Annotated in this window: 47 protein-coding genes (2 of these 47 cut by a window edge); 36 read left to right on the top strand and 11 right to left on the bottom strand. The window is 64.7% G+C overall.

Annotation, left to right across the window (positions count from 1 at the left end):
- Positions 1 to 242 carry the start of an MFS transporter gene (locus ACTIFP_RS09500; protein WP_439568472.1) on the bottom strand. 952 nt of this gene lie to the left of the window's left edge, so 242 of the gene's 1194 nt are visible here — the first part of the coding sequence; the start codon lies at positions 240 to 242; its stop codon lies beyond the left edge, outside the window.
- A 169-nt stretch (positions 243 to 411) separates the two neighbouring features.
- Here ACTIFP_RS09500 and cobT point away from each other — a divergent pair, with 169 nt between their 5' ends.
- Complete coding sequence (gene cobT, locus ACTIFP_RS09495) at positions 412 to 2235, top strand: cobaltochelatase subunit CobT (RefSeq protein ID WP_439568471.1); 1824 nt, start codon at positions 412 to 414, stop codon at positions 2233 to 2235.
- A gap of 77 nt (positions 2236 to 2312) precedes the next feature.
- Here the strand turns inward: cobT and ACTIFP_RS09490 are convergent, their stop codons facing one another.
- Positions 2313 to 2756, bottom strand: a complete 444-nt coding sequence (locus ACTIFP_RS09490; protein ID WP_439568470.1) for a hypothetical protein — start codon at positions 2754 to 2756, stop codon at positions 2313 to 2315.
- Between the two features lie 123 nt (positions 2757 to 2879).
- Between ACTIFP_RS09490 and ACTIFP_RS09485 the strand changes: the two genes are divergently transcribed.
- The 6 genes from ACTIFP_RS09485 (at position 2880) to ACTIFP_RS09460 (ending at position 9454) form a co-directional block, all read left to right on the top strand.
- Positions 2880 to 3467: a hypothetical protein gene (locus ACTIFP_RS09485; protein ID WP_439568469.1), complete on the top strand. Its 588-nt coding sequence runs from the start codon at positions 2880 to 2882 to the stop codon at positions 3465 to 3467.
- Positions 3464 to 3997, top strand: coding sequence for a hypothetical protein (locus tag ACTIFP_RS09480; protein WP_439568468.1), 534 nt, complete (start codon positions 3464 to 3466; stop codon positions 3995 to 3997). The genes ACTIFP_RS09485 and ACTIFP_RS09480 overlap by 4 nt, the downstream gene beginning before the upstream one ends.
- Before the next feature lie 182 nt (positions 3998 to 4179).
- Entirely contained in the window at positions 4180 to 5826 is a 1647-nt protein-coding gene (locus ACTIFP_RS09475; protein ID WP_439568467.1) for an acetolactate synthase large subunit, read from the top strand.
- Between the two features lie 113 nt (positions 5827 to 5939).
- Positions 5940 to 7373 carry an aldehyde dehydrogenase family protein gene (locus tag ACTIFP_RS09470; protein ID WP_439568466.1) on the top strand — a complete coding sequence of 478 codons (1434 nt, stop codon included), beginning with the start codon at positions 5940 to 5942 and terminating at the stop codon, positions 7371 to 7373.
- A gap of 150 nt (positions 7374 to 7523) precedes the next feature.
- The gene (locus tag ACTIFP_RS09465; protein WP_439568465.1) at positions 7524 to 8405 is read left to right on the top strand and encodes a UDP-2,3-diacylglucosamine diphosphatase; all 882 of its coding nucleotides are present in this window, start codon (positions 7524 to 7526) and stop codon (positions 8403 to 8405) included.
- Positions 8402 to 9454, top strand: coding sequence for a glycosyltransferase family 4 protein (locus ACTIFP_RS09460; protein ID WP_439568464.1), 1053 nt, complete (start codon positions 8402 to 8404; stop codon positions 9452 to 9454). Before ACTIFP_RS09465 ends, ACTIFP_RS09460 begins: the two co-directional genes overlap by 4 nt.
- Here ACTIFP_RS09460 and ACTIFP_RS09455 read toward each other — a convergent pair.
- The gene (locus ACTIFP_RS09455; protein ID WP_439568463.1) at positions 9451 to 11892 is read right to left on the bottom strand and encodes a TonB-dependent receptor plug domain-containing protein; all 2442 of its coding nucleotides are present in this window, start codon (positions 11890 to 11892) and stop codon (positions 9451 to 9453) included. The genes ACTIFP_RS09460 and ACTIFP_RS09455 overlap by 4 nt on opposite strands.
- A gap of 192 nt (positions 11893 to 12084) precedes the next feature.
- On the opposite strand from ACTIFP_RS09455, the gene guaA reads away from it, so the two are divergent.
- Positions 12085 to 13671 (top strand): glutamine-hydrolyzing GMP synthase, encoded by a 1587-nt coding sequence (gene guaA / locus ACTIFP_RS09450; RefSeq protein ID WP_439568462.1) that lies wholly within the window; start codon positions 12085 to 12087, stop codon positions 13669 to 13671.
- 383 nt (positions 13672 to 14054) lie between these two features.
- Here guaA and ACTIFP_RS09445 read toward each other — a convergent pair whose 3' ends face one another.
- Positions 14055 to 15269 (bottom strand): CapA family protein, encoded by a 1215-nt coding sequence (locus tag ACTIFP_RS09445; protein ID WP_439568461.1) that lies wholly within the window; start codon positions 15267 to 15269, stop codon positions 14055 to 14057.
- A 98-nt stretch (positions 15270 to 15367) separates the two neighbouring features.
- On the opposite strand from ACTIFP_RS09445, the gene ACTIFP_RS09440 reads away from it, so the two are divergent.
- The 12 genes from ACTIFP_RS09440 to ACTIFP_RS09385 all read left to right on the top strand — a co-directional run bounded on the left by ACTIFP_RS09440 (position 15368) and on the right by ACTIFP_RS09385 (position 33935).
- Complete coding sequence (locus ACTIFP_RS09440; RefSeq protein ID WP_439568460.1) at positions 15368 to 18271, top strand: TonB-dependent receptor; 2904 nt, start codon at positions 15368 to 15370, stop codon at positions 18269 to 18271.
- Positions 18272 to 18357: 86 nt separating this feature from the next.
- Positions 18358 to 19896 (top strand): AbgT family transporter, encoded by a 1539-nt coding sequence (locus ACTIFP_RS09435; RefSeq protein WP_439568459.1) that lies wholly within the window; start codon positions 18358 to 18360, stop codon positions 19894 to 19896.
- Positions 19893 to 21728 (top strand): CocE/NonD family hydrolase, encoded by a 1836-nt coding sequence (locus ACTIFP_RS09430; RefSeq protein ID WP_439568458.1) that lies wholly within the window; start codon positions 19893 to 19895, stop codon positions 21726 to 21728. Before ACTIFP_RS09435 ends, ACTIFP_RS09430 begins: the two co-directional genes overlap by 4 nt.
- Entirely contained in the window at positions 21728 to 22654 is a 927-nt protein-coding gene (locus ACTIFP_RS09425; protein ID WP_439568457.1) for a LysR family transcriptional regulator, read from the top strand. Before ACTIFP_RS09430 ends, ACTIFP_RS09425 begins: the two co-directional genes overlap by 1 nt.
- Before the next feature lie 220 nt (positions 22655 to 22874).
- Positions 22875 to 24995, top strand: a complete 2121-nt coding sequence (locus tag ACTIFP_RS09420; RefSeq protein ID WP_439568456.1) for a hypothetical protein — start codon at positions 22875 to 22877, stop codon at positions 24993 to 24995.
- 206 nt (positions 24996 to 25201) lie between these two features.
- Positions 25202 to 26479 carry an MFS transporter gene (locus tag ACTIFP_RS09415; RefSeq protein ID WP_439568455.1) on the top strand — a complete coding sequence of 426 codons (1278 nt, stop codon included), beginning with the start codon at positions 25202 to 25204 and terminating at the stop codon, positions 26477 to 26479.
- A gap of 63 nt (positions 26480 to 26542) precedes the next feature.
- Positions 26543 to 26989: a hypothetical protein gene (locus tag ACTIFP_RS09410; protein ID WP_439568454.1), complete on the top strand. Its 447-nt coding sequence runs from the start codon at positions 26543 to 26545 to the stop codon at positions 26987 to 26989.
- 88 nt (positions 26990 to 27077) lie between these two features.
- Positions 27078 to 27446 (top strand): SnoaL-like domain-containing protein, encoded by a 369-nt coding sequence (locus ACTIFP_RS09405; RefSeq protein WP_439568453.1) that lies wholly within the window; start codon positions 27078 to 27080, stop codon positions 27444 to 27446.
- A gap of 259 nt (positions 27447 to 27705) precedes the next feature.
- Complete coding sequence (locus ACTIFP_RS09400) at positions 27706 to 28137, top strand: hypothetical protein (RefSeq protein WP_439568452.1); 432 nt, start codon at positions 27706 to 27708, stop codon at positions 28135 to 28137.
- Between the two features lie 110 nt (positions 28138 to 28247).
- Entirely contained in the window at positions 28248 to 29477 is a 1230-nt protein-coding gene (locus ACTIFP_RS09395) for a TolC family protein (RefSeq protein WP_439568451.1), read from the top strand.
- Positions 29474 to 30718: an efflux RND transporter periplasmic adaptor subunit gene (locus tag ACTIFP_RS09390; RefSeq protein WP_439568450.1), complete on the top strand. Its 1245-nt coding sequence runs from the start codon at positions 29474 to 29476 to the stop codon at positions 30716 to 30718. Before ACTIFP_RS09395 ends, ACTIFP_RS09390 begins: the two co-directional genes overlap by 4 nt.
- Positions 30708 to 33935, top strand: a complete 3228-nt coding sequence (locus ACTIFP_RS09385; RefSeq protein WP_439568449.1) for an efflux RND transporter permease subunit — start codon at positions 30708 to 30710, stop codon at positions 33933 to 33935. Before ACTIFP_RS09390 ends, ACTIFP_RS09385 begins: the two co-directional genes overlap by 11 nt.
- A 117-nt stretch (positions 33936 to 34052) precedes the next feature.
- Here ACTIFP_RS09385 and ACTIFP_RS09380 read toward each other — a convergent pair whose 3' ends face one another.
- Positions 34053 to 35105, bottom strand: a complete 1053-nt coding sequence (locus ACTIFP_RS09380) for a LacI family DNA-binding transcriptional regulator (RefSeq protein ID WP_439568448.1) — start codon at positions 35103 to 35105, stop codon at positions 34053 to 34055.
- A 68-nt stretch (positions 35106 to 35173) separates the two neighbouring features.
- Entirely contained in the window at positions 35174 to 36511 is a 1338-nt protein-coding gene (locus ACTIFP_RS09375) for an MFS transporter (RefSeq protein ID WP_439568447.1), read from the bottom strand.
- Between the two features lie 153 nt (positions 36512 to 36664).
- Between ACTIFP_RS09375 and ACTIFP_RS09370 the strand changes: the two genes are divergently transcribed.
- The 3 genes from ACTIFP_RS09370 to ACTIFP_RS09360 all read left to right on the top strand — a co-directional run bounded on the left by ACTIFP_RS09370 (position 36665) and on the right by ACTIFP_RS09360 (position 41279).
- Positions 36665 to 39160 carry a TonB-dependent receptor domain-containing protein gene (locus ACTIFP_RS09370; protein WP_439568446.1) on the top strand — a complete coding sequence of 832 codons (2496 nt, stop codon included), beginning with the start codon at positions 36665 to 36667 and terminating at the stop codon, positions 39158 to 39160.
- 77 nt (positions 39161 to 39237) lie between these two features.
- Positions 39238 to 40383 carry a glycoside hydrolase family 68 protein gene (locus ACTIFP_RS09365; protein ID WP_439568445.1) on the top strand — a complete coding sequence of 382 codons (1146 nt, stop codon included), beginning with the start codon at positions 39238 to 39240 and terminating at the stop codon, positions 40381 to 40383.
- Positions 40383 to 41279 carry an ROK family protein gene (locus ACTIFP_RS09360; RefSeq protein WP_439568444.1) on the top strand — a complete coding sequence of 299 codons (897 nt, stop codon included), beginning with the start codon at positions 40383 to 40385 and terminating at the stop codon, positions 41277 to 41279. The genes ACTIFP_RS09365 and ACTIFP_RS09360 overlap by 1 nt, the downstream gene beginning before the upstream one ends.
- 341 nt (positions 41280 to 41620) lie before the next feature.
- Here the strand turns inward: ACTIFP_RS09360 and ACTIFP_RS09355 are convergent, their stop codons facing one another.
- Entirely contained in the window at positions 41621 to 42031 is a 411-nt protein-coding gene (locus ACTIFP_RS09355; protein ID WP_439568443.1) for a hypothetical protein, read from the bottom strand.
- A gap of 76 nt (positions 42032 to 42107) precedes the next feature.
- On the bottom strand, positions 42108 to 42455 hold the full coding sequence (locus tag ACTIFP_RS09350) for a winged helix-turn-helix transcriptional regulator (protein WP_439568442.1): 348 nt from the start codon (positions 42453 to 42455) through the stop codon (positions 42108 to 42110).
- 147 nt (positions 42456 to 42602) lie between these two features.
- Here ACTIFP_RS09350 and ACTIFP_RS09345 point away from each other — a divergent pair, with 147 nt between their 5' ends.
- From ACTIFP_RS09345 to ACTIFP_RS09305, 9 genes are all read left to right on the top strand, one after another.
- On the top strand, positions 42603 to 43265 hold the full coding sequence (locus ACTIFP_RS09345; protein WP_439568441.1) for a glutathione S-transferase family protein: 663 nt from the start codon (positions 42603 to 42605) through the stop codon (positions 43263 to 43265).
- Positions 43266 to 43319: 54 nt separating this feature from the next.
- Positions 43320 to 43802 carry a GFA family protein gene (locus ACTIFP_RS09340; RefSeq protein ID WP_439568440.1) on the top strand — a complete coding sequence of 161 codons (483 nt, stop codon included), beginning with the start codon at positions 43320 to 43322 and terminating at the stop codon, positions 43800 to 43802.
- A 73-nt stretch (positions 43803 to 43875) separates the two neighbouring features.
- Positions 43876 to 45111, top strand: coding sequence for an MFS transporter (locus ACTIFP_RS09335; RefSeq protein ID WP_439568439.1), 1236 nt, complete (start codon positions 43876 to 43878; stop codon positions 45109 to 45111).
- 47 nt (positions 45112 to 45158) lie between these two features.
- Entirely contained in the window at positions 45159 to 46364 is a 1206-nt protein-coding gene (gene purT / locus ACTIFP_RS09330) for a formate-dependent phosphoribosylglycinamide formyltransferase (protein ID WP_439568570.1), read from the top strand.
- Between the two features lie 16 nt (positions 46365 to 46380).
- Positions 46381 to 47034, top strand: coding sequence for a TVP38/TMEM64 family protein (locus tag ACTIFP_RS09325; protein WP_439568438.1), 654 nt, complete (start codon positions 46381 to 46383; stop codon positions 47032 to 47034).
- Positions 47031 to 47486: an AAC(3)-I family aminoglycoside N-acetyltransferase gene (locus ACTIFP_RS09320; RefSeq protein ID WP_439568437.1), complete on the top strand. Its 456-nt coding sequence runs from the start codon at positions 47031 to 47033 to the stop codon at positions 47484 to 47486. Before ACTIFP_RS09325 ends, ACTIFP_RS09320 begins: the two co-directional genes overlap by 4 nt.
- A 32-nt stretch (positions 47487 to 47518) precedes the next feature.
- On the top strand, positions 47519 to 50332 hold the full coding sequence (polA, locus tag ACTIFP_RS09315; RefSeq protein WP_439568436.1) for a DNA polymerase I: 2814 nt from the start codon (positions 47519 to 47521) through the stop codon (positions 50330 to 50332).
- On the top strand, positions 50329 to 50820 hold the full coding sequence (locus ACTIFP_RS09310) for a hypothetical protein (protein ID WP_439568435.1): 492 nt from the start codon (positions 50329 to 50331) through the stop codon (positions 50818 to 50820). The genes polA and ACTIFP_RS09310 overlap by 4 nt, the downstream gene beginning before the upstream one ends.
- A 119-nt stretch (positions 50821 to 50939) precedes the next feature.
- Positions 50940 to 51614 (top strand): CDP-alcohol phosphatidyltransferase family protein, encoded by a 675-nt coding sequence (locus tag ACTIFP_RS09305; protein ID WP_439568434.1) that lies wholly within the window; start codon positions 50940 to 50942, stop codon positions 51612 to 51614.
- Here the strand turns inward: ACTIFP_RS09305 and ACTIFP_RS09300 are convergent.
- The gene (locus tag ACTIFP_RS09300; RefSeq protein ID WP_439568433.1) at positions 51611 to 52504 is read right to left on the bottom strand and encodes a prephenate dehydratase; all 894 of its coding nucleotides are present in this window, start codon (positions 52502 to 52504) and stop codon (positions 51611 to 51613) included. The genes ACTIFP_RS09305 and ACTIFP_RS09300 overlap by 4 nt on opposite strands.
- 179 nt (positions 52505 to 52683) lie before the next feature.
- On the opposite strand from ACTIFP_RS09300, the gene ACTIFP_RS09295 reads away from it, so the two are divergent.
- The gene (locus ACTIFP_RS09295) at positions 52684 to 53331 is read left to right on the top strand and encodes a c-type cytochrome (RefSeq protein ID WP_439568432.1); all 648 of its coding nucleotides are present in this window, start codon (positions 52684 to 52686) and stop codon (positions 53329 to 53331) included.
- Complete coding sequence (locus tag ACTIFP_RS09290; protein ID WP_439568431.1) at positions 53331 to 53756, top strand: c-type cytochrome; 426 nt, start codon at positions 53331 to 53333, stop codon at positions 53754 to 53756. The genes ACTIFP_RS09295 and ACTIFP_RS09290 overlap by 1 nt, the downstream gene beginning before the upstream one ends.
- Before the next feature lie 87 nt (positions 53757 to 53843).
- Here ACTIFP_RS09290 and ACTIFP_RS09285 read toward each other — a convergent pair whose 3' ends face one another.
- Entirely contained in the window at positions 53844 to 54719 is an 876-nt protein-coding gene (locus ACTIFP_RS09285; protein WP_439568430.1) for an LOG family protein, read from the bottom strand.
- Positions 54720 to 54902: 183 nt separating this feature from the next.
- Positions 54903 to 55604: an extensin family protein gene (locus ACTIFP_RS09280; protein WP_439568429.1), complete on the bottom strand. Its 702-nt coding sequence runs from the start codon at positions 55602 to 55604 to the stop codon at positions 54903 to 54905.
- A gap of 170 nt (positions 55605 to 55774) precedes the next feature.
- On the opposite strand from ACTIFP_RS09280, the gene ACTIFP_RS09275 reads away from it, so the two are divergent.
- Together ACTIFP_RS09275 and serA are read left to right on the top strand one after the other, a co-directional pair.
- Positions 55775 to 56902, top strand: coding sequence for a phosphoserine transaminase (locus ACTIFP_RS09275; RefSeq protein WP_439568428.1), 1128 nt, complete (start codon positions 55775 to 55777; stop codon positions 56900 to 56902).
- A gap of 122 nt (positions 56903 to 57024) precedes the next feature.
- Positions 57025 to 57671, top strand: the start of a protein-coding gene (gene serA, locus ACTIFP_RS09270) for a phosphoglycerate dehydrogenase (RefSeq protein WP_439568427.1). Its footprint extends 940 nt past the window's final position; 647 of the gene's 1587 nt are visible here — the first part of the coding sequence; it begins with the start codon at positions 57025 to 57027; the stop codon falls past the right edge of the window.

Genomic DNA, 57671 nt, shown 5'->3' with positions numbered 1-57671 from the left:
TAGAGCAGCGCCCCCGCCAGCACGACGCGTCCCGCGCCATGCTTGTCGGCGAGCGCGCCAACGAAGGGCTGGACCAGCCCGAAGAGCAGATTCTGCAGCGCCATCGCCAGCCCGAAGTCGGAGCGGCTGATCCCGATATCGACGCTCATCTGCGGCAGGAACAGCCCGAACGACTGGCGCACCCCCATCGCCAGCGTGACGATGACGGCAGCGCAAAGGATTACGATCCAGGGGCGTTTCATGGGGGACAGGGCGGGAGAGCTCATCCACGCCGGATGCTCCCGCGGCGGTGCCGCGTCAAGCGAGCTTAGCTATCGCTTTGGCTATCCTCTCTTCGTCACCCCGGGCTTGACCCGGGGTGACGATAAAGGGGATTTCCTTCGATGGTCAAAGCTGGTTAGAGCCGACTCGATGACCGCCTCCTCGCCCCTCGACGATTTCAAGGCCGCGCTATCCAGCGTCGCGCGTGCGGTGACGCGCGATGCCGAGGTCGAGGTGGGGTTCACCGCCGATGCCCCGGCGCAGATCGGCAAGGCGATCAAGGTGCCGACGCCCTCGCGCACGCTGCCGGCGGATCAGGTCGCCGAAGCGCGCGGTTTTGCCGATTCCTATGCACTGCGCATGAAGCATCACAGCGAGAAATTGCACGCCGCGGCGCGCCCCGCCGAACCGCTCGCCGCCGCCGCGTTCGACGCGATGGAGCGAGCGCGGATCGAGGCGCTCGGCGCGCGCCACATGGACGGCATGCGCGCGAACCTGTCGGCGAGCCTCGCGATGCGGATGCGGAGCGATCCGATCAGCCGCGCGCAGGGGCGCGACGATGTGCCGATCTCGAGCGCGCTCGAACTGATGCTGCGCGAGGCGCTGACCGGCGATCAGGCGCCGCAGGGCACCGAAACCGGCCTGTCACTGGTCCGCGAATGGATCGCCAAGGAGGCCGGCGGCGACCTGACCGCGCTGTCGATGCTGCTCGACGATCAGGCCGCCTTTGCCGAGACCGCCAAGCTCGCGCTGCGCCACCTCGACCTGATCCAGAGCGACGAGCCGGTGAACGAGGGTGCCGAGGACGGCGGCGAGGAAGATGAGAGCGAGGCCGACGAGAGTCAGGAAGAGCAGGACAGCGAAGACGGCGGCGCCGGGGAATCGCAGGTCGACGCGCGCGCCGAAATGGCGGGCGATCAGGCCGACGACGGCGACAGCGACCCCGATGCGCAGGAAATGGAAGCCGACGGCGAGCCCGAAATGGGCGGCGAAGGCGATGAGGGCATGTTGCCCGTGCGCCCCAATCGCCTGCCGAGCGACATTCCCGATTTCAACTATTTGCGCTTCACCGAAAAGCATGACGAGATCATCCTCGCGACCGAGCTGTGCGATGCCGACGAACTGACCCGGCTGCGCGCCTATCTCGACCAGCAGATGCAGCATCTGCAGGGCGCGGTGACAAAGCTCGCCAACAGGCTGCAACGCCGCCTCATGGCGCAGCAGAACCGCGCGTGGGATTTCGACCAGGAGGAAGGCCAGCTCGACGCGGCGCGGCTCGCACGCGTCATCGTCTCGCCCGGCCAGTCGCTGAGTTACAAGATCGAGCGCGATACCGATTTTCGCGACACCGTCGTCACCCTGCTGATCGACAATTCGGGGTCGATGCGCGGGCGGCCGATCAGCATCGCGGCGATCAGCGCCGACATCCTCGCGCGCACGCTCGAACGCTGCGGGGTGAAGACCGAAATCCTTGGCTTCACGACGCGAACGTGGAAGGGCGGGCAGAGCCGCGAGGACTGGCTTGCCGCCGGTCGCCCCGCGCACCCCGGCCGCCTCAACGATTTGCGCCACATCATCTACAAGCCCGCCGACGAGCCCTATCGCCGCGCGCGCAAATCGCTCGGGCTGATGATGCGCGAAGGGCTGCTCAAGGAAAATATCGACGGAGAGGCGCTGATGTGGGCGCACCAGCGGATCATCAATCGCCCCGAAGAACGCCGCATCCTGATGGTGATTTCAGACGGCGCGCCGGTCGACGACAGCACCCTGTCGGTCAACCATGGCGCCTATCTCGACCAGCATCTGCGCCAGGTGATCGACTGGATCGAAAACCGCTCGCCGGTCGAACTGTGCGCGATCGGGATCGGCCATGATGTGACGCGATACTACAGCCGCGCGGTGACGATCATGGACGCCGAACAGCTGGGCGGGACGATGGTCGAGCAGCTGGCGGGATTGTTCGACATCGACTGAGTCGATTTCAAAAAGGGGAGCGGCAACGCTGCTCCCCTTTCCGTTTCGTCCAACCGCCCGGCCCGCGGCGGACGCGCTTATTTGGTCTTGCCGGTCCACGCCGCGGGGTCGAAACCCTCGAGCGTGTCGCCCTTGGTCCCAGCGGCGATTTCTGCCTCGGTCAGGAACTTGATCGCGACGCCGCCGGCCTTGGTGTTGCCCCAGCTGAGCGCGGTGATGTGGCTGTCGCCATATTTGGCGCCGATCACGGCATCGGCACCAAGCTTTTCGCCACGTTCCCAGATCTCGTTATAGATTTTCTGCTGCGACGGTTCCTTGCTGAAAATCGTCGCTTTGCGCACCCCTGCGGTCACCACGCCGACGATCCGGTACGGTTTGTCGGTAATGTCGTGCGGAAAGACCGGGACGCCCATTTCTTCGTTGACCACGATATAGGCCACGTCCTTTTTCTTCGCGATTGCCGGCGTTGCGACGGCCATTGCGGTCACGGCGACCGCCGCGAGGAAATTGATTCGCTTCATGATATTGCTCCCCCAATTGATGCGCTTTCATCCATCGCCATGCGGGCCCAGGTCAACCAGATTTTATCTTGGCAAATCGCGCCGTTCATGGCCTAAAAGCCGCTGGGGTTTCTGGGGGATATCATGACTGCACTTTCAGCGGCGCTGGCCGCGGCTTGGTCGATGCTGGCGTTGCAGGCCGCGCCGGTCGATACACCGGCTCCGGTGGTCGCCGCGACCGAACCGGTGACGGTCGAACCCGCCGCGCTACCGGCGGCGCCGGTCGTCTTGCCGCTGCTGTTGCGGCGCGACACGCCGATCCATTTCATGGTGGTCAACGAAGTGACGACCAAGACGCATCGGGCGGGCCATCGCTTCAAATTGCGCGTCGACAAGCCGGTGATCGTCGACGGAGACGTCGTCATCGCGGTGGGTGCCACGGCGTGGGGCGAGGTCACCGCCGCGACGGGCAGCGGCAATGTGGGCAAATCGGGCAAGTTGGAGGCAAAGCTTCTCTACGTCGAAAGCCGCGGCCTGCAGATTCCGATCAACGGCAGCAACGCCGCCAAGGGGGCCGGCGGCGGCGGCGAGACGGCGCTGGGCGTCCTCGCGCTCGGTCCGCTCGGCCTGTTTGCCAAGGGCAACAACGCCAAGATCAAGGCGGGCGAACTGATGACCGGCTTCGTCGAGCAGGATGTGGAAATCCCGCGCGCGGTGCCGGCCGGGCTATGACCGCGCTTGGCGCCGCCGCGATCGGCATCGGCCTGGCGCTTGCCAGCCCCGCGGCCGGTCAGGACGATCGCGCCCCGGCGCCGATTGCCAGCGCGTCCGAAACGCCGATTCTGGTTCCCGCGGGGACCGTCATCGATCTGGTCACCACCAATGCCGTTTCCAGCAAGAAAAGCGTCAAGGGCGACCTCCTCCATCTGAAGGTCTCGTCGCCGCTGGTCATCGACGGCATCGTTGCGATCCCCGCCGATGCCGTCGTCGTCGGCCAGCTGAGCCAGGCCGACCAGCGCGGTGCGTTCGGCAAAAAAGGCAAACTTGAAGTCCAGCTGCTCTATGCCGAGCTGCCCGGCGGCACGGTGCGGATCAGCGGCGCGCTGGAAGCGAAAGGCAAGGGCGGCGCCGACGATGCGGCGGCCACCGCGGCCGCCTTTCTGTTCCTGCCCTTCGTCGCCACCGGGCGCAGCGCCGAAATTCCCGCCGGATCGCAGGTCGCCGGCCGCCTTGACCGCGATCTTCGCATCGATCGGCGCTGATCGGACGGCCGCGACGCCGCACAGGGTGACAACCCCCTCCCCCCTCGTTACAAACTTCCCCGGAGCAGCAGGGACTCGCGGCCTGGACGACGGGAGCCGCTGCACCGATATTCATGCTGTGGGTCGCCAGCATGGCTTGGGGCCGCACCGGGGTGGTGCGTGGCTGAGGGGGCGACTGTCACATGAAAAAAGCATCCGACCTGTTCATCGACTGCCTGGAAGAAGAAGGCGTCGAGTATATTTTCGGCGTTCCGGGTGAGGAGAATCTCGACTTCCTCGACAGCCTGTCGCGGTCGACCAAGATCAAGCTGATCCTGACCCGCCACGAACAGGGCGCGGGCTTCATGGCCGCCACCTATGGCCGCCATACCGGCAAGACCGGCGTCTGCCTCGCGACGCTCGGTCCCGGCGCGACCAACTTCGTCACCGCGGCGGCCTATGCCCAGCTCGGCGGCATGCCGATGATGATGATTACCGGGCAAAAGCCGATCAAGAAGTCCAAACAGGGCCGGTTCCAAATTCTCGACGTCGTCGCGATGATGGGGCCGATCACCAAATTCACCCACCAGATGGCGTCGTCGGACAATATCCCGAGCCGGGTGCGCGAGGCGTTTCGCCTGGCCGAGGAGGAAAAGCCCGGCGCGGTGCACATCGAACTGCCCGAGGACATTGCCGATGAACATACCGATTCGACCCCGCTGAAGCGCAGCCATAGCCGCCGCCCGACCGCCGACGTCAAATCGATCCGCGAAGCGGTGAAGGCGCTGGAGGAAGCGACCTCGCCCGTCCTCGTCATCGGCGCCGGCGCCAACCGCACGATGACCAGCCGCATGCTGCTGCAATTCATCGAAAAGACCGGTATTCCATTCCTCACCACCCAGCTCGGCAAGGGGGTGATCGACGAGCGGCATCCGAAATTCCTCGGCTGCGCGGCGCTGTCGGCGGGCGATTTTGTCCACCGCGCGGTCGAGGCGTCGGACTGTATCGTCAACCTGGGGCATGACGTGATCGAAAAACCCCCCTTCTTCATGAAGCAGGGCGGCCCGACGGTGATCCATGTGTCGACCAAGACCGCCGAGGTCGATCCGGTCTATTTCCCTGACATCGAGGTCATCGGCGACATCGCCAATGCGATCTGGCAGATGAAGGAGGACATCGTCCCCAATGGCGGGTGGAAATTCGACCATCTGCTCGCCTATCGTCAGGCCGAGGTCGAACATACTGCTCCGCTGGCCAAGGATGCGCGTTTCCCGATCTTTCCGCCGCATCTGGTGCAATCGATCCGCGATGCGATGCCCGACGACGGGATCATCTGCCTCGACAACGGCGTGTATAAAATCTGGTTCGCGCGCGGTTACACCGCCTATCGCCCCAACACCGTGCTGCTCGACAATGCGCTGGCGACGATGGGCGCCGGGCTGCCCAGCGCGATGATGTCGGCGATGGTCTATCCCGACCGCAAGGTCATGGCGATCTGCGGCGACGGCGGCTTCATGATGAACAGCCAGGAGATGGAGACCGCGGTGCGCCTGGGGCTCAACATCACGGTGCTGATCCTCAACGACAACAGTTATGGCATGATCCGCTGGAAGCAGGCGAACATGGGCTTCAAGGATTGGGGGCTGACCTATGGCAACCCCGATTTCGTCAAATATGCGGAGGCTTATGGCGCGCACGGGCATCGCGTCGAAAGCGCGGCGCATCTGAAAGCGCTGCTGGCGCACACGCGCGATACGCCCGGCGTCCACCTGATCGACTGTCCGGTCGATTATTCGGAGAATGACCAGATTTTGAACATCGACATCAAGAAGCTGTCGAAGGAGCTCTGATTTTCCTGCTTGCTGGACCCCGGCGAACGCCGCGGTCCAGAGCACCCTTGCGCCGACGCTGCGCGTTTTAGCCCGGGACCCCGGCATTCGCCGGGGAACGGAGATGTGAGACTATGAAACTCAAAACCGTCTATCCACTCTACCTCAACAACAAGGCGGCGCAGCCGAACACCGACCTCGAGGTGATCGACAAGTTCACCGGCAAGGTCGCCTTCCGTACTGCGCTCGCGACCCCCGACGTCATCGACGAGGCGATCGCAGGCGCCGTCCGCGCTGCCGAGCCGATGGCGCGGTTGGCGAGTTTCGAGAAGCGTGACGTTCTTAATCATTGCGTTATGCGCTTTCAGGAGCGCTTCGACGAGCTCGCTTTTGCGCTCTGTATCGAGGCGGGAAAGCCGATCGCCGACAGCGAGGGCGAGGTCAGCCGCCTGATCGACACCTTTCGCATCGCCGCCGAGGAAGCCACCCGCAACTATGGCGAGGTCCAGCCGCTCGACATTTCGGCGCGCGCCAAGGGCTATATGGGGATGTGGAAGCGGGTGCCGATCGGCCCGTGCAGCTTCATCTCGCCGTTCAACTTTCCGCTGAACCTTGCCGCGCACAAGATCGCCCCGGCAATCGCGATCGGCTGCCCCTTCGTGATGAAGCCCGCGTCGATGACGCCATTGGGCGCGATCATCATGGGCGAGGTGCTGGCCGAATGCGATATTCTGCCCGAGGGGGCGTTCAGCATCCTTCCCGCGAGCCGCGCCGGGGCCGACCTGTTCACCACCGACGAGCGGCTGAAACTGCTATCCTTCACGGGCTCGCCCGGCGTCGGCTGGGATTTGAAGGCCAAGGCGGGGAAGAAAAAGGTCGTGCTTGAGCTCGGCGGCAACGCCGCGGTGGTCGTCGACAAGGATGCCGACCTCGACCACGCGCTCGCGCGGATCATCTTTGGCGGCTATTACCAGTCGGGACAAAGCTGCATCCATGTCCAGCGCGTCATTATCCACGCCGACATCTACGACACCTTCCGCGATATGCTCACCGCGAAGGTCAAGACACTGAAATCAGGCGATCCCAAGCTGCGCGATACTTTCATCGGGCCGATGATTTCGGTCAAGGAAGCGCAGCGGCTGAAGGGCTGGATCGACGATGCGGTCGCCGCGGGCGCGACCCTGCTCGCGGGCGGGGGGTGCGAAGGCAATATGCTCGAGGCCGCGCTGCTGGAGAATGTGCCCGCGGACGCCGATGTCGTCGTCGAGGAAGCTTTCGGCCCCGTCGTCGTGCTTTCGAAATTCACTGAGTGGGAGGCCGCGCTCGCCGAGGTCAACGACAGCAAGTTCGGCTTGCAGGCCGGGCTGTTCACCAGCGACATCCAGAAAGTACTGGCGGCGTGGGATCATCTTGACGTCGGCGGCATCGTCGTCAACGACGTGTCGAGCTACCGCGTCGACAATATGCCCTATGGCGGGGTGAAGGACAGCGGCCTCGGCCGCGAAGGTGTGCGCTTCGCGATCGAAGATATGAGCGAAATCAGGAACCTGGTGATCAGGCGAACCTGATTGGATCATGGTTAACGGCATATGTGTCAAATAGGCAACGTCACACAAGTGACGCCGAACCGTCCCCATAATGTCGCGACTTTGAGTCGAAGGGTGTAACAAAACTCCTGTCTAGCCCGTGGGCAGCCAAGGCTGCTGACGGAGTGTGACATGGCCTCGATTTCGACCCTGCCCATCCCCGCGCGTTTCCCCGATCCGTTCACGACCGACCCGCACGTCCCCGAGCGGCTGATCGGCGAACGGCGGAGCTATCGCACCGTATGGGTGAGCGACATCCACCTCGGCACGCGCGGCTGCAACGCCGCGATGCTGATCGACTTCTTCGACCATGTCGACTGCGAGACGCTCTACCTGGTCGGCGACATCATCGACGGCTGGCGGCTCAAGAAGCGCCACTTCTGGCCGCCCGAGCATAATGACGTCGTGTGGCGGGTGCTCAAGCGCGCGAAGCGCGGCACGCGCGTCGTCTATGTCCCTGGCAATCATGACGAAATGTGCAAGCCGTTTGACGGCTTCGATTTCGGCGGGGTCGAGATCCGGCGCGAGGCGATCCACGAAACCGCCGACGGCCGCAAGCTGCTCGTCGTCCACGGTGACGAATTCGACGCCGTGATGCTCGCGCATCGCTGGCTCGCCTTTGTCGGCGACGCCGCCTACACCGCGCTGATGAAGTGCAATGTGGTCGTGAACCGCATCCGCAGCGCGTTCGGCCTGCCCTATTGGTCGCTGTCGATGGTCGCCAAGCACAAGGTCAAGAACGCCGTCCAGTTCATCGGCCGCTACGAAGAGGTGGTCGCGCATGCGGCGCGCTCGCGCGGGGTCGACGGCGTCGTGTGCGGCCATATCCACAGCGCCGAGATGCGCGAGATCGAGGGCACCGAATATTATAACGACGGCGACTGGGTCGAAGGCTGCACCGCGCTGGTCGAACATCATGACGGAACGATGGAAATCCTCCACTGGGCCGACGAGGTCGCGGCGCGGGCAGTCCCGGCAACGCTCGAACTCCCCGCTCCGGCGCGTGCTGCATGAGGATACTTATCGTCAGCGACGCATGGGAGCCGCAGATCAACGGGGTGGTTCGCACGCTGCAAGCAACGATCGCCGAATTGCGCGCCGCGGGGCATGAGGTCGAGATCATCTCTCCCGACCTGTTCCGCTCGATCCCCTGCCCCTCCTACCCCGAAATTCGCCTCGCGTTCGCGGGGTGGCGCAAGGTCGGGCGGCATATCCGCACCTTTGCCCCGCAGGCCATCCATATCTCGACCGAAGGACCGCTGGGGCTGGCGGCGCGGCGCTGGTGCATGAAGCACGGCTTTCCCTTCACCACCGCCTACCACACGCGCTTTCCCGAATATGTCGCGGCGCGGCTACCGCTATCGCCCGCGTTCGTGTGGCGCTTCATTCGCTGGTTCCATCGCCCCGCCCGGCACATCATGGTCGCGACGCGCAGCCTGGCGCGCGAGCTCGCCGATCAGGGCCTCGGCCAGACGATGATGTGGGAACGTGGGGTGGATCACGACCTGTTCCACGCCGACCGCGCCCCTCATCCCGCCTATGCCGACCTGCCGCGGCCGATCCAGCTCTATGTCGGCCGCGTCGCGGTCGAGAAGAATATCGGCGCTTTCCTGGACATCGACCGGCCGGGTACCAAGGTCATCGTCGGTGACGGCCCCGCGCTCGCAGCGCTGAAGGCGCAGCATCGCGGCGTCCTGTTTCTTGGCAAGCTCGGTGGCGAAACGCTCGCCGCGGCCTATGCCGGCGCCGACGTCTTTGTCTTCCCCAGCCGCACCGACACCTTTGGCCTGGTTGTCATCGAGGCGCTCAGTTGCGGCACCCCCGTGGCGGCCTATCCGGTGCCCGGGCCCGGCGACATCATTCAGGGTGACGCCGGCGCGCTCGACGAGGATCTGGGCCACGCGATCGACATGGCGCTCGCGTGCGACCGTACCGACGCCGAAGCGCTCGGCGCGCGGTACAGCTGGGCTAGCTGCACCGCGCAGTTCGCCAAAGCGCTGACCTTCGTACCCGGTCCTTCGGCGCCCGAAGGCGCCGTCGGTACCGCCGGGCTTGCCGCCTAGAACGTCTTGCGCCACTCCAGCTCGATGTAGCGCCCCAGCGGGTCGATATAGCCCGGCTGGTAATTGAGCGGCACCAGTCCGTTCGCATCGGTGATCTTGCGCTGCGCGTCGAACAGATTGTCGATCGACAGCCGCACCCGCGATCCTTTGAGGAACGGCAGCTTCTCTGTCAGCTTTGGCTTCTGGTTCAGGTCGACGAAGAAACGCAGGTTGAACGTCGCAAGGTCGCCGAATTTCAGGTCGCCCGCGGTGCCGCCGGTGACCGTGCTGCCGCTGTCATATTTGGCGCTGAGCCGCACGCCCATCCCCTTGTTGAACAGACCGCCGTCGAGCTCGAACAGGTGGCGGTTGCTGCCGCCGCCGCTGCCGGTCGCCGACCCGTCGAGCAGGTCGAGTTCGGGTACGCCGGGTCGGATCAGTACCTTATCGGTCAGCTTGATGGTGTGATACAGCGACACCTGCCAGCGCCCGCCCTGCGGGCCGCCGAACATGCCACCCGGACCGCCGGGGCCGCGACCGCCGCCGCCCATACGCCGCCCGCCGCCACCACCGCCGCGCGGGCGACCCGCGCCAGCGCCGTCGGGGCGCCCGCCACCGGGTCGCCCTGCCCCCGCGCCGGGCTGCGACTGCTGGCCAAAGCTTTTGCCGAAGTTCAGCCCCCAGCGGATTTGCGAATTTTCCACCTGGTCGAAATTGACCGGCCGCTGGTCCAGCGCGATCAGCACCCCATTGGCATCGCGGGTCACCCGGTCGGGAAAGGCCGCTTCGATCTCGGGCGTCAGCAACGGAAAGCTGTTCGCGGTGTCGCTGCTGTTGTTGCGGTTGTAATTGACCGAGAAATTCAGCCCCTCGACCATCGGCGGCGACCAATTGAGGCCCAGCTTCAGGTCGCGGCGCTGCTCGGCAAGCAGCAAGGGATTGCCGCCCGTCGTCGTCGTGATCTGCACTGTCTGGCCGGTCGCGAAATCATAATAGGTCACCGCGGGGGTCACCAGCGGCGCCGCGCCGAGTTGCTGGATACCCGGCGCCGCCTCATCCTGATTGAAGCTCGCGATCAGCGACAGATTGTCGGTCACCCCCCAGTTGAGGTTCGCGCCCCAGCTTTTCAGCGCCGCAAAATCGCTCGGATCCTGATATTGGCCGCTCAGCGTCAGCGACACGCGGCCGATATTGCCAACCTCATATTCTGGATCGAGCAACGGTACGGTCAGCGATCCGAACACCCCCGGCAGGTCGCGTGTCAGATTGGTGGTCGTGATCGCGCCCGAACGTTCGGACTGGCTGTCGAACCGCAGGCCCGAATAGCTCCCCGTCGCCGAAAGACGGATCGGTCCCGCCCATCCTTCGGTCACCGTGCCCGACAGGTTGGCGTTGCCGCCAAAGGTCTGCTGACTGCTGTCGAACCGGTCGCGGGCGCCGCTGATGCGGTCGGTAAAGGTGCGTTGATCGGCGTCGGCATAATTGCCCGACACCGACCAGCGCCAGTCGCCGAGCATCCCGTTGACGCTTGCGGTCGTCGTCAGGTTGCGGCTGCGGCTGTCGCGCTCCAGCGGGTCGGTCACGCCGCCGACGCCGGGGCCGAGCAGCGACAGGCTGTCGGTCTGGTCGAACCGCAAGTTGATCGACGCGTCGGTAAGCTTGTTCAGGCTGCGCTGGATCGTCGCGTCGATCCTATACTCGTCGGACGCACCAAGCAGGCTGCGCGCCGGGGCTTCGGCGGCCTGTGCGGGGTCGTCATAATCGAGATTGCGCTCGCTCTCGAGCAGCATCGATCTATGTTCCCAACCGGCGTTGACGTTCAGACGGCCGTTTTCACCGATCATCAGGAAACTGGGCTCAATTTCGCCCTGGAGTCGGCCGCCCTGTGTCGGGATGCCGCCTTCGGCCTCGACCGCGATCTGGCGGAAATTGGGCTTGAGCACCATGTTGACGACGCGCTCGTCGGCCGAATAGCCATATTGCAGCGCGACCTCTTCGGGGAACACCTCGACCTTGGCGATCGCCTCGGGTGGCAGGTTGCGGACCTCGCCAAAACCGCCGATGCGGCGCCCGTTGACCAGGATGATCGGCCGCCCGCCGCCGCGCCCGCGCCCCGAGCGCGTCTGGGGCGCCAGCGCGTCGAGCAGTTCGGACACGTTCGACACGCCATAGCTGGCGATCGCCGCCTCATCGAGCTCGGCCTCGGCCTTGATGTCGGTGTCCAGCTGCCCGGCGAGCCGCGGTGCGGTGACGACGATTTCGTCGCCGTCGATCGCGTCAAAATCGTCCTCGCCATCGTCGGATGCCGAGACGACCGGATCGGCGGGCTGCTCGGCGGTCGCGGTGGCCGCGACGCTCGTCGGCATCGTTTCGGTCTCGGCCAGGGCAGGCCAGGCGAGCGCGGCGCTGGCGGTCAGCAATGCGGCGCGCGCGGACAGGGACAGGCGAGATTTATTCATCGGGGGAGAGGCTTTCTGTTTTTATCTTGGTCGTTATTGGCGCGGTAGGCGTGAACCGACCATGACGATCTTTTGTGTCGGCGGTTCATTTATGTCGCAATTGTCGCAACAATGTGTCGAGACCATCGCCGTTCCACCAACCGGCCATATCGACCGCTGGACAGCATGGCCGCGCGCCCTTATCGGCCAGCCATGCCGACTCCAGACACATCCGCCGCAGCTGAATCGATCCTGATCATCGATTTCGGCAGCCAGGTGACCCAGCTCATCGCCCGCCGCGTCCGCGAAGCCGGCGTCTATAGCGAGATCGTCCCGTTCACGCAGGCCGAAGCCGCGCTCGAACGCATGCAGCCCCAGGGGATCATCCTGTCGGGCTCGCCCGCGTCGGTCCCCGCCGACGGCAGCCCACGCGCGCCGCAATCGGTATTCGACAGCGGCCTGCCGATCCTCGGCATCTGTTACGGGCAGCAGGTGATGAGCCAGCAGCTCGGCGGGCAGGTCGAACCCGGCGGTGCCGATGGCGAACGCGACGGCGAATTCGGCCGCGCCTTCCTGACCGTCACCGAACCTTGTGTCCTCTTCGACGGCCTGTGGGCAGTCGGCGAGCGCCATCAGGTGTGGATGAGCCATGGCGACAAGGTCACCAAGTTCGCTCCCGGCTTCCGTATCGTCGCGGTCAGCGATGGCGCGCCCTTTGCGCTGATCGCTGACGACGAGCGCCGCTATTACGGTACGCAATTCCACCCCGAGGTTGTCCACACCCCCGACGGCGCCAAGCTGATTGCCAATTTCGTCCGTCATGTCTGCGGTTGCAGCGGCGACTGGACGATGGCCGAGTTCCGCGCAACGAAAATTGCCGAGATCCGCGCCCAGGTGGGCGACAAGCGCGTGCTGTGCGGGCTGTCGGGCGGGGTCGACAGCGCGGTCGCCGCGGTGCTGATCCATGAAGCGATCGGCGAGCAGCTGACCTGCGTCTTCGTCGACCACGGCCTCTTGCGCATGAACGAGCGCGAGCAGGTCGAGCGGCTGTTCCGCGACCATTATAATATCCCGCTGGTCGTGGTCGACGCCGAGCAACGCTTCATGGCGGGCCTCGCCGGGGTCACCGATCCCGAGGCGAAGCGCAAGTTCATCGGCGGCGAATTCATCAATGTGTTCGACGAGGAAGCGCAGAAGCTCGGCGGCGCCGATTTCCTCGCGCAGGGCACGCTCTACCCCGACGTCATCGAAAGCGTCTCGTTCACCGGCGGGCCGAGCGTGACGATCAAGAGCCACCATAATGTCGGCGGCCTGCCCGCGCGCATGAAGATGGCGCTGGTCGAACCGCTGCGCGAATTGTTCAAGGACGAAGTGCGCCTGCTCGGCAAGGAGCTGGGCCTTCCCGACATCTTCGTCGGCCGTCACCCCTTCCCCGGTCCTGGTCTGGCGATCCGCATCCCCGGCGAAGTCAGCAAGGAGCGCTGCGACATCCTGCGCAAGGCCGACGCGGTGTATCTGGAAGAAATCCGCAACGCCGGGCTCTACGACGCGATCTGGCAGGCGTTCGCGGTGCTGCTGCCGGTCAAGACCGTCGGCGTGATGGGCGATTACCGCACCTACGACCATGTCTGCGCGCTGCGCGCGGTCACCTCGACCGATGGGATGACCGCCGACATCTACCCCTTCGACGCCGCCTTCCTCAGCCGCTGCGCGACGCGCATCATCAACGAGGTGCAGGGCATCAACCGCGTGGTGTACGACTATACGTCGAAGCCGCCGGGGACGATCGAGTGGGAATGAGGAAACAGAGAGTTCTCAATGAATTGCCGTTGTTTCAAAGGCCGTTGTGCGCCGAACCGGATGCCATATGCCTTGCGTCATCAACGAGCCGTGACTCGCTGAATTAAATCCCCCTCGCATCAAATGCTGGATTTATAGCGAACCATTTTGACGCTATTTCTGACGATATTTCAGGCCCAATTTTCTATCAAAATGCGGGATCGGGTGAAGCGGCCTCCCCTGACGGTCTTTTACCCCAGTCATCTGACAAAATCATAATTTTCAGCTATTGCTGCCGGAACAATCCCGCTTGACGGCATGCTTGATATTGGCGGCTATTGGCCGGTTGCGAACGGTTCGCTTTGACGCATTCATCGGTGATACGGACCTTCCAGAATCCGACACTACTGCGGGCGCAGTTCGAGTGTCGAATGAAGATCGCGCTTGCCCGACGTTGACAATCGCCGAAAGCTCACTGAATTTCCAAGAGCCGCGCTAAGGGCGGCGATACGATCTATGATCGTCGGTGCTTGCCCGACATCGGCGAGCGAGGGAGTGCCGCGCATCTGCGAACCATCATGGATTGCACCCTTGCCGTCGAGTTGCACGGGGATGATCTGCGTTCTGATGACTGCCCCCGCGTCGATTTCGAGCTGCGCGATGATCGACTGCCATGCTTCGGGTCCATAAGCGCCGTCGGGTTTTTTCGACTGAAAGATGAAAGAGCTGAGCCCGTGGAACAACGGCGCGCCGCGATAATATTCGATGCCTTGTAGTTCGGGCACGCCGTGCGCTGCGAATGTTACAGCGCCGGCGTCGATCGCGCGGCGCGCAAGATCGCGCTGCCATTGCGGCGTGTCCGACTTCTTCGGTTCCCAGTAATGGCTGTGCAGATACGCGATCACGACCGCCCCCGACGATGCTGCCAAGCGAATGGCCGCCAGATAGCGTTCGACATCGACCGCATTGAGTGCGCCATCGGCACCGCGCCGCAATTCATTGACCCCCGGCCGGCTCGCCGTGGCAGCGGCGCCGTCGCGGATCGCACCGGCCGCCGCGGCGACCAGCGCCACTGTCCTTCGCGCTTTCAAATATCCGGGCGCGCTGGCGGAGGCTAGGTCTGGTCCCGATCCGGCGAAGGAAAGCCCGCGCTTTTTCACCGCGTCAATGGTCGACAAAATTCCGCCGGCATCAAGATCCCACGCATGGTTGTTCGATGTTGCTACCAGGTTCACGCCAATCGCCTGCAGGCAATCGATGACTTCTGGCGCACCAACGTGCAGCACCTCGCTGTCCGCGGGCCGCGTCGATTGTCCTGCCAGCGGTCCCGCAATCACCGTTTCCAGGTCGGTAAAGACGACATCGCTGCTTTTGAGCAGGCGCCGGAAGTCGCCCAGCGCGGGCCAGCCGAGCGCGCGAAGGTCGGTTTTGATCAGCGCCTGGCCGAGCAGGCTGATCCGCAGCGGAGCCGACTGCGCCGTCGCAGGCAGCGGAAAGAAGGCGATCGATACGCCTGCCGCAATCAGGTGCCGACGCGTCGGCATAAGCAATGTATCGGAACCCATATTTCGCCTCCCTACTCGCTCATACAAAGATTGCGCATTCACCAGCAACGCCATGCGCTTTCGTTATGCCGGCATCACGGTCTGTCATAATATTTTTCGGCGCCACACTTCGCTCTAAGCCGGTCGAGACAACACAAATTGGGGGTTTATCGATGACCAGTGCAATCGTTCGGGGTAACCGGCAACGTCGCCTCGCAAAGCTCGCGGCCGCAGCCAGCATCAGCCTGGCCGCGATGGCTTGGCCGACAATCGCGCAGGCACAGGACGTCGAAGACGTCGCGGCCACGGGCGCCGACGCCGATAGCGCGGGCGACATCATCGTCACCGGTTCGCGGATCAGCCGCAAGGACGCCGACTCGGTTGGGGTGCTGCTGACGATAACCTCGGACGATATTGCCCGGTCGGGGACGTCGTCGATCGGCGACCTGCTCCAGAAAATTCCGTCCGCGGGCGTCAGCCTCAATTCCAACGGGACGCAGGGGACGTCCTATGGCGCAAGCTCGATCAACCTGCGCTATCTGGGCGGCGCCGAGGGCAGCGGCAACCGCGTACTTGTCCTCGTCGACGGGCATCGCTGGGTCGATGGCGTCGGACAGCGCGGTTTCCGCGATTTTGTCGATTTGAACACGCTTCCGCAGGGAATGATCGACGGCATCGAGGTGCTGAAGGACGGCGCATCGGCGATCTATGGCGCCGATGCAATTGCCGGCGTCGTCAACATCAAGACGGTCCAGCCCTTCGACGGGTTGCGCGGGTCGGTACGCGCCGGGGTCACCAGCCGCGGCGACGGCGCCGAAGTTGGCGGCATGCTGACCTTCGGCAAGACATGGGACCGCGCGTCGGTCATCCTGTCGGGCAGCTATTTCAAGTCGCGTCCGATCCGCACCGATGCGCGCGACCTGACCACGCTGACGCTGGTCCCGCAAACCGCGGTCGGGACCAATCCCAACGGCCTGTTCATCCTGCCGGGGCTCGCCAGCAACGCCTATTTCGGAACCGCCGCGGGCTTTGCGAGCAGCGCCAACCCGATCATTATGAACAACGGCGCCACGATCGGCGCGGGCAATCTGGCCGACAATGCGTTCCATGTCGGCGCCCTGCCAGGCGATGCCTATAACACGCAGGCGCAAGGCATCTATTCGACCGGCCCGTCGGAGCGTTACGGGGTGTATGGCCGGTTCGATTATGAACTGACCGAGGATGCGACGATCAAGATCGAGGGCGTCTATAACCGGCGCAAGTCGAACCAGCTGTTCTCGCCGGTGCTGCTCGATGTCGGCGGCAGCGCCGGCACGGTGCGCGGCTTTGCCATCCCCAATAACCAGGCATTCAACCCGTTCGGTACCGCCAATGGCGTCCCCGCCGCCAACGCCATCGGCTTTGCCGCCAACAGTGCCTGGCGTATCCGCAAGGTGATGAGCGACGTCGGCAACCGCAACAACGGGCAGGACGTCGAAACCTTCCGCGTCTCGGTCGGCGTCGATGGCATCCTGCCGATCATGGGCGGCGAATGGCGCTGGGACGTCTTTGGTTCCTATTCAAAGAACAGCATCCATACGATCGCCGAAAATGGCATCAACTATGACAATCTGTTCCTTGGTCTGGGGTCGCCCGCAACATGCGCCGCCAATGCCGGCTGCGTACCGATCAACCTGTTCGCGCCGATGACCGCGCAGCAGGCGGCCTATATTCGGTTCACCACGCGCGAATATAACCGCACCGAACTGTACAATGCCGCATTCAACGTCACCGGCAATCTGTTCGATCTCCCCGCCGGGCCGGTGGCGCTCGCGGTCGGGTATGAATATCGCCAGAATCGCGGCTTTGACGCCCCCGATCCGATCGTCAACGCGCCGCCGATTTACCTGAACGCATCGCTGTACACCAAAACGACCGGGCAGACGCGCACGGCGACCGCGGGCAGCTATGATCTGCACGAAGCTTATGGCGAACTCAACGTCCCGATCTTCAAGGACCAGCCGTTCGCCCAAAGCCTCGATGTCAGCCTCGCGGCGCGCTACTCCGACTATTCGACGGTCGGCAGCAAAACGACGCTGAAGGCGGGTATCGGCTACCGTCCGGTTGAGGATATTCTGTTCCGCGGTACCTATTCACAGGGCTTCCGCGCCCCGTCGATCCTCGAGCTGTATCAGGGGGCGCGGCAGACGAGCTTTCAGGGGACCGACCCCTGCAACGGCGGCGCTGCGGCCAACCCGGGCCGCCCCGGATGCGCCGGGGTGCCGGCCGGCTATAATCAGGCCAATTTCAATCTGAATGGACTGATCCCGGGGGTCATCAGCGGCAACACCGGGCTGAAGCCCGAAACCGCCGATACGTTCAGCGCCGGGGTCGCGATCTCGCCGCGCGCTATCCGCGGGCTGTCGCTGACCGTCGATTATTACAAGATCAAGATCAAGAATGCGATCGCTTCGCAGTCGGCGACCCAGATCATGCAGCTGTGCTCGCTGCGCGGCGACGTGTTCTGCGATCTGGTCAGCCGCGACGCCGGAACCGGTGCGATCCTCGAACTGCTCCAGGGCGCGCAGAATCTGAACGCGATCGAGACCGACGGCGTCGACGCGACGCTGCGCTACGATTTCAACACCGGCATTGGTCGGTTCACAACGATGGTCGATGCGTCGTACCTCAATTCGTTCAGGACGACCTCGCCCAACCCCGCAGGCGGCGATCCCATCGTCGACGAACGCGCCGGCAAGGGCGACCAGCCGCGATCGACCTATCCGCGCTGGAAGGGGCAGGCATCGCTCGGCTGGATCGGCGACACGGTCGATATGACGCTGCGCGCGCGTTACATTGGCCCGACCACCGACGTCGTCAATGCGGTCAAGGACGCCCGCACCCGATCGATCATCTACACCGACGCCGAGATCGGTTTCAGCATCAACGACGACGCGGCGCGGTTCAATCTGGGGATCAACAATCTGTTCGACAAGCAGCCGCCCGCTTCTTACGCCAACGCACCGATCAACTATGACATCTATACCTATGATGCGCGCGGCCGGTTCTTCTACGCCCGCTTCTCGGTCAAGATGTAGGCAAGGCGTCTGCGCGGCGCCGGTCTGTTTTGAGGCGGCGTTGCGCGGGACTGGCATCGGTGGATATTTTGCAGGGCGGCGGGGCTATGCCAGCGGATAGAAAAACGGGCAAATGGCTAGACCGGGTCGAACGCTGGGGCAACGCCCTGCCGGATCCGGTCTTCATTTTTCTGGGCCTGATCGCGCTGCTCGTCGCGGTGTCGGTTGTCGCCGCCGGGCTGGGCTGGAGGGCAGTCAATCCGGTTACGGGCGACGTGCTGGTCGCCAAAAGCCTGTTGTCAGCGGACAATGTCGCACAGCTGCTGACCGGCATGCCCGAAACCATGGCGCATTTCCCGCCACTCGGGCTGATCCTGGTCGTGATGCTGGGCGCGGCGGTCGCCGAACGATCGGGACTGTTCACCGCGTTGATGACGCGCGCGATGCGCGGCGTATCGAACCGTTTCCTTAGCCCCGCGATCTTTCTGATCGGGCTGTTGTCGCATCAGGCCGCCGACGCCGCCTATGTCGTGCTGATCCCGCTGGCGGCGATCGTCTTCGCCGCCGCGGGACGCCATCCGCTGGCCGGAATGGCGATCGCCTACGCCGGCATATCGGGCGCGTTCGCGGCCAATCTGGTGCCCGGACAGTTCGACGTGCTGATGCTGGGCATCACCAAGTCTGCCGCCGCGCTGCTGGTGCCCGATCACATGCTCAACCCGCTCGGCAATTGGTGGTTCACCGCCGCGCTCGGTATCCTGCTGATCCCCGTCACCTGGTATGTGAACGACCGGATCGTCGAACCCCGCCTCGGTGCATGGAACGGCACGCCGCCCGAAGGCGATGGCGCGGTCGAAGCGACGGCCGAGGGGGAAGCAAAAGGCCTGCGCCGCGCCGGCGTCGCCGCACTGGCGATCACCGCGTTGTTCGCCACGCTGACCCTGTGGCCGGGTTACACCCCGCTGATCGACGAAACGGCAGCGGGTCCGGCTCGCTACAGCCCCTTCTATGCCTCGCTCGTCGCGGCCTTCATGCTGCTTTTCCTCGTCTGCGGCTGGACCTATGGCGCCGCGACCAGATCGATCACATCGCACCGCGATGTCGTGCGGATGATGACGGCAGGGCTGGCGACCATGACACCCTTTCTGGTCATCGCCTTTTTCGCGGCGCATTTCATCGCGATGTTCGCCTGGTCGAACCTGGGTCCGGTGATGGCGATCAACGGCGCCGACTGGCTGCGCGCGCAGCAACTGGCGACGCCGGTGTTGTTAATTTTGCTGCTGCTGATGTCGTCGATCTTTGATCTCGTCATCGGTTCGGCGTCGGCAAAGTGGAGCGCGATGGCGCCGATCGTCGTGCCGATGCTGATGCTGCTCGGCGTGTCGCCCGAAATGACAACCGCCGCTTATCGCATGGGCGATTCGATCTTCAATATCGTGACCCCCGTCGCAGCAAACTTTGTCCTGGTCCTCGTGCTCGCCCAGCGGTGGCGCCAGGATTTCGGCGTCGGGTCGCTCATCGCGATGATGCTGCCCTTTTCGATCGCGATCGGCATCACCGGGCTGTCGCTGATCGCCGCCTGGACCAGTTTTGACTGGCCTGTCGGACCCGGCGCCCCGGCGACCTATGCAGTGGTCGCACGATGAGCACCGCGGCACCCGGCCGTCTGATCCGCAATGCGATGGTGCCGATGCGCGACGGCGTGCGTCTGGCGACCGACATCTACCTGCCCGCAGACGCATTGGATGCGCCGTTACCGGTGCTGCTCGAACGCACCCCTTATGACAAGGAGGGCACCAATCACGCCGACTTTTCGGTTGCCGCCACCGACCCGCTTTCGAAGCCCGAGATTGCGCGGATATTCGCATCGTACGGCTATGCCTTTGTGATCCAGGATTGCCGGGGGCGCTACGCATCCGAAGGCGGCTTTCGCAAATATCTGTCGGAGGCCGAGGATGGCGCCGACACGCTCGCATGGATTCGCGCCCAACCTTGGTGCAACGGCAGGATCGGCACGCTCGGGCTCTCCTATGGCGCGCACGTCCAGGCCGCGATGGCGTCGCTCGACCCGCTGGGTCTGGCCGCGATGTTCCTCGATTCCGGTGGTTTTTCGAGCGCCTATCACAGCGGCATCCGTCAAGGCGGCGCCTATGAGCTGAAACAGCTGACCTGGGCACAGAAGCATGCGTTGCTGGCGCGCGAGACGGCGAGCGATCCGGCCCGCCGAGCAGCGCTGGAGGGGCAGGATATCCGCGACTGGATCGGGGTCGACCGCTGGACGCCGGGGCATTCGCCGATCAGCGCAGCGCCCGAGTATGAAGCGTTTATTCTAGAACAATGGGCGGAAGATCGTTTCACCGATTTCTGGAAACAGCGCGGCATCTATGCGCGCGGGTGGTACGACGAATTCGCCGATGTGCCGATGGTGCATATGTCGAGCTGGTATGATCCCTATGCCCTGACCGCGATCGAGAATTTCACCGGCTTGGTCGGGCGCAAGCGCGGCCCGGTCAAACTGATCATGGGACCGTGGACGCATGGCAAACGGTCGCTGACCTTTTCGGGCGATGCTGATTTTGGCCCCGCATCGACACTCGATTCGCGGTTCGGCGATTATACCGCGTTGCGCCGCGCCTGGTTCGACCATCATCTGCGGCACGCCGACGTCGTGGACCCGCTGCCCGACGCCGTCTATCTCTTCACGATGGGCGGCGGGTCGGGGCGTCGTCTGGCCAGCGGCCGGATCGACCATGGCGGGCGCTGGCGCACCGCCCCGGCATGGCCGTTGCCCGACGTGACGATGCAACCGCTCTATTTGCGAGACAAAAGTCGACTGGGCGAACAGCCCCTGACCGCGACCCATGCCAAATTCACCCACGATCCGTACAGCCCGGTCCCGACGATCGGCGGCGCAATTGCATCGGGCGCCCCGGTAATGGAGGCAGGCGGCTTCGATCAGCGCGAAAGCCCCGATTTCTTTGGATCGAAGCCCCCCTATGTCCCGCTGGCCCAGCGTCCCGACATGCTCGTGTTCGACACCGACCCGCTCGATACCGATCTGGAATTGACCGGGCAGGTGGTAGCCGAACTGTTTGTGAGCTCGACCGCGGTCGATACCGACTTCACGATCAAGGTCGTCGATGTCTATCCACCGAGCGCCGATTTTCCCGAGGGCTATGCGCTCAACATCGCGCACGGTATATTACGGATGCGGTTCCGCAATTCGTTCGAGGTACCAGAGGTAATGGAGGCGGGAAAAATCTATGCGGTGCAGATTGCGTCCTTCCCGATGAGCAATTTGTTCGCCAAGGGCCACCGGATTCGCATCGAGATCGCGAGCAGCAATTTCCCGCATTTCGACATCAACCCCAACAGCGACTGGCGCCTGCCCGACCAACCGCCGCAGTTGGCCGAAAATCATGTGCACTTCGGCCCCGGACAAGCGTCGCGGGTGTTGCTGCCCGTCGCGACGAGTTGATGGACAAGCTGCCAACGCCCCCCGGCTTGCCACCCGACAAGGATGTCAGTTTTCGCGCGCTGCGCGTGTTTTCAGAGACTATGCGAACCGGATCGGCGACCGCCGCAGGCAAGCAGCTGTCGATGTCCCAGCCCGCCGTCAGCCGCTTGATCGCGCAGCTGGAGACCAGCGTGGGCTTCGACCTTTTCTATCGCGATCGTGGCAAACTGGTGCCGACCGCCGACGGCATCAAACTGATTCAGGAAGTCGAGCTGACGCTGTCCAGCCTCGACCGGTTCAACAGCCTGGTCCGCGATATCGCCGGCTATTCGGCGGGGACGATCCGCATCGTCGCGCCGCCCAGTTTTGCCGAGGGCATATTGCCCGACATCGTCTCCCGCTTTCGCGAACGGTTTCCAGGCGTCGAATTCAGCATCGATTCGCGCAGCGTCGAAACGGCGCGAACGATGATCGCCATGCGCTATGTCGATTGCGGCTTTCTGAAATTGCCGACTGACGAGAGCGATCTCGCGGTCGAACGGATCGTGTCGAGCGGTTCGGTATGCGTCATGCGCGAAGATCATCCGCTGGCGTCGCTCGATACCATCACGCCCCCCGACATCGGCCAGCATCCGTTGATCCTGCTCGGCGCCGGACGCCATTGGCGGACGCAGGTCGATACCAGCTTCGCGGCTTTTGGCCTGCGCCCCGTGGTGGCGGTCGAAACGCATACCCACGGCTCCGCATGTGCGTTGGCGGCGCACGGGAATGGCATGGCGATCCTCAATGCGCTGCTGGTGAAACCTTATCTGCACAATCCGTTGGTGACGCGCGCGTTCGCCCCCCCGATCCTGCATGAATATGCCTTCGCGGTATCGAATGTCTCAAGACCCTCGCGCTTGACGCTCGAGTTCAAGAACGAGGTACTGCGGTATTTCGGGATGTAGGGATGTCGGCGAGCGGCCGATTGCGGGCCGCCATCTTTTGATTTGGCCATCCCGATCGTTGCCGTTCGAACGAGACGAACACGCCGGATGCGCTCTGTGGCGGCCAGCCCTCTTTCCTGGCCGTCTCGCATCGTAGATTCCGGCCGTGACAGATTGCAATTGCCGGGCCGGTTGGGCCTGCGCTACTATTGCCGTGCGGTGGGGAGGCGCAGGCGGGCCAATGGAACAGGTGGGGGCCTTATGTCCGAGCCAGCCCGCGGCCTACGCCTCGTTGTTCGGCACGTTTCAGTTCCGCACGGCCGACCATAATGAAATCGCCGTTACCAACCGCCGCGCGCGGGCGCTGCTGGGGATAGTGTGCCTGACCGGAAACGAGGCGATCGAGCGCGACGTCCTGAGTAAGCTCCTATGGCCTGGCCGTTTCGAGGCTCACGCAAGGGCCAGCCTGCGCCAGTGCTTGCTCGATCTCGGCAAGCTGCTCGCGCCGCACGGGTCGGATATTCTGAACGTCTCGCGCAATAGTGTAGCACTGCACCCCGGTGCGGTGCTGACCGATCTCGCCGCACTGGAAGGCGCGTTGGCGAACGGCGATTTTGTCGCGGCGATCGAACGGATCGATGCCATCGGCTCGAAGCCGATCCTCGACCAGATGGATTTCGGCCCGGCGTTCAAACAATGGCTGGCGCAGCGCAGCGGCGATGCCGAGCGGCGGCTTCGCGCGGCGATCGAGGCGGGACTCGCGACGCTGAACCGGGTCGGCGATCACGAGACGTCCGTACGGCTGCGCGAGGCATGGACCGCCCGAACGCCCGAAGCGGCGCCCGCCGCGGCGGACGGCGGGCGGACAAGAATCGCGGTACTGCCCTTTCGGTCGGTCGGCGGCGGCGGCGCCCCCGATTACTTCGCCGACGGCATCGCCGAGGAGCTTATCACCGCGCTGGGCCAGGTGCCGCAATTGCTGGTCGCGGGGCGAACCTCTTCGTTCCACTTCCGGGATTCGCCGCTGACCCCGGCCGAAATCGCGAAAGCCCTGCACGTATCCCACCTCGTCGAGGGTTCGGTCCAGCGTCAGGGGGAAAGGCTGCGCATCCATATTCACCTGATCGACGGCGCCACGGGTTTCGAAAGCTGGGCGCAGGGCTATGATGGCTCGCTCGACGGCATCTTCGCGTTGCAGGCGACCGTCGCGCAGGCGGTGACCAGCGCGATCAGCGATGCCTTGGGCATCGCGATGGCGCCGCCTCCGGCGCGCGGCATGACCCACAGCAAACAGGCCTATGACCTGTTCCTGCAAGGCCGCGCCCTGAGTGCGCGAGTGTTCGGCGACGGCGTATTGGGCACGGCGGTCGGCCTGCTCGAGCAGGCCGTCACGCTCGATCCCGAATTTGCCGAAGCATGGATCGCGCTGGCCGAGGCGCACCAGCTGATCGCGGTCTATACGCCCTGCCTCGATCGAAACGCGGAATCGGAACGCATGGCAGATTGCGCGCGCACCGCCATCGGTCTGGCCCCCGGCCTTGGCTATGCCTATTCGCTGCTGGGTGTGCACCAGTGGACGCGAAACGACGTCGTCGGAGCACTCGATCTGGCGTTCCAAGGCTATCGGCTCGAACCGAACAATCCGGCCGTCTGCATGCGGCTGGGTTCGTTCCTGCTCTATTGCGGACGCACCACCGAAGCGATGCAATATGTCGAAGCGGCCATCGATCAGGATCCGGTCGATGGCAGGAAGTTCAACCTGCGATCGGTCGGCCGGTTCAACCAGGGCGACATTGGCGGAGCGATCGAGGCTGGCCAGCGCATGGTCGACCTTGGCTTTCCTTCGATGTGGCTCGCGGTTGCCACCGCGGCGTCCGGCAAACATGATCTTGCCATCGAGCAATATCAGCAAACTCGCATGCTGCTGAACAAGGTCATCTTCCCGCCGGCGGGAACCGAGCCGATGCCCCCTGCGATGATGGACGCCTATTGGCACGTCGCGGCGCACGGCGTGTGCAGCGGCCGCGAAGAGGATCGCGCGACCTATTGTGCGATGCTCGACATGATGCAGACGCAATTGCACGACCCTGCCGACGCCTCGATCGTCTTGCCCGCAATCTTCATGGGCTACCCCGAACGGTTGTTCGAGGCGGTGAGCCATGCAATCTCGCCCGCGAACACCCTCTGCCTGCTATCGATCTGGGCCGACGTCGATCCGATCCGGCGGATCTGGCAGCATCCCGAATTCATTCCCTTCGCGCAGCGCATCGGCTTGGCGGCCGCTTGGGACAAATATGGCTGGCCCGATCTGCTCCCTGCACCCAGCAATCGTGTGGAGGCACCACCGCTCTTGCCGAATTGACGTCCGATTGACGTTTTATTGACGATCGCACGATTGACGGCTGACGCTACGGAAACGCAAAGTTCCACCGGGTATCGCAGACAGTTTGAAACGCGTTGCGCCGGCCGGGAACGACCCGGTTCCGGCGACGGGAAAACCGTGTCTGCACCAGGGAGAACGTCATGGCGACGGACCGCAGGCACATATCGGCAATCGGACGTTCGGCGATGGGAAAAGCGTTCTGGCGCATCCTGCCGCTGATCCTGATCGCCTATCTCTTTGCCTATATGGACCGCGTCAACGTCAGCTTTGCTGCGGCGCAGATGAACGAGAACCTGCGGTTTAGCGCGACGATTTACGGACTCGGCGGCGGCCTGTTCTTCCTCGGCTATGCGCTGTTCGAAATCCCGTCGAACCTGATGCTCGTGCGCTTTGGCGCGCGCAAATGGATCGCGCGGATCATGATCACCTGGGGGCTGCTCTCGGCCGCGATGATGTTCGTCGCAACACCGATGCAATTTTATGTGCTCCGCTTCCTGCTCGGCGTGGCAGAGGCCGGCTTCTACCCCGGCGTCATCTTCTATTTCTCCAACTGGTTTCCGCCCTGCCACCGCAGCCGTGCGGTCAGCCGCTTCTTCATCGCCTCGCCGCTGGCGTCGGTCGCGATGGGGGCGATGTCGGGATGGCTGCTGGCGCTCGATGGCACCGGCGGACTCCACGGCTGGCAATGGCTGTTCCTTGTCCAGGGTCTGCCGACGGTTCTGTTCGGGCTGGTAGTGCTGCGCTATCTGCCCGATACTCCGGCGACCGCCGCGTGGCTTGCGCCGGACGAAAAGGCGTGGATCGAGACAGAACTCGCGCGCGAGCAGGCGCGGATCGGCGCCCCCCTCCGCCACGATGTGCTGGCCGCCTTCCGCAATCCGCGCGTCCTGCTGCTCGGCGCGATCGGCTTTCTGTTGATCGCCGTCATTACGACGGTCATCCTTAATGCCCCGCTGATCCTGCAAGAGGCGACGACGCTCGATGCCAAGGCGATCGGCTATCTGGTCGCGCTCGGCGGTCTTTTGGGGGCCGCGGCCGTCCTTGTCCTCGGCAACCAGGCCGACCGGAATGGCGACCGTTGGGGTATGGCATCCCGGTGCGGTCTTGTCCTCGCCGGCGCGGTGCTGGTCATGGGATTGTCGCCCTCACCGCTGCTGGTTTGCATTGCCTATCTCGCCTTCGCGACCGTGTGTTTCGCCATCCCGATGCTGACATCGTCGGGCTGGGCCGAGGCGCTGCACGTGCGCGAACTCGCGGTCGGGGCGGCGGCGATCAACACCATTTCGCAGATCGGCGCCTTCGTCGCCCCCTATGGTTGGGGCGCGGCGAAGGACGCGACGGGCAGCTTCCAGCTCGCGCTCATCGCCTTTTCGATCGTCGCGCTGCTGATGTCGGCGCTGATCCTGCTGCTGCGCCGCCGGCTGCGCGGACGGTTCGCGCTCGCCGATGCCGTGCCGGCCTAGCCTTTTTGAAGACCCCCGCCCGATCCCCGGGCGGGAAGATGGAGAGGAAGAAAGGAAGAGACGATGATAACGATGAAAACGCTCGTTGCCGGGGCCGCGATGCTGATCGCCGCCGCGCAGGTCACACCCGCCATGGCACAGGAATCGAGCTACAAGCCCGGCACGGTCTGGGAGGCTGGCCGCATCGACGTGCTGCCCGGCCAGTTCGAAAACTATATGGATTGGCTGGCGACCAGCTGGAAGAAGATCCAGGAATTGGGCAAGGCCGAGGGTGTCGTGGTCGAATATCATGTGCTGGCGACCAACAACCCGCGCGCCGGCGAACCCGACCTGATCCTGATCGTCGAATATAAGGATTACCTGACCACCGCCCAGCAGGAAGCGATGCGGAAAAAGGTCAATGCCCTGCTGGCACAGGACAATCGCCAGGCCTCCACGGCATCCGGCGAGCGCGGCAAGATGCGCGAACAGCTCGGCAGTACCGAATATCAGGAACTCATTCTGAAATAGGCGCGCCGGTGCGGGGGCACGGCAGGCGGCGCACCAATATCGCGCTGTCCGCCGCGCTCCGTTCCGCCGGCATCCGAAAGGGGTGGTGATGGCATCCATCGAAGACATCGCCCGCGATTTTACCGCGCTGCTGCGCGCCGGCGAGTTCGAAACCGCCGGCGATCGCTACTGGGCGCCGGACGTGACCAGCATCGAACCGGCAGCCCTGCCCGGCGGTCTATGCGCGGCGGTGTCTGGTATCGAAGCCACGCGGATCAAGCGCAGGGCCCGCTTCGGCGGCGCCCGGATCGACGAGATCGGCATCGATGGCCCCTTCGTCACTGGCGACCAGTTCGCGCTGTTTCTCGACATGGTGCTGATCGACGCCGCGAGCGGCGCACGCCAGCCCTTTACCGAAATCGCACTTTACACGGTGCGCGCCGGCCAGATCGCCGAAGAGCGATATTTTTACGGCTGACACGCGGGTTTTCTCGCGCCAGACCCTCGGGGGATATGCCCTCGCGCTCACGACAAATCTCCGGCGCTCGCGAGCCTGGCCATCTAAAGCGCAAAGCGTCGCTATTCGTGCTCCGCCTTCGGCCTCCTAAAAGACCGTGCTTTTTTGCCAATCCCTCCAAAGGTCCAGTCTGGGGGCAATATCGGGCGGTAGCAAGTAATGAGGCCGCCAACTAGAGCCCCGCTTGTCAAGCCGGAGAGGCGCAACTACACGCGGAGACATGCATCCGCGCGCCGCCTCCGCTTTTGATCGCCTCGTCGGCGCGCTCTGCGTCGCGCTGATGATGATCTACGCGGCGGCGCTGCCCGCAAAGGCGGCCGCTCAGATGCAGCACGCGCCCGCTCTGATGGTATCTCACGAACACGGCGGCCTCGACAATTTTGCCATCGATGTGGTGCACGACAGCTATGATGATCATGTCGGTCATCATGAAGATGCGCCGGATGACAAAGGCCAGTCGGACGATCATCGCGCCGCCGGTCATCATCACCATGGGGACACTGGTCCAAACCTGCTTGCGCCCGCCGTCTCAGATACTTCCGGCTTCGTTCCGCCTGCCAGTCTGCATGATATTGGCAAGGATCGACCCATTTCCGGCCTTCGATCAATCGGACCCGATCGCCCTCCCAGAACCGCCTCGCTGAGCACCTGAGTTTCCGCGCTTCCTGAGGCGCGGGGTATTTCCACGCCTTTCAGCGAGGCTATTATCGCATGTTATCTCCATATCGAGCGCGCCCCTGCGCGCGCGCCGTCCGCCGAGCCTTGCTCTGCGGTGTCCTGCTGGCTGCCGCGGTGCAGCCCGCATGGGCGCAAAATCTAAGTCTGGCAGAGGTGCTGTCGCGGGTCGCAACCCGCGATCCAGCCATTGCCGCCAACGCTGCGCGCCTCGACGCTGCGGACGCTGCCATTCTGCAAGCCGATGTGCGGCCGCGCGATGTGGTCGGCGCCGACTTCGAAGATTTCGCAGGCACCGGTCCCTATTCACCACTGAAACGGGCGCAGGCGACAGGCTGGTATGAGCGGACTTGGGAGCGTGGCGGCAAGCGCGAAGCCCGCATCGGTGCCGCGCGTGCCGACGTCGTGGTTGCCAGCGCTCAGAACCGCTTGCGTTTGCTCGACCGGCTCGCCCGGGTGCAGGCGGCGTGGGTCGAGGCCCTGGCGGCCGAGGCCGTAATTCCGGTAGCCGAAACGCGGCTGGCCGACCTCCAGCGCGTCGAACTCGACGTCGTAAAGCGCGTTACCGGCGCGCTCGATCCATGGTTCGCCGCAGAGCGCGCGCGGACCAGTGTCGCGCAAGCCGAGATTGCGCTCGAGCAGGCGCATGAAGCCGCCCGCATCGCGCACAAAGGCCTCGCGGCCTGGTGGGGCGGAAGCGGCGACCTCAAGCTCGATCCGGCACCATTCCAGTCGTTCGAAATGTCCGTCCCGCCGGGCAGCGATCCGGCGGATGTCGCCGTTCTCGCCGCTGAGCGCGCAGCGGCGGAAGCCAGGGTGAAGCTCGCCGAGACCGGCAATGCCGCCGATCCCAGTGGGCGCGTCGGGCTACGCCATTTTGGTGAAGGCAACGACTTCGCCGTGATGGTCGGCGGCTCGATATCGCTCGGCACGAAAGCCGCCAACCGCGGAAATATCGTCCGCGCACAAGCCGAGCAGCGTGCGATCGAAGCCGACATTGCGGTGACGCGGGTCGAAATCGATCGCGAGATCGACCGGCTGATCGCCGACCGCCAGCTCATCGCAGCCGAGATCGGACGGATCGATGCCGAGGTGCTGCCAAGCGCCAACCGCGCCGTACGGTTGATCCGCGACGGCCTGGCGCGCGGCGGCACCGCCTTCACCTTCCTCGAATTTTCGCAGGCGCAAACGGCACTCAGCGAGGTCCGCTCCCGCCGCATCGAATTGCTGCGGCGCTTTCACTTGCTCGGCGTGCGGCTCGACCGGCTGACCGGCCGCCATATGCCCCTTCTTGCCCGAATGGAGACGATCCGATGACCAAATATCTTTACGGGGCGGCATCGGTCATCGCCCTCACCATGCTCACCGCGTGCGGCAACAGCGCCGCCGAAAAGGAGGATAGCGGCGAAGCCGCGGCGGCGGGCGAATATGAACGCGGCCCGCATCGCGGCCGGATGCTGCGCGACGGCGACTTCGCGCTCGAGATGACGATCTTCGAGGACGGCGTCGACCCCGAGTTCCGGGTCTACGCCTATCGCCGCGACAAGCCGGTCAAGCCGTCGGACGTCAAGCTGACGATCGAGCTCGGCCGCCTCGGCGGCAAGATCGACCGCTTCAGTTTCGTGCCGCAAGAGGATTTCCTGCGCGGCAACGGCGTCGTCACCGAACCGCACAGCTTTGACGTTCGCGTGGCGGCCGTGGCGGGCGGACGAAACCACAAATGGGCCTACCCATCCTATGAAGGCCGCACCGTCATCGACGCTGCGGCCGCCAAAGCCGGGGGCGTCAAAGTCGAGGCGGCGGGGCCAGCAACGGTCAGCGACCTGATCGACATGGGCGGGCGGATCGAGATCACGCCCGAAGGCAAGGCCGACGTTCGCGCGCGCCTTCCCGGTCTGATCGTTTCGCTCAGCGGCAAGCTCGGCCAGCAGATCCGGCGCGGCCAGGTGCTGGCGCGCGTGGAATCGAGCCATTCGCTCCAAGTCTATACCGTGACCGCGCCGATCAGCGGCACGATCATCGAGAAGAATGTCAATATCGGCGACACGACCGGCGACCGCGCGCTGTTTGTCATCGCCGACCCGACCAAGCTCCACGCCGAATTCTTCGTCTATCCGCGCGACGCCGAGCGGGTGCGCGTCGGCCAGCCGGTGAGCCTCAAGAGCCTGTCGGGCGAAGCGCGCTTTCAGGCCGAGGTCGAGGCGGTGCTGCCGACCGCCGATGTCGCGAGTCAGACAATGCTCGCGCATGTCCATTTGCCGCCCGTCGCCTCGCGCGAGTTCCGGCCCGGCATGGGGGTCGAGGGCAGCTTTGCGGTCGCCCAGGCGAATGTGCCGATCGCGGTGCGGACCAAGGCAATCCAGCGCTTCCGCGACTTCGAGGTCGTCTTCGCGAAGGTCGGCAACACCTATGAGGTGCGGATGCTCGAAATCGGGCGCCGCACCCCCGAATGGACCGAAGTGCTTGGCGGGCTCGCGCCCGGCGAAGCCTATGTCACCGACGGCGCCTTCCTGATCCGCGCCGATATCGAAAAGACGGGGGCCAGCCATGACCATTGATATGCCCCCGCCGCCCGATAGGGCGCCGCTGCTCGAACGGTTGGTCACGGCCGCGATCGCCTTTCGCTGGGCCGTCCTGACCGCCGTGTTACTGCTCTGCGCAATCGGTGTCTGGAGCTTTCAGCGGCTGCCGATCGATGCCACCCCCGACATCACCAACGTCCAGGTCCAGATCAATTCATCGGCGCCGGGCTTCTCGCCGCTGGAAGCCGAGCAGCGCGTGACCTTCCCGATCGAGACCGCAATCGCCGGCCTGCCGGGCCTGAAATATACGCGCTCGATCTCGCGCTATGGCCTGTCTCAGGTCACCGTCGTGTTCGAGGATGGCACGAGCATTTATTTCGCGCGCCAGCTGATCAACGAACGATTGCAAACCGCGCGCGAACAGCTGCCGCCGGGCATTGCGCCCGAAATGGGTCCGATCGCGACCGGACTCGGCGAGATTTTCATGTACACGCTGGAGGCGGAGCCGGGCGCGAAAAAGCCCGATGGCAGCGCCTACACCCCCGAAGACTTGCGCACGCTGCAGGATTGGGTCATTCGCCCGCAATTGCGGGGCACCCCGGGAGTGACCGAGGTCAACAGCATCGGTGGCTACGAACGCCAATATCATGTGACCCCGATCCCGGCGCGGCTGTCGGCTTATGGGCTGACGCTGGCCGATGTGGTCACGGCGCTGACCCGCAACAACGACAATCGCGGCGCGGGTTATGTCGAACGCTATGGCGAACAATTTCTGATCCGAACCCCGGGACAGGCGGAGGGCATCGACGATCTGAAGTCGATCATCGTCAGCAACCGGAACGGGATTCCGATCCGGGTCGCCGATGTGGCCGACATCGGCCTGGGCGAAGAGCTGCGCACCGGCGCCGCGACCGAAAATGGCAAGGAAGTCGTACTCGCCACCGTCCTGATGCTCGCGGGCGAGAACAGCCGCGTCGTCGCGCGCGCCGCGGCCGAACGGCTGGCGGTCGCCGCCAAGGCGCTGCCGCCGGGCGTCAAGGCGACCGCGATCTATGACCGCACCGACCTGGTCGAGCGCGCGATCTGGACGGTCGAGAAGAATCTGCTCGAAGGCGCATTGCTCGTCATCGTCGTGCTGTTCCTGCTGCTCGGCAACGTCCGCGCGGCGCTGATCACCGCGGCGGTCATTCCGATCACGATGCTGATGACGATCACCGGCATGGTGCGCGGCGGGGTATCGGGCAATCTGATGAGCCTCGGCGCACTCGATTTCGGCCTGATCGTCGATGGCGCAGTGATCATCGTCGAAAATTGCCTGCGCCGTTTCGGCGAGGCGCAGCATCGGCTCGGCCGCCTGCTCGACCGCGACGAGCGGTTCGGCCTGGCCGCCTCGGCAACGTCGGAGGTGATCCGCCCGTCGCTGTTCGGGATGCTGATCATCGCGCTCGTCTATGTGCCGATCTTTGCGCTCACCGGGGTCGAGGGCAAGATGTTCCACCCGATGGCGATCACCGTCGTGATGGCGCTGACCGCGGCGCTGATCCTGTCGCTGACCTTTGTCCCGGCGGCGATCGCGCTGTTCGTCACCGGCAAGGTCGAGGAAAAGGAAAGTCGGCTGATGGGCTGGGCGCGGCGCGCCTATGCCCCGGCGCTGGGCAGCGCGATGCGGCTGCGCACCGCCTATGTCACCGGCGCCGCCGCGCTGGTCCTGATCGCGGGATTCGCCGCGAGCCGGATGGGGTCAGAGTTCGTCCCCAACCTCGACGAGGGCGACATCGCGCTGCACGCACTGCGTATTCCGGGCACCAGCCTCAGCCAGGCGGTCCAGATGCAGACCGCACTCGAGGCGCGGATCAAGCAGTTCCCCGAGGTCGAACGGGTGGTGGCAAAGATCGGCACGGCGGAAGTCGCGACCGATCCGATGCCGCCCTCGGTCGCCGATACCTTTGTCATGCTCAAGGACCGCAAGGACTGGCCCGACCCCCGGAAACCCAAAACCGAGCTCGTCCGCGAGATGCAGGCGGCGGTCGCCAGGATTCCCGGGAATAATTACGAGTTCACGCAGCCGATCCAGATGCGGTTCAACGAATTGCTGTCGGGGGTCCGCGCCGACGTCGCGGTCAAGATATTCGGCGACGATCTCGATACGCTGCTCGAAGTCGGGCAGCAGATCGAAACCATCGCCGCCGGAGTCGAGGGCGCCCAGGATGTCAGCGTCGAACAGGTCACCGGCCTGCCGACGTTGCAGATCACGCCCGACCGGGCGGCACTCGCCCGTTTCGGGCTGAACGTCGGTGACATCCAGGATGTCGTCGCCGTATCGATCGGCGGGGTCGAGGCGGGGCAGATTTTCGAGGGCGATCGGCGCTTCCCGATCATCGTGCGCCTGCCCGAAAATATCCGCGAGCGGGTCGATGAAATCGGCCGCCTGCGGATCCCGCTCCCGGCCACCGGCTTTTCGCCCGACGTGACGTTGGGGGTGGCGCCCGATGCGGGGCTGCGTGGTTTCGTGCCGCTCGCCGATGTTGCAAAGGTCGAGGTGGTGATCGGCCCGAACCAGATCAGCCGCGAGGATGGCAAGCGCCGCGTCGTGGTCACCGCGAACGTCCGCGACCGCGATCTCGGCTCGTTCATCGAGGAGCTTCAGGCCAAGGTCGATGCCGAAGTCGAGGTGCCCGCGGGCTATTGGATCAGCTATGGCGGCACGTTCGAGCAGCTGATTTCGGCGGCCAAGCGGCTGCAACTTGTGGTGCCCGCGGCGCTGCTGCTCATCTTCGGGCTGCTCTACGCGCTGTTCCGCTCGGGCAAGGACGCCGCCATCGTCTTTTCGGGCGTACCGCTCGCGCTCACCGGCGGCGTCGCGGCGCTCCTTATCCGGGGAATGCCGTTGTCGATCTCGGCCGGGGTGGGCTTCATCGCCCTGTCAGGAGTGGCGGTGCTCAACGGCGTCGTCATGCTCAGCTTCATCCGCCAGCTTCGCGAAAGCGGCAGCGGGCTGGAGGAAGCGATCCGCGAGGGGGCGCTCACCCGGCTGCGACCCGTGCTCATGACCGCGCTGGTCGCCAGCCTCGGTTTCGTGCCGATGGCGTTCAACGTCGGCGCGGGAGCCGAGGTGCAGCGACCGCTGGCAACGGTGGTGATCGGCGGCATCGTCTCCTCGACAATCCTCACATTGCTCATCCTCCCCGCGCTCTACCGCATGGCCCACGACCGCAGGGCCCAGCCCGCTGCAGTCCCTGGCCCCCTGCCGTGACCGGGCAATGCAACCGGGCATTCGGCCTCTTGATGTGAAAGAACCGCCTATTGGTCAGCAGGCCTGTGGTTCGAGCGCTGGAGCGTCCAATACTCCTTCCTGAAACTCTTGGACGCTCTACCCAATCGAAGCGCTACCGCCGATCCGGCGCGTCGTTTCACGTGCGATGAGTTCGGGTATCATCACAAGGCTGTCTGTTGTCTCACCCTCGATACGGCGCCGCAGCTTGTCGACGATCGCCTTGGCTCCCACGCCGATGTCCTGCCGGATCGTCGTCAGCGGCGGCACCGTCTGGGCGGCGAGCGGCAGGTCGTCGTAGCCGACGATTTGCACCGCATCGGGCACGCGGTGTCCGCGCGCGTGCAACTCCTTCAGCGCCGCCATCGCGATCAGGTCGGACGCCGCGACGATGCCGTCGAAAGGCGCCGCATGCGCCGCCAGGGCCGCCCCGATGTTCGCGACGATTTCCTCGTCCGACAGGTGGAGCGGAAAGTGGGTCAACTCGATCCGCGCCGCCGCCTGCTCGACGCCCGTCAGCCGCTGCGCGATCTCGATCCCCGTCGTGTCGCCCAAGAACAGGAGCCGCGTCGCGCCGCGTTCGATCAGATGCTCGGCCGCCAGCCGACCGCCAAGGGCGTTGTCGGTGCCGACGACGCAGTGACGCTGGCCCGCGCGATGATGCCCCCAGACCACCATGGGCCGATAGGCTTCAGCGACCCGTTCGATCGTGTCGAACTGGTCCGATTGCCCGATGACGATCACCCCGTCGGTCATCCCCGATCCGGTGATCCGGTCGAGCCACTCCTCATTCTCGTCAGGGATCGCGCGGCTCAGCATGATGTCGTAGCCGCTCTCGGTCAGCTCGTCGGCCAGTGCGCCAAGCAAAGTCATGAAAAAGGGATCGGAGATGTGCTGGCGCCGTTCATGCCCCAGCGGGATAACGACGCCGATCACACCAGTGCGGCGCGACCGCAGCTTACTGGCCATCTGATTGGGCCGCACGCCATGGCGGCGGGCGAGATCGCGAATATGGTTGCGGGTCTTCAGATTGACGAGCGGACTGCCCGCCAGCGCACGCGACACGGTGCCGGTCGACACGCCCGCCACCCGGGCGAGATCGGCCAGGGTGCGGATCTGCCTGCCATCCTCTTCGCCGTCACCATCCGCCATATTCCCAGCACGCTCCTGATATTATGACGCGCGCCTAGCATGAAATGGGGGCGGTCGCGAACAGCTTGTCAGGCCGCCACCTTGTCGCCGCGCCGGACGGCCCGCCCCGCATCGACGACCATCGTCGCCACCGCGCCCGCCAGCATCAGGACGCCGCCGAGCATGATCGCATTGCGCGGATCGCCGCCCAGGAGCGGGCGGTAGATCAGCGGCATGGTCAGGGTTTCGACCAGCATCGGAATGACGATGAACATGTTGAAGATGCCCATATAGATGCCGTTGCGTTCGGGCGGGATAGCGTCGGCCAGCATGACATAGGTGTTCCCCATCATCCCGGCCCAGCCGATTCCGATACCGAGCATCGCGGCATAGAGCGGGAGCGGGCCTGCGCCGCCGATCTGCGGGATCGCCAGCATGGCCAGGCCCGATCCGGTGAGGCACAGCGCATGGATGCTGCGCGCGCCCCAGCGCCGGACGACCGGGATCAACAGCAGCGCACTGACAAAAGCGATCAGATTGTAGAACGCACCAAGTTGCTGCGCGGTGAGCGCCGCGTCGCGAAATCCCTCGGTCGCCGGATCAGCGGTTCCATGAAGCGAGCGCGCCAGCGCAAAGGCGATGAACTGCCAATAAAGGAACATCGCATACCATTGGCAAAACATCGCGAGCGCCAGCTGGCGCATCGGGCGCGGCATGGCGGCGATCGCGTCGCGGATTTCGGCCAGCGTCGCCCGAACGGTCAGCGGTCGCTCGTCGAGCATCGCCTCCTCCTTGACGGTCAACGGCAGCTCGGGGACGCGGATCACCGACCACAGGATCGTCGAAAGCGATAGCACGGCGCCGATGACGAAAGCGATGCGGACGATTTGCGGGATGCCGTTAGCGTCAAGCAGGTTACGGTCGATCACCAGCGCGAGCAGCGACGGCGCCAGATAGGACAAGGTCTGCGCCAGCCCGGTGAACGCGCTTTGGGTCAGGAACCCGACCGGACGCTGATCGGGCGCGAGGCGGTCGGCGACATAGGCGCGGTAAGGCTCCATGGTGACATTATTGCCCGCATCGAGCAGCCAGAGCAGCGATGCCGCCATCCATAATGTCGGCGAATAGGGCATTAGAAACAGACTGATCGAACAGATGATCGCCCCGATCAGGAAATAGGGCGTCCGGCGCCCGAACCGTGAGCGGGTGCGGTCGCTCATTGCGCCGACGATCGGCTGGACGAGCAATCCGGTCATCGGCCCGGCGAGCCAGAGTAGCGGCATCGTCGCCTCGTCGGCGCCCAGAAAACCATAGATCGGGCCCATATTGGCCTGTTGCAGCCCGAAACTGAACTGCAGCCCGAAAAAGCCGATGTTCATTTCGATGATTCGCCAAAGCGACAGCCGCGGCTTGCCGATTTCTGCCATTTTCCTCTCCCCGGCGCTGCCTTGCGAACGCCTTATCCTGTCATCTGTACCCGAAAGTGTCGAAATTGCAATCGATTGCATTTTCATATTGCAATCGATTGTATCGTGGCTATGCAGAGCAACGAATCAGAAAAGAGACATGGGAGATTAGCGATGAAGTACCGTGCCATTTTGGCGGCGAGTTCAGCCGTCCTGTTCCTGCTTCCCGCCGCCGCGATGGCGCAGGACGCTCCGGCGCCTGTCGAGCAGACACCCACCGACGACGTCCTCGGCCTCGACGCCATTGTCGTCACCGCAACTCCCAGGAGCGGCAACCGGCTCGACACGTCGGTATCGGTCAGCGTGCTGTCGGAATCGGCGGTGGCCGAAGCGGCGCCGCGCACGACCGCCGAGATTTTCCGCCAGATCCCGGGGATCCGTTCCGAAGCGACCGGCGGCGACGGCAATGCCAATATCGCGGTGCGCGGCCTGCCCGTCGCATCGGGCGGCGCCAAGTTCCTCCAGCTTCAGGAAGACGGCCTGCCGGTGCTGCAATTCGGCGACATCGCGTTCGGCAACGCCGACATCTTTCTGCGCGCCGACCAGACCGTAGGGTCCATCCAGGCGGTGCGCGGCGGTTCGGCCTCGACGCTGGCGTCGAACGCCCCCGGCGGCGTGATCAACTTCCTGTCCAAGGATGGTAGCGAGGCCGGCGGCGTCGTCATGGCGACGCTGGGTCTCGATTATGAAGAATATCGGCTCGACTTCAACTATGGTGCGCCGCTCGGCGACAAGACGCGCTTCAACATCGGCGGCTTCTGGCGCGAGGGCGAAGGCCCGCGCCGCGCCGGTTACAACGGCAACAGCGGTTACCAGATCAAGGCGAACCTGACCCAGGAGTTCGATTCGGGCTATATCCGCCTCTATGCCAAGCGGCTCGACGATCGCGCGATCGGCTATCTGCCGATGCCGACGCTGGTGACGGGCAGCAACGCCGATCCGAAATATCAATCCTTCCCGGGCTTCAACATCAAATCGGACACGCCGCACAGCGCCTTGTTCACCACCGACGTCGGGCTCGACGGCGACAACAATCGCCGCACCACCGACATCACCGACGGCATGCACCCCGTGGTCACCGCCGTCGGCTTCGAGGCGGTGTTCGAACCCGCCGACGGCTTTCGGGTCGAAAACCGCTTCCGCTGGTCCGAAGTCAGCGGACGCTTTGTATCACCCTTCCCGTCCGAAGTCGCCGGCGCGCAGGCCGTCGCCAATTCGACCGGCGCCTATCTGTTGACCGGCGATTTCGCGGGCGCGGTCCCCGTCGGCACGACCTTTTCGCTGCGCTATGCCAACGGTTCCAACGCGGGTCAGACGATCAACCCGGCCACGCTCAACGGCAATGGCCTGTTGATGCGGACCCATTTGTTCAATACCGAAATCAACGATTTCGGCGGCTTCACCAACGATTTGAAGCTCAGCAAGGACATCGGCCCCGCGACGCTGACCGCCGGCTTCTACAAGGCGCGCCAGAATATCGACATGGACTGGGTGTGGAACAGCTATCTGTTGGAAGTGAAGGGCGACAATGCCGCGCTGGTCAATGTCGTCAACAATGCCACCGGACAGGTGCTGACGCAGAACGGCCTTTATGCCTATGGCGTGCCCTTCTGGGGTAATTGCTGCCAGCGCAGCTATAACGCGACCTACGACATCGATGCGCCCTATGCGGCGCTGGGGCTCGATTTCGATGCGCTGACGCTCGATGCCAGCATCCGTTACGATCATGTCCGCGCCCGCGGCAATTATGCCGGGTCGCTGCAGGCGGCGAATTTTGACGTCAATGGCGACGGCACGATCCAGCCGGTCGAACGCAGTGTGTCGCTGATCGACAATGGTCGGCCCAGCCCGGTCAACTACAACATCGGCTACTGGTCCTGGTCGCTTGGCGCCAATTACCGCCTGTCGGACGACGCCGCGGTGTTCGCGCGCGCCAGCCGCGGCGGCCGTGCCAACGCCGATCGCCTGTTGTTCGGCGTCGTGCGCCCCGACGGTTCGGTGCGCAAGGCCGACGCGATCGATTATGTGACGCAATATGAGGTCGGCGCGAAATATCGCAGTGGCCCGTTCGGCCTGTTCCTGACCGGTTTCCACGCCACCACCCAGGAACAGAATTTCGAGGTTACGAGCGGCCGCTTCCTCGATCGCACCTACAAGGCGACCGGCGTCGAGCTTGAAGGCGCGTTCCGGTCGGGCATCTTCGACCTGCGTCTGGGCGCGACTTATACCGACGCCGAAATTTCAAAGGATGCGATCTCGCCGGCCAATGAGGGCAACACTCCGCGCCGTCAGGCCAAGCTGATCTATCAGGTCACCCCGGCGATCGATTTCGACATCGTGCGCGCGGGTTTCAATGTCGTCGGCACGACCAAGGCGTTTGCGCAGGACGACAACCAGCTGGTGTTCCCCGCCTATACGCAGGTCAACGCCTTCATCAACATCCGGCCGATTGAGCATGTCGAACTGTCGCTCAACGCCAATAATCTGTTCAACGTTACCGGGATCACCGAGGCGGAGGAGGGCTCGATCGTGAGCAATGCGAATAATTATATTCGCGCGCGCTCGATCAACGGCCGCACCGTCTCGGCCTCACTGCGGTTCGAATTCTGAGCCGCGCTGGGTCGCAGGGCACGGGAATGTCGGTTTCGACCGGCATTCCCGTTGCTTTGCCTGAGGAGTTAGGAACGATGCCGCCATCCCACAGCGCAACGACGGGCATCGAGACGCTGCATTGGCGGGTCGCCGCCGACCGGACGATCGAAGCCGCGGCGCACGCGCGCATACCGGTGCTGCGCGCCGCCGACGTCCGGCGCGCTGCGTCCGACCTCGACATTTGGGATGCCTGGCCGCTCGCCGACGTCGCCGGACAGCCGGTCCAGTGGCGCGGCGGCGAATTGTGGTTCGCGCTCGCCGCCCCGGTCGCGCCGAATCCCGAACAGCGCCATTTCGCGGCACGCATCCACCATTTCCACCGCCGCGCCGACGCCTTCCACCATCTTGGTCCGACGCTGCCCGCGGGGCTGTCCACCGGCAGCCGCGAATGGTCGGGCTCGGCGCGGCTGGAGGGCGGCAAGGTGCATCTCTATTTCACCGCCGCGGGTCGGCGCGGCGAGGCTCTTCCCAGCTATTTGCAGCGATTGTTCGTGACCAGCTCGACCTTGAGCGATCAGGACGACGCGGTGTTTGGCCGCTGGTCGGCGCCGCGCGAGTTGCTGGCACCCGGCGGCCCCTATCTCGACGCCGACGCGCCGGACGGACGGCTCGGCGAGATCAAGGCGTTCCGCGACCCGTTCGCGTGGCGCAGCGCCGCAGGCGACGAATATCTGTTGTTCACCGCGTCGTCGGCGCGCGATCGCGGGGCGCATAACGGCCTCGTCGGGCTGGCGTTGGCAGAAGCCGACGGCGGCTATCGCGCGCTGCCGCCGCTGGTCGATGCGACCGGAACCAACAATGAACTTGAGCGGCCGCATATCGTCGCGCACGGCAGCCGTCTTTATCTTTTCTGGTCGACCCAAGCCAAGGTGTTCGCCCCCGGCATTACGGCGCCGACGGGCCTCTATGGCGCGGTGGCCGACCGGATCGGGGGTCCATGGATGCTGCTCAACGATCATGGCCTGGTGCTCGCTAACCCCCTCCGCGAACCGTTCCAGGCCTATAGCTGGTGGGTGTTGCCCGATCTGTCGGTCGCCAGCTTTGTCGATTATTGGGGCGTCGACGATGCCACCGCTTCGAGCAAACCTCTCGGACGTAGTCAATTCGGCGGCGCGTTCGCGCCTTTCCTCCATCTCGATCTGGATGGCGCGCGCGCCGGCCTGAAACAGAGCGGCCGCTGATGATGGAGCTAGCCGGAATCGAGCTCGGCGGCACCAAAACAATCGTCGTGCGCGGGGCGCCCGGTGCTATTCGCGATCGCGTCGAATTCCCCACCACGAACCCCGGCGACACTCTGACCCACGCCGCCGACATCGTCGCCGCATGGCACGCCGAGTACGCCATCGCAGCGCTTGGCATCGCCAGCTTCGGCCCTGTCCGCGTCGATCCCTGCGCATCTGACTACGGCGAAATCCTGACCACGCCAAAAGCAGGATGGAGCGGCGCCCGCGTGCGAGGATTGCTGCGCAAACGGCTGGGCCTTCCGACGGCTATCGATACTGATGTCAACGCTGCGGCGCTCGCCGAATATGCGCTGGGCGCGGCGCAAAACTGTGCCACCATGGCCTATGTCACGATCGGAACCGGAATCGGCTGCGGCGTCCTGGTCGATGGCAAGCCGATGCATGGCATTTTGCATCCCGAAATCGGCCATCTTCGCCTGCGCCGTGTTCCCGGCGATCGGTTTGGGGGACATTGTCCCTTTCATGGCGATTGCATCGAAGGCCTGATCAGCGGGCCTGCGCTCGCGGCGCGTTTCGCGCGCCATCCAGCCGAAGTGCCGTCTGATGACCCGGCCTGGCAGCCGGTCGTCGCCGATTTTTCTGAGCTTCTCGCTTCGCTCATTCTGAGCTATTCGCCGCAACGGATCGTGATCGGCGGCGGCGTGGCACAAAAGCAAGCGCATTTGCGCGCCGCTGCGACTGCGGCGGTCCCGCGCCTGCTGGCGGCATATCTCACCGATGTAAACGCCGACCGGCTCCGCGAGTTGGTTGTCGCCGCTGGACTCGGCGACGATGCCGGGCCGACCGGCGCGCTGCTGCTTGCCCGCCGGGCGACCGGAGCTTTGCCGGGCTAAACAGCGAGAGCCAATAGGTTGGACCAGAAGTCCGACAAATGAATGACGATGCTGAGTCGCAAAGCGGACGTCGCAACGCTAGTGATGCGCCCATTCAGATCGGACGATGTTATTTATCCGCTAACGCATGCGCTAAGGTGTCGAATATGAAAGCGCGGATTTCACATGTAGTCGAATTATTCCAACTCGATATTTCGTCAAACCTACAAATTTTATTAAATGTCATAAACATGATTTTGACAATGGCTGCTCGGTCATTTCGAATCTAATATTTTCTGTTATTTATTATTCAATACGTTACAATGAATTCGACAATTGCGTGTGAGCGAAGGCCTGACCGTTCAGGACGCCGCAAATTCGTCGGTGCGCCACTGCCAAATCAGGAGGAGCAGGCCGACGATGATGAAGACGGCGAAGCCCGACAGCATCCAAGCGTTCACATACCATTGCTCGCCCCATTCGAACTCACCCCCCATGATACGCGCCCAACCGCGAAAATGCTGCGTGGCCGCAACCGACAGGCCGAACACGGCGAACACCGCCGACAAATAGCGCACTAGCCAGTGCGCCGGATTGGGCAGCATCAGCAACAGCCCAAGCAGGCCGATCACGGTGCGCTGGCTGCGGCAATAGGGGCATTCATAGACGAGGCCAGTCAGGTCGACCGTCCAGGTCAGAATGGCAATCGCGATGGCGGCGATGCCCACCATCCGGCGATGTCGCAACAAGTGCTCCGGTAGATTATCCAGCATTTGAGACCCTCCCCATTTTTCTCCTCGCGACCGCTATACGCAGTCTGCGCGCGCACGACCACCTATTGGTGTTACACTATATCATTGCAACTTGGCCTGGCAACACCCGCGCGGTGTCATTGACCCCCTCCCACCAGTCGCCCAGCGCGTCGATCAGCGGGACGAGCCGTTCGCCGTCCGCGGTCAGATCATATTCGACGCGCCGCGGATAGCCTTCGAATTCGGTGCGCCGGACGATCTCCGCATCCTCCAGCTTGCGCAATTCGAGCGTCAGCATCTTGTGCGAAATCGTCGGATTATCGCGGCGCAGATCGCTGAACCGCTTCGTCCCGTCACTGAGGTAATAGATCAGCAGCGTTGGCCAGCGCCCGCTCAGCACCTGCATCACCTCTTCGATCGGACAACGCGAAACCAGATCTTTCATCATCGCCTCATGGTTACAAAAAGGTGCGTAATTTACCCGGCGTTCCAGCGCCCTATATCGGCAACCGCTGCGCAGCTCCCCCCCTCAAGAAAACGGAGCAATACATTGGAACCGATCCTTATCTATGGCTTCCCGCTGGGAAGTTCCATGGGCCTTGTTGCGGCCCTCGAATGGCTGGGCCAACCCTATCGCCTGTGCCGCGTCGACATGCTCGGCGAAATGCGCGAGCCATCCTATGCCCGCATCAATGCACGGCACGAAACGCCAGTGCTGATTACCGATCAGGGCAAGGTGCTGACCGAGACGATGGCGATCGCGCACTGGTTTGCGGCGCGCGACGACGAGCGGCGGATCAGCCCCGACCCGCTGTCGGCCGAAGGCGACCGGATGCGGCAGATCATGGCGTTCATCAACAGCGGCTTTACCGGTGCGTTCACGCCGCTGTGGGTTGCGCTCGAAATGGACCCGCCGCGCCCGGCGATGCAGGCGGCGTTGCGCGAATGGGGCAAGGAAGCGGTGGCAGAACGGCACGACAAGCTCGAAGCGATGGTCGGCGACGGCCCCTATCTGGTCGGCGACCGCCCGACGCTGGCCGACGCGCTGTTCATCGGCATCGCGCGCTGGCTGGAATTTCACGAGGTCGCCGCGCCCGTCCGCTGGCCAAAGCTCGCGGCGCTACGCGCAAGGCTGGAGGCCGAACCGGCGGTCATCTACGCCACCGCGCTCGAAAGCGGTGAAAGACCCTCGGGAAGTGGCCTGTGCCGCGGCCATGTGCCGCTGGCCGACGTGATCGAGCGCTTCGGCGCCTGATCCCGAAGGAGCGGCGCGGTTGCGGGGCCGCGCCGCCCTTGATAGCATCGGGCCATGGACAGGATCGAAACCCAGGCCTCGGGCGGCTGTCAATGCGGCGCGGTGCGCTATCATGTGACCGCGGTGCTCGACACGTCGCATATCTGCCATTGCCGGATGTGCCAGAAGGCGGCGGGCAATTTTTTTGCCGCCTTGATCGGCGTCCCGCGCGACGCGATCACCTGGACGCGCGGCGAGCCGGCGACCTTCGCCAGTTCGGACAAGGCGGCGCGCGGCTTCTGCCGCGCCTGCGGGACGCCGCTGCTGTACGATTATGCCGAGAGCAAACACATCAACCTGACCACCGGCTCGTTCGACGAGCCCGCACGCTTTGCGCCCAAGGTGCAGTTCGGCCTCGAAGGCCGCCTGCCCTGTTTCGCCGACCTGCCGCTGAAGGCCGAAGGCACGACCGAGGAAACGATGGCGGCCTATGTCGGCGCGATCAAGGCGACCAATCACCAGCACCCCGACCACGATACCGACCGCTGGCCGGCATGAGCCGCTGCGCATAGAAATCGCTGGCCGGTCCCCGCGTCTGTGATACCTTCAACGCGGGCAGGGGGTATCGGCGATGGCAACGCAAGCGATCGAAGGCCGGGTAAGCGGCGCGCGCATAGGCTGGATCGTGGCGCTGATCGCGCTGTCGGTGCTGCTCAACTATGTCGATCGCGGCGCCATCGGGGTGGCGGCGCCGCTGATGAAGGACGAGCTCCAGCTCTCGGCGACGGGTTTTGGCATCGCGGTCTCGGCGTTCTTCTGGGTCTATGCGCCCGCCTGTCTGGTCGTCGGCTGGCTGTGCGACCGGTTCTGCGTTTACCGCGTCTTTGCGATCGGCGTCGCGATCTGGGCGATCAGCACCGCACTCACCGGCTTTGTCGGCGGGCTCGCCGCGCTCATCCTGCTCCGCCTGTTCCTTGGCCTTGGCGAAAGCATCGCTTTTCCCGGCAGCAGCAAGATTTTCGCTGCCGAAGTTCCGGTCGAGCGCCGCGGTATCGCGAACGCCTCGGTCTCCGCCGCGATCGCCTTTGGCCCGGCAGCGGGGGTGTTGTTCGGCGGCGCGATCCTCGGCGAATGGGGGTGGCGGGCGGTGTTCTGGATTTTCGGGCTCGGCACCCTGCTGTGGCTGGTCCCCTGGCAGATCGTGTCGGCACCGCTGCGCGCCAAAAGCATCGCCGCGCCCGCCGCCGAACGCGTGCCGCTGGCGCGCCTGCTCCGCCTTCCCACCCTGTGGCGCGTCGGCGCGGCGCATTTCCTGTCCAACTACGGCTTCTACTTCCTGCTCGCCTGGCTGCCGCTCTACCTCGTCAAGACCGCGGGCTATACGATTGCCGAAATGACTTGGCTCACGACCCTCAGTTTCACCACGCAAGGGGTTGTCGCGCTCGCAGGGGGATGGATATCCGACCGGATGGTGGCGAACGGCAGCGACGAGGGCGAATTGCGGCGCCGGTTGATGATCGGCGGCCAGATTGCGATCGCTGCGGCGATAGCGGGGGTCGGCGCGAGCGACAGCATCGCGCCGCTCGCCGCCTGGCTCGCGCTCGCCGGGTTCGGCGCAGGCCTGATCGCGACAAATTTGTTCGCCATAGGCCAGATTTTCGCCGGACCGCGCGCGGCGGGCAGCTGGGTCGGGGTACAGAACGCGCTGGGCAATGTGTCGGGGATCATCGGGCCGATCGTTACCGGGCTGATCGTCGATTATCTTGGCGGCTATACCTATGCCTTTGCCAGCGCCGCCATCCTCTCCGCGCTCGGCGCGCTGCTGTGGTGGAAGTTCATCCCCGCGATCCGTCCGGTCGCGCTGTGATTCAGCCGCTGGCGAATCCTGTCGGCGGCGCCTAGAGGCGGGGCGCAATTTCCAGCACCGGAGCGCCTGCCATGACCCCCACCGCCACCATCCTGCTGCTCGGATCGGGCGAACTCGGCCGCGAATTCGTGATCTCGGCGAAGCGGCTCGGGTGCCGCGTGATCGCCTGCGACAGCTATGAAGACGCGCCCGCGATGCAGGTCGCCGATGGCTTCGAGGTGTTCTCGATGCTCGACGGCGACGCGCTGCGTGCGACGATCGACAAGCACCGGCCCGACCATATCGTCCCCGAAGTCGAGGCGATCCGCACCGAAGTGCTTGCCGAGGTGGAAGCCGCGGGGTTCCACGTCGTGCCGTCGGCGCGCGCCGCGCAGCTGACGATGAACCGCGACGCGATCCGCGACCTGGCGGCCAGCGAACTCGGCCTTGCCACCTCGACCTTCGAATATGCCGAAACGCGCGAGGAATTGCACGCAGCCGCGGGACGCATCGGCCTTCCGCTGGTCGTCAAACCGGTGATGTCATCATCGGGCAAGGGCCAGAGCACCGTCAAGGACGCCGCCGACATCGACGCGGCGTGGGACTATGCCGCCGCCGGGATGCGCGGCGACCGGCTGCGCGTGATTGCCGAGGCGTTCATCGACTTCGATTACGAGATCACCCTGCTGACCTTGCGTCACAAGGATGGCGTCAGCTTTTGCCCGCCGGTCGGCCACCGGCAGGAACGCGGCGATTATCGCGAAAGCTGGCAGCCCGCAGCGATGTCCGCCGCCGCCTTGGCCAACGCGCAGGACATGGCGACCAAAGTCGTCGATGCGCTGGGCGGGCACGGTATTTTCGGGGTCGAGTTTTTCGTCAAGGGCGACGCGGTCATCTTCTCCGAGCTCAGCCCGCGCCCGCACGACACCGGCATGGTCACCCTTATCTCGCAGTCGCTGTCCGAATTCGACCTTCACGCTCGCGCCATCCTTGGCCTGCCGATCCCGGCGATCGCGGTTCCCGATGCCAGCGCCAGCGCGGTGCTGCTCGCTGACCGCGACGCGGCGGATTTCGCGATCACCGGTCTGGCCGACGCGCTCGCGGCACCGAACGGCGCCACGTCGATCGACGCCCGTATCTTCGGCAAGCCGGTCACCCGTCCGTACCGCCGGATGGGCGTCACGCTGGCGCGCGTCGCAGGCGGCAGCACCGACGACGCACGCGCGGCGGCGGTCGCCGCGGCGGCCCGGCTCGCCATCGACTATCGCGACTGACGCGTTAGACAGGGGCATGGCAGAACGCCCTTCCCCGCTGCGGCGCTGGCTGACGATCGCTGTCCTGCTGGCGATCGTCGTCGGGGTGCCGCTGATCTTTCGCGAAGAATTTATCGCGATCAGCGACCGGGTGCTGGCGGCGGCCGACGAACGCCCCCTTGCCGCCGCGGCGCTGATCGTCACCGCACTGACGCTCGATGTCTTCCTGCCGGTACCCAATGGCGTGACCAACACGCTGGCGGGCGCCGCCTTTGGTTTTGCGATCGGCACGCTCGTCATATGGCTCGGGCTGATGGGCGGAAGCATCGCGGGCTATGCGCTCGGCCGCTGGGCCGCCCGGCCGCTGGCGGCGCGCCTGCTCGGCGCCGACGATTTGGAACGTGCACATATACTTGCCGAACGCGCGGGGCCGGTCGCGCTGATCGTGTCGCGCCCGGTGCCGATTCTCTGCGAGCTCACCCCTATCGCCGCGGGCGTCGCCGGAATGGAATTTCGCCGCTTTCTGTTTGCCGTCGCGCTGGGTAATCTGGGGGTCGGCATGGTGTATGCCGCGATCGGCGCCGCAGCCGTCGAGCGCACCTCAACCGCGTTGCTCATGCTGGGAGCGATCGGCGTGCCGCTGGCGGCATGGCTTGGCTGGCAAACGATCGAACGGTGGAGAAGGTCATGATTGTCAGGCGCCTGGGGACTGCAGATGTTGCTGCAATGCGCGCGCTCAACGGCGTCTATGCCGCCGCCTTCGACGATCCTGTCACCTATCGCACCGATCAGCCGGACGACGGATGGCTGTCGCGCCAGCTCGCCAGGAACAGCGTCATCCTGCTGGTCGCCGAACTGAACGGCAAGGTCGTCGGCGGCCTGACCGCCTATGACTTGCCCAAGCTCGAAGCGGCGCGCAGCGAAATTTACGTTTACGACCTTGCGGTCGATGCGGCCTATCGCCGCCGCGGCGTGGCGACCGCGCTGATCGCCGAAGTTCAGCATATCGCCGCCGAAACCGGCGCCTGGGCGGTGTTCGTGCAGGCCGACTATGGCGACGACCCTGCGATTGCCCTGTACACCGGGCTTGGCGTGCGCGAGGATGTTCTGCATTTCGACCTGCCGCCGCTGGCGCGAGACTAGGCCGCCCGCATCGCCGCTGCTACACCGCCGCCATGTCGGACAAGAATCATCTCTATCTGGTCGATGGCTCCAGCTACATCTTCCGCGCCTATCACCGCCTGCCGCCGTTGACCAACCCGCATGGGGTGCCGGTGGGCGCGGTCTATGGTTACACCACGATGCTGTGGAAGCTCGCCAAGGATCTGCACGACGCCGACGGGCCGACCCATCTGGCGGTCATCCTCGACCACAGCAGCAAGTCGTTCCGCAACGATATTTACGACCAGTATAAGGCGAACCGGCCCGAGCCGCCCGAGGATCTGCGCCCGCAATTCCCGCTGATCCGCGACGCGACGCGCGCCTTTTCGCTGCCGTGCATCGAGACCGAGGGTTTCGAGGCCGACGACCTGATCGCCTCCTATGCCGAAGCGGCGGTGCGCGAGGGCTGGGACGTCACGATCGTCTCGTCCGACAAGGATCTGATGCAGTTGATCCGCGAGCCCGCCGAAGGTCCGCACGTCGACATGCTCGACACGATGAAGAATGTCCGGCTGGGGCTCGAAGCCGTGAACGAAAAGTTCGGCGTCGCGCCCGATCTGGTCGGCGACGTGCTCGCGCTGATGGGGGACAGCGTCGACAATGTCCCCGGCGTCCGCGGGGTCGGGCCAAAGACCGCGACCAAGCTGATCGTCGAATATGGCGATCTGGAAAAGGTGCTGGCCGGCGCCGAGACGATGAAGACGTCGAAGCTGCGCGACAATTTGATCGAACACGCCGACATGGCGCGCTTGTCGCGCGTGCTGGTCGAACTGAAGCGCGATTGTCCGCTGCCCGATGCGCTGGGCGACCTCAAGCTAGGCGCGATCCCGCCACTGCCGCTCAAGGCCTTCCTCGACGAGCATGGCTTCCGTTCGCTGTCGGCGAAGCTCGACCTGGGCGCGACGCCAAGTGGGCCGCCGACCTTGCCGCGCGCCGGCGCCGCCCCCGCGGCCGCCGACAGTGCCGCAGCGTCCACCCCGGCGCTGCCGCCGATGCCCGCAATCGACCGCTCGGCCTATGAAACCGTGACGACGCTCGACGCGCTCGACCGCTGGATCGCCGACGCCCGCGCGGCGCATGTCGTCGCGGTCGATACTGAAACCGCCAGCCTCGACAGCGTGACCGGACGGCTGGTCGGGGTCAGCCTGGCCACCGCACCGGGCAAGGCCTGTTACATCCCGCTCGGCCATGGCGGCACCGATATGTTCGCCGAAAAGCCCGAACAGATTGCGATGGACGCGGCGCTGGGTCGGCTGCGCGGCCTGTTCGCCGACGATGCGGTGCTGAAGGTCGGGCATAATCTGAAATATGACATCGGCGTGCTCGCCCAGCACGGCATCACCATCGCGCCCTATGACGACACGCTGGTGATGAGCTTTGCCCTCGACGCGGGCAAGCATCAGCACGGCCTTGATGAGCTGGCGAAGCTCCACCTCGATCATGTCTGCCTGACCTTCAAGGAGATGTGCGGGACCGGCAAATCGCAGATCAGTTTTGCCGAGGTGCAGCTGGACCGCGCCACCGAATATGCCGCCGAGGATGCCGATGTCGCGCTGCGGCTGTGGAAGCTGCTCAAGCTGCGCCTGCCAATCGAGGGCGGAACGCGTGTTTACGAGATGGTCGATCGCCCCCTCGCGGCGATCGTAGAGGGCATGGAGCGCGCGGGGATCATGGTCGACCGCGACTATCTGGCCAAGCTGTCGGGCGAGTTCGCGACCGAGATGCTGCGGATCGAGAGCGAAATCCACGCCCTCGCGGGCCAGCCCTTCGCGATCGGCAGCCCCAAGCAGCTCGGCGAAATCCTGTTCGACAAGCTGGGGCTGAAGGGCGGGCGCAAAGGCAAGTCGGGCGACTGGTCGACCGATCAGAACGAGCTCGAACGGCTCGAACGCGACGGGGTGCCGATCGCGCGCAAGATTCTGGAGTGGCGCCAGCTCGCCAAGCTGAAATCGACCTATACCGATGCGCTGCAAGGGCAGATTAACCCCACAACCGGCCGCGTCCACACCAGCTACAGCCTGGTCGGCGCGCAGACCGGACGGCTGTCGTCGACCGACCCCAATCTGCAGAATATCCCGATCCGTACCGAAACCGGGCGCCAGATCCGCGACGCCTTTATCGCCGCGCCCGGCCATGTCCTGATCGCCGCCGACTATAGTCAGATCGAGCTGCGGCTCGCCGCGCACATGGCCGATGTTCCCGAATTGAAGGAGGCGTTTGCGCAGGGGCAGGACATCCACGCGGCGACCGCGATCGAATTGTTCGGCGAAAGCAACCGCGACACCCGCGGCAAGGCAAAGACGGTCAATTTCTCGATCCTCTATGGCATTTCGCGCTGGGGGCTCGCGGGGCGGCTCGAAATCACCCCCGACGAGGCGCAGGCCTTGATCGCGCGCTATTTTGAGCGTTTCCCTGGGATTTCGGATTATATCACCGACACGCTCGATAAGGCGCGGGCGACGGGTTACACCGAGACGCTGTTCGGGCGCAAAACCTGGTTCCCGCGGATCAAGGCGGCCAGCCAGAACGAACGCGCGGGCAGCGAACGCGCCGCGATCAACGCGCCGATTCAGGGCACCAGCGCCGACCTGATCAAGCGCGCGATGGCGCGGATGCCCGCCGCGCTCGCCGACGCGGGGCTGTCCGACGTCAAAATGCTGCTCCAGGTCCACGACGAACTGGTGTTCGAGGCCCCGACGGACAAGGCCGAAGCCGCGGGCGCGGTCATCCGCACGGTGATGATGGGCGCCGCCGAACCGGCGCTGACCCTATCGGTCCCGCTCGAAGTTGAAATCGGCATTGGCAATAGCTGGGGCGAAGCGCATTGATCGCGGCGCTGCTGTTCGTCGCGGCGCTCGCCGCCGATCCCGTCGCTGTGCCTGCCCCGGCGGCCGTCGCGGCTGCGGCGCCGATCGCCGAGACAGACCTGCGCGAATTTGTCGCGATCGCGGCGCGCAAGGTCGCCGGACGCCCGGTGAACGGCCCGATCGCGAGCGCCGACAAGGTGCTGCTGATCGCGCGCGACGATAAGGGCTTTCCAGTGATCGCGGTCAGCACCGGTTTTCCGGCACGCCAATCCCTGCCCGCGCCGCCGCAAGGCACCCTTGCGGTTGTCCGGCTGCGCCAGCGTTACGAAACGCCGGTGCCTGGCCCCAGCCCAAGCGATCTCGCCTTCGTCGCCGCCAACCGGATGCCATTGTTCGTGATCGGCGAATGGGCGCGCCCGGCGCCGATGTGGGAGGTCGCGTGGGTCGATGACGCCGTCCGCTTTCGCACGATCGGCGAGGTCGGCGAAATCGGTCCCTGGCAGGACTGAACGACGCCCCGGTGCGCCGCGCTGTCGGCACGACCCTTCCCCACCCGCAACTTTCGCTCTATGACGATCCGATGACATTCGGCTGGCGATCATGTGACAGCCAGCAACGAAGGATTTCCATGAGCAAGTTCCAGCCCGTCGCGCAGGCGCCGGTTCGTATCCAGCAGAATATCCTGGCGCGCGGCGAGCGCCGCCTGCTCAACTGGATCTGTCCGCGGCTGCCGCATTGGGTTACCCCCGACCAGCTCACCGCGCTGGGCTTTGCCGGCGCGGTCATGGTCGCAGCGGGCTATCTGCTCAGCTGGATCGACAGCGAATGGCTCGGGCTGTGCCTCGCGGGCTATATCGTCAACTGGTTCGGCGATTCGCTCGACGGCAGCCTGGCGCGCTGGCGCAGCATCGAGCGTCCCAATTACGGCTATTTCGTCGATCACAGCGTCGATGCGCTGGCGACCTTGCTGATGGTCAGCGCGATCGGCATGAGTCCCTATATGCGCTTCGACGTCGCGCTGATGGCGGTCATCGGTTACTTCCTGCTGTCGATCCACACCTTCATCGCCGCCAAGGTCGTCGGCGAATTTCGCCTGTCCTATATGGCGGGCGGGCCGACCGAGCTGCGGTTGATGCTGATGGCGATGACGGTCGCAATGCCGATTATCGGCGGCGCGGATATTCGCGGCACCAACTTCTCGGTGTTCGACCTGTTCGCGCTGGTCGTCTCCAGCATCCTGGTGACTTTGTTCATCGTCCAGACGTCGGCGACCGCACGGATGCTTCGCCGCCGCGGGGTTTAGGGTCGCAACCGCGCCTGCGCGTAGGTGCCGAGCAGTCGCAGCGATTTGGTCTGGAAATCCAGCTCTTCCAGCGCGCGATCAATCCGCTCGTCGCCCGGCGCCCCGACGATGTCGGCGTAAAATTGCGTCGCGGCAAAGCTCCCGCCGGTCTGATAGCTTTCCAGCTTGGTCATGTTGACGCCGTTGGTCGCAAAGCCGCCAAGCGCCTTGTAGAGCGCGGCGGGGACATTCTTCACCTCGAACATGAAAGTGGTCATTACCGGGCCCGCAATCGCCGCGACATCGGCGAGCGGCTCGCGCGCCAGCACGACAAAGCGCGTCATATTATGGTCGGCATCCTCCATCCCGGTGCCATGCAGCGTCAGCCCGTACAGTTCGGCCGCGTGCGGCGGCGCCAGCGCGGCCAGCCCGACCTCGTCGCTGTCGGCGACCCACGCCGCGGCGCCCGCGGTGTCGCTGTGCGCGACCGGCGCGATATTGTTGGCGCGCAGCCAGTGGCGGCACTGCCCGAGCGCCTGTTCGTGGCTCATCGCGCGGGTCACCGGGCCAAGGTCGCGGCTCATCAGGCCATAGCGGATCGGCAGGAAATGCTCGCCGACGATCGACAAGCCGGATTCGGGCAGCAGAAAGTGGATGTCGGCGACGCGGCCGTGCAGGCTGTTTTCGATCGGGATGATCGCACGGTCGACTTTGCCGTCGCGCACCGCGTCGATTGCGTCCTGAAAGGCATAGCAGGGCAACGGCAGCGAATCCGGGTCATATTCGCGCGCCGCGAGATCGCTGTTGGCGCCGGGCGCGCCCTGAAAGGCAAGCCCGCGCGCCGGTTCCGCAAGCGCCGCCTCCCGCATATCGTCGACCAGATGCTGTGCCGAAGCCGAATAACTGCCCATGATTGCCTTCCCGCATTGGAGCCGCGGCGCATAGCCGCCGGGCCGCACCCGTGCAACCGGCGCATCCAGTCACGCTCGCCAATTCCTCCCCTTGCGCCGCCGTCGCCGCCCCAGTAAGGGAGCGTCCAAATCAGATATGCGTCCGGTAAGCGGGCGCCAGCTAACGGGGCTGCAAGAGTATGGACAATCGCAACAACACTATTGCCGGATGGGTTTTGTTCGCCGGCATTTGCGCGCTGGGCCTGACCATCGGGTCGAGCATGTTGTTCGCCGGTCACAATCCGGAAAAGCCCGGTTTCCCGATCGAAGACGCCGAAGCCGGTGCTGGTGGTGCTGCCGCGGTGCCGATCGCCAATCTGCTCGCCGCTGCCGATCCGGTGAAGGGCGAGGCGGTGTTCGCGAAATGCGCCGCGTGCCACACGATTGCCTCGGGCGGCGCCAACGGCATCGGTCCGAATCTGTTCGGCGCGCTCGGCAAGCCGCACGGCCATGTCGCAGGCTTCGCCTATTCGGACGCGCTGAAGGGCGTTGCCGGGAACTGGGATTTCGAAGGCATGGACGCATGGCTCGCCAGCCCGCGGAAATATGCGCCGGGTACCAAAATGTCGTTCGCCGGCCTCAGCAGTGCCGAAGATCGCGCCAATCTGATCGTGTATATGAACAGCCAGGGTTCGAACCTGCCGCTGCCCGCGCCCGAAGCCGCCGCACCCGCCGAAGGCGCTGCCCCGGCCGAGGGTGAGGCCGCTGCCCCGGCAGCCGACGCCGCCGCTGCTCCGGCCGCCGATGCGGCCGCGGCAACCCCCGCCCCGGCCGCAGCCAAGAAATAATGCGGATCGCGCTCGTCCTGCTGGCGGGCGCCTTCGCGCTTGCCAGCTGCGGAAAAAGCGAAACCCCACCCACCGACGGCGCGAGCGGTGACGCCGCGCCTGCGGCGGCGGTCGCACCGACCGCGGCGATGGGCGAGCAGGTCTTTAAACGCTGTGCCGCCTGCCACACGGTCGACAAGGGCGGCCGCAACGGCATCGGCCCCAATCTGCACGGTGTCGTCGGCGCGGCGGTCGCGGCGAAGCCTGATTTTTCCTATTCGGGCGCGATGAAGGCGAAGGGCGGCGTCTGGGACGAAGCCGCGCTCGACACCTATCTCGAAGCGCCGATGAAGGCGATACCCGGGACGCGAATGGCGTTTGCCGGGGTCATCGACGCCGCCGACCGCAAGGCGCTGATCCTGTATCTGGAGACGCAGTCGAAATAGGCTTCGTCGCCCCCGCGAAGGCGGGGGCCGCAAGAGGCCTTGCGCAACACTGCCAGCGGCCCCCGCCTTCGCGGGGGCGACGGCTCTTTACCCCTGGTCTTCGATATTCGCGTAGAAATCCTGGACGATCTTCCACGCCTCGTCTGCGGTCTCGACAAATTTGAACAGCCCCAGGTCGCGCGCGCTGACCACGCCCTCTTCGACCAGCGCGTCGAAATTGACGACGCGTTCCCAGAATTCCCTGCCGAACAACACGATCGGGATCGGCTTGATCTTGCCGGTCTGGATCAAGGTCAGCAGCTCGAACATCTCGTCGAACGTACCGAACCCGCCCGGGAACACGCACACCGCGCGAGCGCGGAGCAGGAAGTGCATCTTGCGCAGCGCGAAATAGTGAAACTGAAAGCTCAGCGATGGCGTGACATACCGGTTCGGCGCCTGTTCGTGCGGCAGCACGATGTTCAGCCCGACCGATTCCTTGCCGACATCGTCAGCACCGCGATTCGCCGCTTCCATGATCGACGGGCCGCCGCCCGAGCAGACGACGAAATGGCGGCAGCCATTTTTGTCGGGCGGCACCTGACTCGCCAGCCGCGCGAGCTTGCGCGCTTCCTCATAATATTTCGCTTTGGCTTTCAGGCGGCGCGCGATGCCCCGCTGGACATCATCGGTCGCCGCGGCTTCGAGCGCGTCGGCCTCCGCAGGCTCGGGAATACGCGCCGAGCCATAGATGACGAGCATCGATTCGATCTTCGCTTCGTCGAGCAGCAGTTCGGGCTTGAGCAGCTCGAGCTGAAAGCGCACCGGGCGCAAGTCTTCGCGTAGCAGGAAGTCATTGTCCTGAAACGCCAGCTTGTACGCGGCGCTCGCAGTCTGCGGGGTGGTGGTCGCCTGCTTGGCGAACCGCGCGTCGTCCTTGGCTTTGTGGAAACGCGAACGATGGGGTTGTTTATCTTCGGCCATTGATCAGCGGCTACCCGCTTCGCGTGACTTTGCCAAGTCGGGGACGATTTGAGCGGCGCCCCTTAGGGTCTTTTACTATTTCGTCATCCCGGCGAAGGCCGGGATCTCGCCGATGCGTCAAGATTTGCCGTTGAAATCCCGGCCTTCGCCGGGATGACGATCAAATAAGGCGCGCCAGCTAAGCTAACGGCAATAACCGTTGCCGCTCATGTCGAAGTGAAAATGGTTATAATGCGCCGCGTTATAATCCGGCCCGAGCACGGTGCCGAAACGGCGGCAGCCCGATTTGTGCAGCGCGCGCAGGAAATCCTGCGACGCCTTGTCGCCCTTCCACCCGCCGTCCAGCATGATACGCCGCCCGTCGGCGAGCACGAAGCCCGATACGTCGACCGCGTTCGAATAAGCGTGCTGCGACAGGCGGCCCGACCGACCACCATAGATGTTGCGGCAACTGTAGGTCCCGAAAGTCTCGATCTTCACCACCTCCTGCCCGAAATATTTCCGCGCCGCGGGCTTCACCGCAAATTGCGCCCAGCCCGCGAAGCTCTTCGCCAGCGGACAGGTCATCGCGCCCAAATTGGTGGTCGGGGTGCCGATGTCGAGCAGCTTGACCGAATCGATCGAACTGCACCCGCCGCCATGATCCTGATTGGGGAGCGGGGTAAAACGCACGCCCGCCTGCTTCAGATCGAACGCGCATTGCTGCGCTTCGGCGCTGGTAAAGGATGGCGTGGGTGCGACTTGCGGACGCTTTGGCGCGCTGGCGCTCGGGCGCTTGGTATCGCTGCGCTTCATCACGTCGGGACTGCCGAAACAGGCCGACAGCGCCAGCGCTGCGGTCGCGGCGATCAGGATCCGGGGCTGCAAGACGGACGGGATCGGCATGGCGTCAAAATACCGACAAGATGGTTAACAAGCTCTTTAGATTTGTTTCGGCTCACCCGAAATTTCGCGCGGCCCACGCATTTTGTTTGACAGCCCGCGCGCCCGCCCTAAACGCGGCGCCGGGCCACGCGGTCCCAACGCCGCGCGAGCTCTCTGCAAGGAGAGATTATATGACTGAAGTGCCGACGCCAGACTTGCGCCCTGCGCGCCCGTTTTTCTCTTCCGGACCCTGCGCCAAACCGCCGGTCTGGGCCCCCGAAAAACTCCAAACTGAATCGCTTGGCCGCTCGCATCGCGCCAAGATCGGGAAGACGCGCCTCGCGCTTTGCATCGACCTGATGCGCGAAATGCTGCAGCTTCCCGACACGCACCGCATCGGCATTGTCCCGGGCTCCGACACCGGCGCCTTTGAGATGGCGATGTGGACGATGCTCGGCGCCCGCCCGGTGACGACGCTCGCATGGGAGAGCTTCGGCGAGGGCTGGGTTACCGATGCCGCCAAGCAGCTCAAGCTCGACCCGACGGTCCTCCGCGCCGATTACGGCCAGCTTCCGGACCTGACGCAGGTCGACTGGTCGAACGATGTGCTGTTCACCTGGAACGGCACCACCAGCGGCGTCCGCGTTCCGAACGGCGACTGGATTGCCGACGACCGCGAAGGGCTGAGCTTTGCCGACGCGACCAGCGCGGTGTTTGCTTACGACCTGCCGTGGGACAAGATCGACGTCGCGACCTTCAGCTGGCAGAAAGTGCTCGGCGGCGAAGGCGGCCATGGCGTGCTGATCCTTGGCCCGCGCGCCGTCGAACGCCTCGAAACCCACACCCCCGAATGGCCGCTGCCGAAGGTGTTCCGCCTCGTCAGCAAAGGCGCGCTCACCGAAGGCGTGTTCAAGGGTGAGACGATCAACACCCCGTCGATGCTGGCGGTCGAAGACGCCATCTTTGCGCTCGAATGGGCGAAGTCGCTGGGCGGCCTCGACGGCCTGAAGGCGCGCAGCGATGCGAATGCTGCGGCGCTCGACAAGATCGTTTCGGAGCGCGAGTGGCTGAGCCATCTCGCCGCCGATCCAGCGAGCCGGTCGAAGACTTCGGTCTGCCTGTCGGTCGCCGGCGCTGACGAGGATTTCATCAAGAAATTCGCGGGCCTGCTCGACAAGGAAGGCGCGGCGTACGACATCGCGGGCTATCGCGACGCGCCTCCGGGCCTCCGCATCTGGTGCGGCGCCACCGTCGACACCGCCGATATCGAAGCGCTCGGCCCGTGGCTCGACTGGGCCTACGCCAGCCTTTCAGCCTGACGCTCCCCTTTTTCCGTTTGCCCTGAGCTTGTCGAAGGGCCGCCCTTTTCGTCCGACGTCCAAAAAGAAGAACTGTCCTTCGACAAGCTCAGGACGAACGGAGTTTTTTGAAAGCCATCCCAATGACCCAACCCAAAGTCCTCATCAGCGACAAAATGGACCCCAAAGCCGCCGCGATTTTCAAGGAACGCGGCATCGACGTCGACGTCATCACCGGCAAGACCAAGGACGAGCTGATCGCGATGATCGGCGATTATGACGGCCTCGCGATCCGCTCGGCCACCAAGGTCACCGCCGACGTCCTCGCCGCCGCGACGAACCTGAAGGTCGTCGGCCGCGCCGGGATCGGCGTCGACAATGTCGATATTCCCGAGGCGTCGAAGAAGGGCGTCATCGTGATGAACACCCCCTTCGGCAACAGCATCACCACCGCCGAACATGCGGTCGCGATGATGTTCGCGCTCGCCCGCCAGATTCCCGAAGCCAACGCCGGGACGCAGGCGGGCAAATGGCCGAAGAATGACTTCATGGGGGTCGAGCTGACGTCGAAGACGCTCGGCCTGATCGGCTGCGGCAATATCGGCAGCATCGTCGCCGAACGCGCGCTGGGCCTGCGCATGAAGGTCGTCGCCTTCGACCCCTTCCTGACCCCCGAGCGGGCGATCGAGCTCGGCGTCGAAAAGGCCGATCTCGACACCCTGCTCGCCAAGGCCGATTTCATCACGCTGCACACCCCGCTGACCGACCAGACGCGCAACATCCTGTCGGC

It is taken from the genome of Sphingopyxis sp., from assembly GCF_051861155.1.
In the GTDB taxonomy this organism is placed as follows: domain Bacteria; phylum Pseudomonadota; class Alphaproteobacteria; order Sphingomonadales; family Sphingomonadaceae; genus Sphingopyxis.
This window is presented reverse-complemented; position numbering and strand designations above follow the sequence as displayed.

Excerpts from the sequence above, each read along its gene's own strand:
- ACTIFP_RS09290 (WP_439568431.1), top strand. The coding sequence starts at position 53,331 with ATGCGGATCGCGCTCGTCCTGCTGGCGGGCGCCTTCGCGCTTGCCAGC.
- ACTIFP_RS09370 (WP_439568446.1), top strand. The coding sequence starts at position 36,665 with ATGAAGTACCGTGCCATTTTGGCGGCGAGTTCAGCCGTCCTGTTCCTG.
- ACTIFP_RS09305 (WP_439568434.1), top strand. The coding sequence starts at position 50,940 with ATGAGCAAGTTCCAGCCCGTCGCGCAGGCGCCGGTTCGTATCCAGCAG.
- ACTIFP_RS09445 (WP_439568461.1), bottom strand. The coding sequence starts at position 15,269 with ATGGCGTTGCTGGTGAATGCGCAATCTTTGTATGAGCGAGTAGGGAGG.
- ACTIFP_RS09420 (WP_439568456.1), top strand. The coding sequence starts at position 22,875 with ATGGAACAGGTGGGGGCCTTATGTCCGAGCCAGCCCGCGGCCTACGCC.
- ACTIFP_RS09365 (WP_439568445.1), top strand. The coding sequence starts at position 39,238 with ATGCCGCCATCCCACAGCGCAACGACGGGCATCGAGACGCTGCATTGG.
- ACTIFP_RS09340 (WP_439568440.1), top strand. The coding sequence starts at position 43,320 with ATGGACAGGATCGAAACCCAGGCCTCGGGCGGCTGTCAATGCGGCGCG.
- ACTIFP_RS09400 (WP_439568452.1), top strand. The coding sequence starts at position 27,706 with ATGCATCCGCGCGCCGCCTCCGCTTTTGATCGCCTCGTCGGCGCGCTC.
- ACTIFP_RS09490 (WP_439568470.1), bottom strand. The coding sequence starts at position 2,756 with ATGAAGCGAATCAATTTCCTCGCGGCGGTCGCCGTGACCGCAATGGCC.
- ACTIFP_RS09455 (WP_439568463.1), bottom strand. The coding sequence starts at position 11,892 with ATGAATAAATCTCGCCTGTCCCTGTCCGCGCGCGCCGCATTGCTGACC.
- ACTIFP_RS09350 (WP_439568442.1), bottom strand. The coding sequence starts at position 42,455 with ATGAAAGATCTGGTTTCGCGTTGTCCGATCGAAGAGGTGATGCAGGTG.
- ACTIFP_RS09380 (WP_439568448.1), bottom strand. The coding sequence starts at position 35,105 with ATGGCGGATGGTGACGGCGAAGAGGATGGCAGGCAGATCCGCACCCTG.
- ACTIFP_RS09320 (WP_439568437.1), top strand. The coding sequence starts at position 47,031 with ATGATTGTCAGGCGCCTGGGGACTGCAGATGTTGCTGCAATGCGCGCG.
- ACTIFP_RS09485 (WP_439568469.1), top strand. The coding sequence starts at position 2,880 with ATGACTGCACTTTCAGCGGCGCTGGCCGCGGCTTGGTCGATGCTGGCG.
- ACTIFP_RS09335 (WP_439568439.1), top strand. The coding sequence starts at position 43,876 with ATGGCAACGCAAGCGATCGAAGGCCGGGTAAGCGGCGCGCGCATAGGC.
- ACTIFP_RS09355 (WP_439568443.1), bottom strand. The coding sequence starts at position 42,031 with ATGCTGGATAATCTACCGGAGCACTTGTTGCGACATCGCCGGATGGTG.
- ACTIFP_RS09440 (WP_439568460.1), top strand. The coding sequence starts at position 15,368 with ATGACCAGTGCAATCGTTCGGGGTAACCGGCAACGTCGCCTCGCAAAG.
- ACTIFP_RS09425 (WP_439568457.1), top strand. The coding sequence starts at position 21,728 with ATGGACAAGCTGCCAACGCCCCCCGGCTTGCCACCCGACAAGGATGTC.
- ACTIFP_RS09435 (WP_439568459.1), top strand. The coding sequence starts at position 18,358 with ATGCCAGCGGATAGAAAAACGGGCAAATGGCTAGACCGGGTCGAACGC.
- polA (WP_439568436.1), top strand. The coding sequence starts at position 47,519 with ATGTCGGACAAGAATCATCTCTATCTGGTCGATGGCTCCAGCTACATC.
- ACTIFP_RS09475 (WP_439568467.1), top strand. The coding sequence starts at position 4,180 with ATGAAAAAAGCATCCGACCTGTTCATCGACTGCCTGGAAGAAGAAGGC.
- ACTIFP_RS09405 (WP_439568453.1), top strand. The coding sequence starts at position 27,078 with ATGGCATCCATCGAAGACATCGCCCGCGATTTTACCGCGCTGCTGCGC.
- ACTIFP_RS09375 (WP_439568447.1), bottom strand. The coding sequence starts at position 36,511 with ATGGCAGAAATCGGCAAGCCGCGGCTGTCGCTTTGGCGAATCATCGAA.
- ACTIFP_RS09470 (WP_439568466.1), top strand. The coding sequence starts at position 5,940 with ATGAAACTCAAAACCGTCTATCCACTCTACCTCAACAACAAGGCGGCG.
- cobT (WP_439568471.1), top strand. The coding sequence starts at position 412 with ATGACCGCCTCCTCGCCCCTCGACGATTTCAAGGCCGCGCTATCCAGC.
- ACTIFP_RS09465 (WP_439568465.1), top strand. The coding sequence starts at position 7,524 with ATGGCCTCGATTTCGACCCTGCCCATCCCCGCGCGTTTCCCCGATCCG.
- ACTIFP_RS09285 (WP_439568430.1), bottom strand. The coding sequence starts at position 54,719 with ATGGCCGAAGATAAACAACCCCATCGTTCGCGTTTCCACAAAGCCAAG.
- ACTIFP_RS09460 (WP_439568464.1), top strand. The coding sequence starts at position 8,402 with ATGAGGATACTTATCGTCAGCGACGCATGGGAGCCGCAGATCAACGGG.
- ACTIFP_RS09385 (WP_439568449.1), top strand. The coding sequence starts at position 30,708 with ATGACCATTGATATGCCCCCGCCGCCCGATAGGGCGCCGCTGCTCGAA.
- ACTIFP_RS09390 (WP_439568450.1), top strand. The coding sequence starts at position 29,474 with ATGACCAAATATCTTTACGGGGCGGCATCGGTCATCGCCCTCACCATG.
- ACTIFP_RS09280 (WP_439568429.1), bottom strand. The coding sequence starts at position 55,604 with ATGCCGATCCCGTCCGTCTTGCAGCCCCGGATCCTGATCGCCGCGACC.
- ACTIFP_RS09295 (WP_439568432.1), top strand. The coding sequence starts at position 52,684 with ATGGACAATCGCAACAACACTATTGCCGGATGGGTTTTGTTCGCCGGC.
- ACTIFP_RS09275 (WP_439568428.1), top strand. The coding sequence starts at position 55,775 with ATGACTGAAGTGCCGACGCCAGACTTGCGCCCTGCGCGCCCGTTTTTC.
- ACTIFP_RS09415 (WP_439568455.1), top strand. The coding sequence starts at position 25,202 with ATGGGAAAAGCGTTCTGGCGCATCCTGCCGCTGATCCTGATCGCCTAT.
- ACTIFP_RS09345 (WP_439568441.1), top strand. The coding sequence starts at position 42,603 with ATGGGCCTTGTTGCGGCCCTCGAATGGCTGGGCCAACCCTATCGCCTG.
- ACTIFP_RS09430 (WP_439568458.1), top strand. The coding sequence starts at position 19,893 with ATGAGCACCGCGGCACCCGGCCGTCTGATCCGCAATGCGATGGTGCCG.
- ACTIFP_RS09480 (WP_439568468.1), top strand. The coding sequence starts at position 3,464 with ATGACCGCGCTTGGCGCCGCCGCGATCGGCATCGGCCTGGCGCTTGCC.
- ACTIFP_RS09360 (WP_439568444.1), top strand. The coding sequence starts at position 40,383 with ATGATGGAGCTAGCCGGAATCGAGCTCGGCGGCACCAAAACAATCGTC.
- guaA (WP_439568462.1), top strand. The coding sequence starts at position 12,085 with ATGCCGACTCCAGACACATCCGCCGCAGCTGAATCGATCCTGATCATC.
- ACTIFP_RS09410 (WP_439568454.1), top strand. The coding sequence starts at position 26,543 with ATGATAACGATGAAAACGCTCGTTGCCGGGGCCGCGATGCTGATCGCC.
- ACTIFP_RS09325 (WP_439568438.1), top strand. The coding sequence starts at position 46,381 with ATGGCAGAACGCCCTTCCCCGCTGCGGCGCTGGCTGACGATCGCTGTC.
- ACTIFP_RS09300 (WP_439568433.1), bottom strand. The coding sequence starts at position 52,504 with ATGGGCAGTTATTCGGCTTCGGCACAGCATCTGGTCGACGATATGCGG.